Source organism: Salinisphaera sp. PC39 (genome assembly GCF_040361335.1).
Lineage (GTDB): Bacteria > Pseudomonadota > Gammaproteobacteria > Nevskiales > Salinisphaeraceae > APNM01.
The window spans coordinates 224,974-282,644 of the sequence record NZ_APNM01000001.1 but is presented as its reverse complement, the minus strand read 5'-3'; the positions used below and the strand labels follow the sequence as shown (position 1 = coordinate 282,644).

Sequence of the window (57,671 nt, the reverse complement as noted above, 5' to 3'; positions counted from 1 at the left end):
TCTCGGTATCCGACAGCGTGTTGCGATACGGCGGCATGGCGTTCTTGCCGTTCAGCACCTGATCGATGTGGACGGCGACATCGCCGGTGGCGACCGCACTGCCCTTCATCGCCGGGAAGCCGGCCGCCGCCATGCCGGAGCCGTCGGCCTGGTGGCAGGCGGCGCACTGCGCCTTGTAGACCTGCTCACCCTGGCTCATCAGCTCGTCCTTGGACAGCTCGGCGGGCGCCGCGGCGGATTCGGCCTCCGCCTTCGCATCGGCCGGCTCGCCGGCGGGTGCCTCCGTCTCGGCCGTCCCCGCATCGGTGGCGGTTCCGGCATCGGCGGCGCCGGAGGCGTCCGCCACCTGCCGGGCGTCGGCCGGCAACGCGCCGCCCTGCTCGGCCACCCAGGCCTGGAACTCCTCCTGGGACACGACCTCGACCACGATCGGCATGAAGCCGTGACCGCGACCGCAGAGCTCGGCGCACTGACCGCGGTACACGCCGGTCTCCTCGGCGCGGAACCACATCTCGTTGATGTAGCCGGGGATGGCGTCCTTCTTGCCGCCCAGCTCCGGCACCCACCAGGCGTGGATCACGTCGTTGGAGGTGAGCAGTATCCGGACTTTCTTGTCCACCGGCACCACGACGCGGTTGTCGACGTCCAGCAGGTAGTTCTCGACCGAGGAGGGCTGCATGCCGGAATCGAGTTGCCGGACCTGATTGCTCAGGTTGTCGAGCCGGCTGAAGAAACTGACGTCGTGATCCAGGTACTCGTACTGCCAGAGCCACTGGTAGCCGGTGACCTTGATCGTGAGGTCGGAATTGCGGGTGTCCTCCATGCGGATCAGCGTGCCGGCGGCCGGGATGGCCATGCCGATCAGCACCAGGAACGGCAGCACGGTCCACACGATCTCCACCGTGGTCGACTCGTGGAACTGGGCCGCCTTGGCGCCGCGCGATTTCCGGTGGGCGTAGATGGAGTAGATCATCACGCCGAACACGCCGACACCGATGACCACGCAAATCCAGAAGATCAGCATGTGCAGGTCGTAGACCTCGCGGCTGATCGCGGTCACGCCCTGCGGCATGTTCAGTTCCCACGCCGCCCGCGCCGGCGCCGCCGCCAGCAGCCCCGCCGTCGCGGCCATGACGGTCCGCAGGGTCGGTCTGCGCGGCATCTCTGTCTTGTTCTCGGCCATGCGTACTCTCTAGATTGCGTAACGGTTCAAACGCGCCCGGCGTCGGGGCGTACCCAGCGACGCAGCCGCGCGGCCACCTCTTCCCGCTCGTCGTCGGTGAGGCAGCGGCCCAGCTCGCACCCGCGCCCGCTGCTGGTCATCAGCAGCCGCGTCGGGCTGTTGCGGTTCGGCCCCGATTCGAGCCGGACCTGCAACCAAGCGCGCTGGAATATCCAGCGGCGCTCCGGGCGCCGGTGTCCCGCCTCCACGCGGACATACTCGTCGTCCACCGACACCACTTCACGATAGCTATTGCCGCGCATGCTCCACCAGAGCCCCGCGGCCAGGGCGAGCATCTCCAGTCCCGCGAACGGCAGCACCACCCAGAAGCCGTGCCAGGTGAGCAGCCCCGCGATCCCGAACGAAACGGCACACATCGAGGCCAGGAAAGCCGCCGCCCAACGCGGCGTGAGCGACGCGTTGGGGCGGATGACGAGACGTTTCTCCGTCCCGTTCGGTGCCTGTTCGTCGGACACCCGTGCATCTCCTTGGGACGACCGTCGTGCCGCCCCCTCGCCCGGCCGGATTTTATGCGAAGGCCAGGAAGCCTGGCAAACCGACGGGCCGCCCGGGACTCCCGTCGGGCGCCGGCCGGCATCCGTTCCCGGGCGGCGGCGTCACCCTGATATACGCCTCAGGAGCGTATCCAGATCAAAGGGTTGCGCCATCCCGCCATCATCGTCGAACACGGCCAGCGGCGGCGCCCCCAGCCACGCCTCCAGGCTGGCGATATTGTCCGACAATCGCGGCTGGCGCGGCGGCAGGCAGTTCGCGACCCAACCCAGCAGCGGCGCGGCGCGCGCGATCGACTCGGCCGACAGCCGGGCATGGTTCAGGCACCCCAGGCGCATACCCACCACGAGCAGGACCGGCCAGGCGCGCTCCGCCACCAGGGCCGGGAAATCGAGGGCCGGCCCCAGGGGCACCGTCCAGCCACCGGCGCCCTCGATCACCACCAGGTCCGCCTCCGCGGCCAGGGCCGCATGACAGGCCGCGATGCGCGCGGGATCGACCGTGACGCCCTCGTCCGCCGCCGCCAGGTGCGGCGCGATCGGATCGCGCAATGCGTAGGGATTGACCGTGGCGTAATCCCAGTCCCGCCCCGAGGCCGCGATCAGCGCCTCGGCATCCTCATTGCGCCGGCCCGCGGCGGTGTCCTCGCAGCCGGCCGCCACCGGCTTGAACGGCGCCACCCGCAGGCCCGCCGCGGCGGCCGCGCGCACCAGGCCGCAGGCCACGTGCGTCTTGCCGATCTCGGTATCGGTACCGGCGATGAAAACCGTCTTCATCGATGACTAACCACAGAGACACAGAGGCACAGAGTGGCGATCTCGAAAGCAACACAATAAAAGGCTCGATGCCCAGAGCATGGTTTTGCCCACATCTGAATCGCATGTTGCCTTGCTGTCATCAAAAACATTGTCCCTCTCTGTGCCCCTGTGCCTCTGTGGTTAATACCTCTTAGCCGCTTTTCTTCCCTGTGCCCTCTGTGCCTCTGTGGTTAGCGTCTTTCTGGACGTCCGCCACGAAACCGGCCACGCGCTCGGCGAAGTCGCGCTCGTGCGACAGGAACGGCGCGTGCGCCGCGCGTTCGACGCGCCAGAGTTCGCCCCGCGGCAGCGCCTCCGCCATCCGGGCCATGCCCTCGGGGTGGCACATGCGGTCGCGTTCGCCGGCGATCACCAGGGCCGGCACGTCGATCGACGGCAAGGCGGACCGGAGATCGGCCTCGTGCAGGATGTCCAGTCCGCGCTCCAGGCCCTCGCGGGCCGGCGGCCGCGACAGCAGGTCGTTGCGCAGGCGCCGGATCAGGTGGCGCGCGCCCGGCTCCGCCAGCACCTGGAGCATCAGGAACTCCTGGAGCGTGGTGACGTAATCCTCGCGCAGTCCGCGCGCCGTCTCGGCCACCGCCGAGGCGCGCATGCCGTAGGGCCAGTCGCCCGCGCGCAGCATGCGCGGCAGGGTCGCGACCAGGATCAGGCCGGCCACGCGATCGGGATGCCGGCGCGCGGCGTTCAGGCAAAGCAGGCCGCCCAGCGACCAGCCCAGGTACACCGCCTTGTCCGGCGCCGCCGCGACCAACTCGTCGGTCCAGTTGTTGAGGCCGACGGCGCCGGCCGGCGTGGCCCCGTGGCCGGGCAGGTCCGCCGCATGCACCCGCACCCGGTCGCCGATGCGCTCGGCCAGCGGTTCCCACACCGCGCCGGACAACCCCCAGCCATGGGCGCAGACCAGGTCCGCGCCGCGCCCGCTGCGGCTCACGGCGAGGGGCATCGGCCGGGAATCAGGAGAGCGCCGCGGCCGGCCGCGGCGCGACGGCATCGGCCAGGGCGTCGAGCAGGCCGTCCACGTCGGCCTCGCAGTGCCCCGCGGTGAGGGTGATGCGCAGCCGGGCGGTGCCCGCGGGCACGGTCGGCGGCCGGATCGCGGCCACCAGGTAACCGCGCGCCAGCAGGGCGTCGCTGGCGGCCAGGGCGGCCTGCTCGGCGCCCAGGATCAGCGGCTGGATGGGCGTGTCGGACTCGGCGATCGGCAGGCCCAGTTCGCGCGCGCCGCGCCGGAAGCGCGCCAGCAACGCGAACAGGTGCTCGCGCCGGGCGGCGTCCGTGCGGGCCAGCCGCAGGCCCTCGCGCGCCGCCGCCGCGACCGCGGGCGGCGGGGCCGTCGAGAAGATCAGCGTACGCGCGGCTTGCACCAGATAGTCGATCAACTCGGCGTCGCCGGCCACGAAGGCGCCCGCGGCGCCCAGGGACTTGCCCAGGGTGCCCACCAGCACCGGCACGCGGTCGCTGCCCAGGCCCGCCGCCGGCACCGTGCCGGCACCGTCCGGCCCGAGCACGCCGAAGCCGTGGGCGTCGTCGACCATGAGCCAGGCGCCGCGCTCGTCGGCGGCATCGGCGAGCGCGGCCAGCGGCGCGCGGTCGCCGTCCATGGAGAATACGGCATCGGTCAGCAGCAACCGGTTGCCTCCGGCCGCGTCCAGCCGCGTGGCGGCATCCGCCGCATCGGCGTGGGCATAGATGGCCTTGTCGGCGCCGGACAGCCGGGTGCCGTCGATCAGGGAAGCGTGGTTGAGGGCATCCGACACGATCGTGTCGCCACGCTCCATGAGCGCCGCGATCGTGCCCATGTTGGCGGCATACCCGGTAGCGAACAGCAACGCCGCCTCGCGACCGACGTAATCGGCCAGTTCTTCCTCCAGGGCCGCGTGCTCCCGGTTGTGTCCGGTGACCAGTTGCGAGGCGCCCGAGCCCACGCCCAGCTCGCCGGCCGCGCGGCGCATGGCGCCGGCCAGGGCCGGATGGGCGGCGAGCCCGAGATAGTCGTTGCTGCAGAAGTTGACGCAGTCGCGTCCGTCCACCCGGACCCGCACGCCGTGGGCGCCCTCGATACGGCGCCGACGGCGGTACAGGTCGCGGGCGCGGACGCGCGCCAGCCGCTCGCGCAGGGTCCGGCGCAGGCCGCCGCCGTCCACGTCGGCCTCAGGAAACGGCGGCGCGCGCCGGCTCCCGCTCCTCGGCGGATTCCTGGGGCGCGCCGCAGCCACAGCCGCCGCAGCAGCCCGCCGTCTCGACCTCGGGCAGCTCCGTGTACTTGGGCTGCGCCTCGGGCTGGATGCCGAGCTTCTCGAACATCGCCAGGTCGTTCAGGTGCTCGGGGTTGGCGGTGGTCAGCAGCTTCTCGCCGTAGAAGATCGAGTTGGCGCCGGCCAGGAAGCACAGGGCCTGGATCGACTCGCCCATCTCCTCGCGGCCCGCGGACAGGCGCACGTAGGAGGCCGGCATCATGATCCGGGCCACGGCGATGGTGCGCACGAAATCCAGCGGATCGATCGGTTCGACGCCCGACAGCGGCGTGCCCTCGACCTGCACGAAGTTGTTGATGGGCACGCTTTGCGGATGCTCGGGCAGGTTCGCCAGGGTGCGCAGCAGCTCGTGCCGGTCCGCCGGCGCCTCGCCCATGCCGACGATACCGCCGCAGCAGACATTCAGGCCGGCGTCGCGCACCGCCTCCAGGGTCTCCAGCCGGTCCTGGTAGGTCCGGGTGGTGATGATTTCCTTGTAGTAGGACTCGGAGGTGTCCAGATTGTGGTTGTAGTAGTCGAGGCCGGCCTCCGCCAGGGCCTCGGCCTGGCGCGCTTCCAGCATGCCCGCGGTGACGCAGGTCTCCAGACCCTCGGCGCGCACCGCCTTGACCATGTCGATCACGCGCTGCAGGTCGCGGTCCTTGGGACGGCGCCAGGCGGCGCCCATGCAGAACCGGGTGGCGCCGGCGTCCTTCGCCTTGCGGGCCGCGGCCCGGACCTGTTCGACCGGCATCAGCTCCTCGCGCTCCAGGCCCGTGTCGTAGCGGATACTCTGCGGGCAATAGGCGCAGTCCTCCGGGCAGGCACCGGTCTTGACCGACAGCAGCGTCGACAACTGGACGCGGTTGGCATCGAAATGCCGGCGATGAATCTGTTGCGCGGTGAAGATCAGGTCCGCGAACGGCATCGCGAACAGCGCATCGACCTCCTCCGGTCGCCAGTCGTGGCGGATCTCGTCGTTGGCGGCGAGCTCTGGCATAACGGTTCCCCAATAAGCAAGAATTCCGGGCACCCCGCGGGGCGATAATGCGCATTAATGTCGGCGACCGCGGCGCCGCTGTCAACCGAAGTCTCCAGGGATGGTTTACTTCTGGTTAAATAATATACAGTCAATCCTCTATCCGGCACGCTGCGTGCTCTGCGATGATGCCGGCGCGGACGGTCTCGATCTCTGCGCCGGCTGCCGGGCCGACCTGCCGCGATTGACCGCGGCCTGCGACCGCTGCGCGGCGGCGTTGCCGCCGACGGCGCGCGTGTCGCGCTGCCCGGAGTGCGCACGCCGGCCGCCACCGTTCACGGCCGCCCGCGCCGCCCTGCACTACGCCACCCCGGTCGACTGGATGATCTGGCAGCTCAAGTTCCGGCGCCGCCTCACCCACGGCCGGACCCTGGGCGCGCTGCTCGCCGAGCGCGTCGCCGCCGGCCCCGATCGACCCGAGGCCCTGGTGCCGGTGCCGCTGCACGCGCGCCGCTGGCGGGAACGCGGCTACAACCAGGCCGCCGAGATCGCGGCGGAGACCGGCCGGCGCCTCGGCCTGCCGGTCTGGCACCGCGCCGCGCGGCGCGTGCGCCCGACGGCGCGCCAGGCCGAGCTGCCCGCCGCCCGCCGACCGGCCAACGTGCGCGGCGCCTTCGCCGCCGCCCCGCAAGTCGCCGGCCGCCACGTGGCGATCGTGGACGATGTTGCCACCACCGCCCGCACCGCCGCGGCGCTGGCCCGCACCCTGCGTGCCGCCGGCGCCCGCCGCGTGGACCTCTACTGCGCCGCCCGCGCCTGACACCACTGGCGATCCCCCGCCGGAAACTGGAAACTGCCGACTGGAAACTTCCCGACAGGGGCCGTCATGCTGCGCCATTTCCTCGCCCACATCCCCCGCCCGGGCGCGCGCCCGGGCGACCTGAGTGCCGACACCCCGCCGCCGCGCGAACTGCCCCTGAGCGTGCACCGCGTGGACTACGGCGACGGCACCGCCCCGGTGCAAACCCGCCACGACGATCCCGGCGACGCCCTGACGGCGCCCCGCCGGACCGGCGGCCTCTGCTGGCTGCATTTCCAGGGCGAACCCGGCCCGGAACTCCTGGCCCGGGTTCGCGAGACCTTCGACCTGCACCCGCTGGCGGTCGAGGACGTGCTCCACCTGGGCCAGCGACCGAAGCTGGAACCCTTCGACGATCAGGTGTTCGCGATCCTCACCCGGCCCGTGCGCGACGACGACGGCCTGCGCTTCGAGCAGATCAGTCTGTTCGTGGGCGACGGCTATCTGCTGAGCTTCCACGCCGGCACCGAGGACATCTTCGCCCCGGTGCGCCAGCGGATCATGGAGGGCAAGGGCCGGATCGCGCGCGCCGACCCCGACTACCTCGGCTATTGTCTGGCCGACGTGGTCGTGGATCACGGCTTCCCGGTCCTGGAGTCCTACGCCGATGATCTTGAGGCGATCGAGGAGGACATCTTCGCCGACAGGCACGCCGACCCGGTCCCGGCCATCCACGCCGTGCGCCGCGACCTGATCGGCATGCGCAAGATGCAGTGGCGGCTGATCACGATGGTCACGGACTGGCTGCGCGCCGAGCACCCCCTGCTGTCCGAGGAGAACGTCCCCTACTTCCGCGACGCCGAGGACCACGCCCAACGCGTGGGCGATCTCCTGGAGAGCTATCTCGATACCACCGGCAGCCTGCTGGACGCCCACCTGTCGCTGTCCTCGGCCCGGCTGAACGATGTCATGAAGATGCTGACCCTGATCGCCACCATATTCATGCCCCTGACCTTCATCGCCGGCATCTACGGCATGAACTTCGACCCCGCGGCCAGCCCCTGGAACATGCCCGAACTGTCGCACCGGTACGGCTATCCGCTGGCCCTGCTGTCGATGGTGGTCATGGGCGTGGCGATGTACCTGTACTTCCGGTTCCGGCGGTGGCTCTAGGGGGCGCTTCGCGGATGGCCGGGTGCCGCTCCCAAGCCCTGTTTGATCCACGGATTGCACGGATTGCCACAGATTTCCGAGATGTTCTTTTCAATCTGCGTCATCGGCGTAATCTGCGGATCATTTGACTTCCCGCAGATGCCCGCCAAGATCATTTCAACCCGGCGCTTCGTTCACCGGGGCGCTTCGCGGTCAGCGCCGTGCTGGCTCAGGAACCCTGTTTGATCCACGGATTACACAGATTGACGCAGATTAATCAGTCCAAGCTTTAATCTGCGTTCATCAGCGTTAATCTGCGGATTGTTCGGCACGGCCTTGCGCCGCGCGGTTTCGAGTTTCGCGTTCGGCGCGCCGGGCGCCGGGGCGCTTCGCGGTTGACGCCGTGCCGGGTTGGGGCGATTGTTTTATCCGCAGATAAACGCTGATTGACGCAGATTGCGTGGCGCTACTCTTCAATCCGCGTACATCGGCGTGATCTGCGGATGATTTCTTCCAGGAACCGCCCGCCAAGACTCGTCCTTGGCTCGGCGTATCGGGCATCGGGGCGCTTCGCGGCTGGCGCCGTGCTGGTTCAGAACTCTTGTTTTTATCCGCAGATGGACGCCGATTGACGCAGATTGGCTGGGATTGCTTTTTATTTAATCTGCGTACATCGGCGTGATCTGCGGATTATTTCTTCCTGAAACACCCGCCAAGGTTCGTTTCTCACTCGACGATCCGATGCCGGGGCACTACGCATCCGCGTACCGCCGGTCCGCGCCCAGCCAGCGTGCGGCTAGCGTGTCGACGACCTCGGGATGCGCGGTCAGCAGGCGGTCGGCGGCGGCCTGTGCGGCCGGCGCCAGGTCCGCGTCGCGCAACAGGTCCGCCACCCGGAACGCCACGGCGCCCGACTGCCGACGGCCCAGCACCTCGCCGGGCCCGCGCAGCTTCAGGTCCTCGCGTGCGATCTCGAAGCCGTCGGCGGTCTCGCGCAGCACCGCCAACCGCCGGCGGGCGATCTCGCCCAGGGGCGGCTGGTACAGCAGCACGCAGTGGCTCTCGACGTCGCCGCGCCCCACGCGACCGCGCAGTTGGTGCAGTTGCGCCAGTCCCAGGCGTTCGGCGTTCTCGATCACCATCAGCGAGGCGTTGGGTACGTCCACGCCGACCTCGATCACCGTGGTCGCCACCAGCAGGTCGATCCGCCCTTCCTTGAACGCGCGCATGGCCCGCTCCTTGGCGTCCGCCTTCATGCGGCCGTGGGCCAGGCCGACCTGGGCCGCCGGCAGCGCCTGGGCCAGCTCCTCGGCCGTGGCCTCGGCGGCCCGCGCCGCCAGGGACTCGGATTCCTCGATCAGGGTGCAGACCCAGTAGGCCTGGCGGCCGGCGGCGCAGGCCGCGGCGATCCGATCCACCACCTCGCCGCGACGCGAGTCCGGCACCGCCACGGTGGTCACGGGGGTGCGTCCCGGCGGCAGCTCGTCGATCACCGAGGTATCCAGATCGGCATAGGCGCTCATCGCCAGGGTCCGGGGAATCGGCGTGGCGGTCATGATCAACTGGTGGGGCATGCCCGCGTCGCCGGTGCCCTTGTCGCGCAGGGCCAACCGCTGGTGCACCCCGAAACGGTGCTGCTCGTCGATCACCGTCAGGCCGAGCCGGCCGAAGCCGGCGCCCTCCTGGAACAGCGCATGGGTGCCCACGGCCACGCCTGGCTCGCCGCCGGCCATGGCGGCGGCGGCCTCGGCGTCGCCCCGGCGCCCCGTGACCAGCCATACCGGCACGCCCAGCGGCGCCAGCCAGGCCGAGAGACTGGCGTAATGCTGTTCCGCCAGCAGCTCGGTCGGTGCCATGAACGCCGTCTGCCAGCCGGCCTCGGCGGCGGTCACCGCCGCGGCCGCGGCGACCACGGTCTTGCCCGAGCCGACGTCGCCCTGAACCAGCCGCAGCATTGGCCGGCCGTGCGCCAGGTCCGCCAGGATCTCGCCGATCACCCGCCGCTGGGCAGCCGTGGGTTCGAATCCGAGACCGGCGTGGAAGCGGCGCAGCAGACCGCCGTCCGGCCGCAGGGGCGGGGCTTGCAGCGCCTGCAGGGCGCGGCGGCGCGCGCGCAGACTGGCCTGGTGGGCCACCAATTCCTCGAATGCCAGGCGCCGGACGGCGGGATGGGTGCCCGCGGCCAGGGCCGCGGGATCGGCCTCCGGCGGCGGCGCGTGAATCGTGCGCAGGGCCTCGTGCAGGTCCGGCAGGCCGCGGTCGTCGCGGATCTCCGCCGGCAGCGGATCGGGCAGGAAGCCGGGCCGCTCCAGCATCGCCAGGACCTGCCCCACGAGATGGCGCAACCGCGCCTGCGTCAGACCCTGGGTGGCGGGGTAGACCGGCGTGAGCGTGGGCGCGACCCGCTCGCCGGCGCCGCGGTCCGCGACCACGCGGTACTCGGGGTGGACCATCTCCAGGCCCTGCGGCCCGGCCCGGGCCTCGCCGAAGGCGCGCACCCAACCGCCCGCCTGCAACGCCCGCACCTGGCGATCCCCGAAATGGAAGAAACGCAGACGCAAACGCCCGCTGCCGTCGGTCAGCGAGACCAGCAGGCTGCGGCGGCGGCCGTGACGGATCTCGGCGTGCTCGATACGGGCCACGATCAGGGCGTGTAGCCCCGGCCGCAGCGAGGCCAGCGAGGCGACCCGCGTACGATCCTCGTAGCGCAGCGGCCGGTGCCAGAGCAGATCCGCCACGCGCTCGACGCCGAGGCCGGCGAGCTTGTCCGCCAGCGCCGGGCCGATGCCCTCCAGCGAAACGACTGGATCGTCGGCGTTCATCCTCTTAGTGGCCTGATACTAACCACAGAGGCACAGAGAACACAGAGATACAGCCGGCATGAATGCATTACGGCCAAGATGCGCTGTCTGTGCTGAACGTCAAGACACCCGATGCTTCCGTGCTTACTCACTTGATCGCATTCAGGCTCTGTGTTCTCTGTGTCTCTGTGGTTGAGTTACTCAATCGATCACCAGGATCGCGTCGGCCTCCACCTGGGCTCCCTTGGGCAGGGCCGCCACGCCGACCGCGGCGCGGGCCGGGTACGGCTCGCTGAAGTACTCGGCCATCACCTCGTTGACCGCCGCGAAATCGCCGATGTCGGTGAGATAGAAGTGGACCTTGACCGCGTCCGTCAGGCGCGCGCCGCCGGCTTCCGCCACCGCCGCGAGGTTGTCGAACACCCGCCGCACCTGGTCGGCGATGTCGCCCGCGACCAGGTCCTGGGTCGCCGGATCGAGCGGAATCTGGCCGGACAGGTACAGGGTGTCGCCGACCTTCACGCCCTGGGAATAGGGGCCGATCGCGGCCGGGGCGGACTCGGTGTACAGGATCTCTCGCGTCATGGATGCTCTTCTCGCTCTGGTTGGTCCTCGCCCGCACCGGCCGGCGCGGGTCACGAACGGGTCACGCGCTCCACCGCGGTCAGCCGTCGGAGCCGCCGGATCACGCGGGCGAGGTGCCGGCGGTCGGTGACCGTAATCAGGAACCGCATGGTCGTGATCGAGCCGCCGCGCTCCGAGAACGACACGTTCTCGATATTGCAGTCGGCCTCGGTGATCTTGCTGGTCAGCCGCGCCAGCACGCCGCGCTCGTTGCGTGCGTGCACCCGCAATTCCACCGGGAATTCGCCGGTGACACCCTCCGACCAGGTCAGCTCGACCCGGTCCGAGGGCTGCCCCTTCTTGGCGCTGTACTTGCAGCCGAAGCGATGCACCACCAGGCCGCGCCCGACGCTGACCAGGCCGTGGATGGCGTCGCCCGGCAACGGATGGCAGCACTTGGCGAATTCCACCACCAGCCCCTCGGTGCCTTCCACCGCCAGCGGCTCGCCCTTGCGGCGTTGCTCGGGGGCGGCCGACGGCGCCAGGAAATGGCGCGCCACCAGCGGCGCCAGCCGTTTGCCCAGGCCGATGTTGCAGAACAGGGTGCGCAGGTCCCGCTCCTCCATCTCGGCCAGGGCGTGATCGATGTCGCTGCGGCTGAGCTTGCGCAGGGACAGGCCGATATCGCGCAGGGCCTTGTCCAGCAGACGCTCGCCCAGGCGCTCGGCCTTGTCCTCGCGTTGATTCTTCAGGTAATTGCGAACCCCGGCACGCGCCTTGGCGGTACGCAGGAAATGCAGCCAGGCGGCGTTGGGCCGGGCGTGTTTGGCGGTGATCACTTCCACCATCTCGCCCGAGATCAGCTGACTGTTGAGCGGCGCCAGATGCCCGTCCACGCGGGCCGCGACACAGTGGTTGCCCAACTCCGTGTGCACCGCGTAGGCGAAGTCCACGCAGGTCGCCCCCTTGGGCAACCGGATGATCTCGCCCTTGGGGGTGAACACGTAGACCTCGTCCGGGAACAGGTCCAGCCGCACGTGATCCAGGAACCGCTGCGAATCGGTGTCGCCGCCGTACTCCATCAGCCGGCCCAGCCACTCGCTGGCCTCGGAGGGGTTCATGCCCACGCCGTCCCGGTCGTCGCCGAGCTTGTACTGCCAATGGGCGGCGATGCCGCTCTCCGCGATCTGGTGCATATCGCGGGTGCGGATCTGGACCTCGAACTTGACCCCGCCGCGGGCCATCAGCGTGGTGTGCAGGGACTGGTAGCCATTGAGCTTGGGATTCGCGATGAAATCGTTGAAATGCTCGGTGATCGGCCGGTAGCAGTGGTGCACGATCCCCAGGGCGCGGTAGCACTGGTCGACCTCGTCGACGATCACCCGGAAGCCGTACAGGTCGAACACGTCCAGGAACCGCCGGTGCTTGCTGCGCATCTTGCGGTAGATGCTGTAGAGATTCTTGCGCCGGCCGACCACGACCGCGCCGATGCCCTCGGCGGCCAGGGCCTTGGCCAGGGTCTCCTCGATCTCGCGCACCAGCGACTTGCGGTCGCCGGTGACGCTGCGCGAGGCACGCTTGAGCACGTCATATCGCTTCGGGTACAGGTGCTGGAAACCCAACTCCTCGAGCTCGCTGCGCAGGCGGTTGATACCCAGCCGCCGCGCGATGGGGGCATAGATATCCAGGGTCTCGCGGGCCACCCGACGACGCTGCACCGGCTTCATGGCATCCAGCGTGCGCATGTTGTGCAGCCGGTCCGCGAGCTTGACCAGGATCACCCGGATATCGCGGGTCATGGCCAGCATCAGCTTGCGGAAATTCTCCGCCTGCGCCTCGGCGCGCGACCGGAACTGGGCCTTGTCCAGCTTGGACACACCGTCCACCAGGTCCGCCACCTCGTTGCCGAACTCCGCGGCGATCTCGTCGCGCGCGGTATCCGTGTCCTCGATGACGTCGTGCAGGATGGCGGCGATCAGGGTGGTGGCGTCCAGCCGCATCTCGGCCAGGATCCGGGCCACCGCCAGCGGGTGATAGATATAGGGCTCGCCGGTCTTGCGGAACTGGCCGCGGTGCAGGCGCTCACCGTAATCGTAGGCCCGACGCACGGCCGCGATCCGGTCGTCCGGCAGGTAACTCTCCAGGTGCTTGACCAGCGTCTCGATACCGTAGGCGCGCGACACCCGCGACGTGCGCAACGCCGTGTTGAGACGGTTTATGCCGGACGACAGGACCATCCGATCAGGTTACTGCCGCAGGGCGCCGGCGTCACTATGGCGTTCGGGTGTTTCGTGTCTCATGTTTCGTGCGGCTGTCACACGCACCTGCGACGAGCATCGGCCCGCGCATGCCGCTCCAACGAAAAACGCCGCGCATCGCGCGGCGTTTTCTACAGACCACGTCCGGCAGGCGCCGATTCCCGCTCAGGCCGGGACGCCCGCTTGCGCGAAGCATGCAACCCGATACAGGGGACCCGCGCTTCAGCGCGTGCTCACTCGGCCTTGGGCGCCGACTTCTCCTCCGCGGACGCCTCGCCACCTTCCTCGGCCAGCTCCTCGGCCGGCGGCTGCGGGGTCTCCTGACCGGTGGGGATCGGCGGCAGGTCGGCCTCGTCCAGGATATCGGCGCCCACGTAGCCGTCGGCGATCTCCCGCAGGGCCATGACCGTGCTCTTGTCGTCCTCCCACGGCAGCGCGGCGTTCGCGCCGCGCGCGAGTTGGCGCGCGCGCTTGGCGGCGACCATGGTCAACTCGAACTGGTTGCCCAGATTCTCCAGGCAGTCCTCAACGGTTACTCGGGCCATTTCAGCGGTTACTCTGTATCGGCATGTAGAGACCTCTGCATAACGTAGCGAGCGAAGGCAGGTTGGTCGCCTCGGAGCGCAGGAAGCGCAGTGTACGTGCTAGTACATGAGCATTCCGAGCACCGCCGGCGGCCAAGATGCCGAGCGCAGTAGTTATGCGGAGGTCTCATTGTAGTCAATCGGCCGGCGCCATACCACCCTCACCGGCCAAGATCGACTCCAGCTCGGCCAGGGCATCCTCGAACCGGTCGTTGACCACGATGTGGTCGAATTCGCCGGAGTGGGCGATCTCCTCCTCGGCCTCCGCCAGGCGGCGCTCGATGTCGGCCTCATCGTCGAGCGCGCGTTCGCGCAGCCGGCGCTCCAGCTCGGCCAGCGACGGCGGCATGATGAACACGCTCACCACCTGATCGCTCGCTTCCCGGACCTGCTGGGCGCCCTGCCAGTCGATATCCAGGATCACGTCATGGCCGGCGGCCAGCAGCCGTTCGGTCTCGCCGCGGCCGGTACCGTAGCGCCGGTCGAAGACCCGCGCATGCTCCAGGAACTCGCCGGCCTCGATCAGGCGCCGGAACTCGGCGTCGTCGACGAAATGGTAATCGATCCCGTCACGCTCCCCCACGCGCGGGGCGCGGGTCGTGTAGGACACCGAGAACCGCGCCGAACGTCCGCGCGTGGCGAGCCGATCGATGGCGGCCCGGGTCAGGCTCGTCTTGCCGGCCCCGGAGGGCGCCGACACCACGAATAGCCGGCCTCGTTCTGTCCGCTGCCCACCCATGCGCTACTCGACGTTCTGGACCTGCTCGCGCATCTGTTCGATCAACACCTTCATCTCCACGCCGCAACGGGTGACCTCGGCATCCTGCGATTTCGAGGTGAGGGTGTTGGCCTCGCGGTTGAACTCCTGCATCAGGAAATCCAGCCGGCGCCCGACCGGCTCGTCCATGGCCAGCGCCTTCTCCAGGGCCTGCACGTGGCTGTCCAGCCGCGATAGCTCCTCGTCCACGTCCAGGCGCTGGGCCACGATCACCGCCTCCTGCTCCAGGCGCCCGCCCTCGGCCGGTGCGTCGATCTCGGCGAGCCGCGCCATCAGCTTCTCGCGCCAAGCTTCACGGACCGCCGGCAGCCGCTCGCGCACGGTTTCGGCGAGGTCCGCGACCAGGGCGGACCGCTCCCGCAGGAAGGTCTCGATGCGGTCACCCTCGGCCTCGCGCATGGCGGCGAGCTCGGCCAGCGCCCGGTCGAAGGCGTCCAGGGCGGCGCCGGCGCCCGCCTCCAGGTCGGGAACATTCTCCTGGAGCACGCCCGGCCACTGCAGCAGGCGCAGCGGGTCGGGCGCGGCCGCCTCCGGTGCCGCCTCGGCCACCCGACGCGACGCCGCGACAACCGCGGCCAGGCGCTCCTCGTCGATCGCCAGGGCCTTGTCCGATTCCGCCGCCCGCAGCCGCAGCGTGCACTCCACCTTGCCCCGCCCCAGCCGGCGCGACAGACGCTGGCGCAGGCTCGGCTCCAGGGAACGCAGCTCGTCCGGCAGGCGCAGGTGCACATCCAGATAACGGTGGTTCACCGCGCGCAGCTCCCAGCTCAGCTCGCCCCAGTCGCCGGTGGCCTCGGTGCGCGCGAAACCGGTCATGCTGCGGATCATAGGCCTGCGTCCCTGTCGTCGGGCGGGGTGGGTAGGCGGGCGATTATGGCATAGCCGGCGGGGCCCGCGGGCCCCGTGCTTGCTATACTCCGCGCCCATTTGGCGACCTCCAGGAACCCCCCTTGAGTCTACGTCCCAGCGGCCGCGACCCCGCGGCACTCCGCGACATCGACATCCGACGCGGTTTCACCAAGCATGCCGAGGGCTCGGTCCTGATCGGCTTCGGCGACACCCGCGTGATCTGTACCGCCAGCGTCGAGAACCGCGTACCGCCCTGGCTGCGCGGCGCCGAGCAGGGCTGGCTCACGGCCGAATACGGCATGCTGCCGCGCGCCACCGGCACCCGCGGCGCGCGCGAGGCGGCGCGCGGCAAGCAGGGCGGCCGCACCGTGGAGATCCAGCGCCTGATCGGCCGCAGCCTGCGCGCGGTGATGGACCTCCGGGCCCTGGGGCCGCGCACGGTCACCATCGACTGCGACGTGATCCAGGCCGACGGCGGCACCCGCACCGCCGCCATCACCGGCGGCTACGTCGCCCTCGCCGATGCCATGCGCACCCTGAAACGCCGCGGCGAACTCAAGCGCGACCCGGTGCACGGCCAGATCGCGGCCGTCTCGGTCGGCATCTACCGCGGCGAGCCGGTGCTGGACCTGGATTATGCCGAGGACTCCGAGGCCGAGACCGACATGAACGTGGTGATGAACGAGGCCGGCCACTTCATCGAGGTCCAGGGCACCGCCGAGGGCCACGCCTTCCGGCGCGGCGAGCTGGACGCCATGCTGACCCTCGCGGAAAACGGCATCGGCGAACTGATCAAGGCCCAGAGAAACGCCCTGGAAGAAGGCTAACCACAGAGGCACAGAGGACACAGAGCAAACCGATTCACAGGAGCAAAAGGCAGAAAGCCAAGATTTCCATGTTTTTTCTGATGGGTTTTTGAACTCTTAAAACCCTTGTGCATCATTCCTCTCTGTGTCCTCTGTGACTCTGTGGTTTATTCATGAACAAAATCATTCTGGCATCGGGCAATCGCGGCAAGCTGGAAGAATTGCGGGCGATGTTGGCGGAGCTGGGCATCGAGGTGCTTTCGCAAGGCGACTTCGACATCCCCGGCGCCGAGGAGACCGGCGCCACCTTCGTCGAGAACGCCCTGCTCAAGGCCTTCCACGCCGCCGCCCATGCCGGCCTGCCCGCGATCGCGGACGACTCCGGGTTGTGCGTGGACGCGCTCGACGGCGCGCCCGGCATCCATTCGGCGCGGTACGCCGGCGACGGCGGCGACGCCGCCAACAACGCCAAGCTCCTGGACGCCCTCGCCGGCCTGCCGGAGGAACGGCGCGGCTCCCATTTCCACAGCACGGTGGTGTTCGTGCGCCATGCCGCCGATCCCGCGCCGATGGTCTGCCAGGGCGACTGGCACGGCCGCGTGCTGACCGCACCGCGCGGCGAGGGCGGCTTCGGCTACGACCCGCTGTTCTGGGTTCCGGCGGAGAACGCCAGCGCCGCCGAGCTCCCGCCGGGGCGCAAGAACGCCATCAGCCACCGCGGCCAGGCGATGCAGGCACTGCTGATGCGACTCACGCAGATAAGAAGACTAACCACAGAGGCACAGAGCACACAGAGCATGAAGAGCTGTTGAGGATTGGAACCACTACAGAGTCACACTTTTTTGTGTCTTCATTTCTCGATCTTTGAACTTTTTGTATCTTGATGTATTCATTGCTTCCCGCTCTGTGTCCTCTGTGCCTCTGTGGTTAGTTTGAAGTCCGGCGTTAGCCTCGGGAACCATGCCATGCGGTTCGACATCCCTCTCGCCCTGTACGTCCACCTGCCCTGGTGCGTGCGCAAGTGCCCCTACTGCGACTTCAATTCGCACACGGCGCCGGGCGCGCTGCCGGAGGATGCCTATGTGGACGCCCTGCTGCGCGATCTGGATCACGACCTGCCGCTGGCGCGGGGCCGCGAACTGACCAGCATATTCTTCGGCGGCGGCACCCCCAGCCTGTTCGAGCCCGGCTCGATCCGGCGCATTCTGGAGGGCGTGCGCGAGCGCCTGCCGCTGACCGCGGACTGCGAGATCACCATGGAGGCCAACCCCGGCACGGTGGAGGCGGCCCGCTTCGCCGGCTTCCGCGAGGCCGGCATCAATCGCCTGTCGCTGGGCGTTCAGAGCCTCGACGACGCCATGCTGCGCCGGCTCGGCCGCATCCACGACGCCGGCCAGGCGCGGGCGGCCGTGGCGACGGCCCGCGCGGCGGGCTTCGACAACATCAACCTGGACCTGATGTACGCCCTGCCGGACCAGGACCCGGCGGGCGCGGCCCGCGATCTCGACGCCCTGATCGCGCTGGCGCCCGAGCATATCTCCCACTACCAGCTCACCCTGGAGCCCGGCACGCCCTTCCACCATCGGCCGCCGCCGGTGCCGAACCACGACACCGCCTGGACCATGCACGCGGACGCCGAGCGGCGCCTGACCGCGGCGGGCTACCGCCGCTACGAGGTCTCCGCCTGGGCCCGGCCGGACCGGACCTGCCGCCACAACCGCAACTACTGGACCTATGGGGACTACCTGGGGATCGGTGCCGGCGCCCATGGCAAGCTCACGGATACCGCGGGCAACGTATTGCGCCGGGCGAAACGACACCTGCCCAACCGCTACATGGCCGCGGCCGGCGGACCCGATGCGATCGCCGAGGAACGCCGCCCCGACGCCACCGACCGCCGTTTCGAGTTCCTGATGAACGCGCTGCGCCTGGACGCCGGCTTCGCCGTGGCGGACTATGCGGCCCGCACCGGCCTGCCCGCGGCGGAGCTGGATGACCTGGCGCGACGCCACCCGGACCTGCTGCGCCTGACCGACGGGCACATGGCCTGCACCGAACGCGGCCGGCTCTATCTGGACACCCTCCTGGCCGACCTGCTGCCCGAGGCCGCATAGGCCCGCGCCGCCATGGACCTGGAAGAGCACACCGTCGCCTGCCCCTACTGCGGCGAGCCCATCGTGCTTCTGGCCGATCCCTCCGCCGGCGACCAGCGCTATATCGAGGACTGCAGCGTCTGCTGCCAGCCGATGGCCGTGACCGTGATCGCCGACGGGACCGGCGGCGTCGCGGACGTACTCGCCGAGCGCGAGGACTGAACAAGCTGGAAGCGATCCACGGATTACACTGATTACACGGATAGCGGTGATCAAGCACTGGCGCATCGCACGGCCCATCAAGGGGACGGCAAACCGTCCGCTCACTCCAATTATCAATCTGCGTCCATCTGCGAATTAAGGGGACGGTATACTTAATTTTTATGAATTAAGTATACCGTCCCCTTAATTTACCTCATCTGCGTAATCTGTGGATCGTATTCTTGACCGGCCCAAGCGGTTTAAGATCGAACCATGACACGCGCCCCCTACATTCGGTTTGTCGCCTGGCTAGCCGTCCTGGTCGCGGCCGCGTTGACGACCGCCTGCGCGGTCAACCCGGCCACCGGCGAGCGCGAACTGGTGCTCATGTCGGAGGAGGAGGAGCTGGCCCTCGGCCGGCAATTCCACCAGCAGATCCTGTCCGTGGAGCGGCTGTACGACGACCGGGCGCTGCAGGACTACGTGCAGGCGGTCGGCGAGCGGGTGGCCGCCCAGTCCGACCGGCCCGAGCTGATCTACCGCTTCTTCCTGATCGACAGCCCGCAGGTCAACGCCTTCGCCCTGCCCGGCGGCTACATCTACATCTACCGCGGCTTGCTCGGCTACATGGACTCGGAGGCCGAGCTGGCGGCGGTCCTGGCCCACGAGCTGGGGCATGTGACCGCGCGCCACGCGGTACGCCAGCACCGCAACGCCACGCTGTCGCAGATCCTGGCGACCGTGGTCGCCGGCACCACGGGCAGCGGCGCCGCGGCCGACCTGACCAACGTTCTCGGCAGCGCGGCGGTGGCCGGCTACGGCCGCGACCTGGAGCTGGAGGCGGACCGCCTGGGCGCCGAATACCTGGCCCGCGCCGGTTACGACCACGAGGCGATGCTGGAGGTCCTGGAAATCCTCAAGTACCAGCAGGAGTACGCCCAGGCACGCGCCAAGGCCCAGGGCCGCGAAATCAACACCTACCACGGCGTGTTCGCCAGCCACCCCCGCAACGACACCCGGCTGCAGGAGGTCGTGGCCGCCGCCCGCGGCCTCGCCCCGGCGGGCGACCCGCGCGTCGGCCGCGAGACCTTCCTGGAGAAGATCGACGGTCTGGTCTACGGCCACTCCGCCCACGAGGGCATCCCGCGCAACGGCAGCTTCTACCATCCGGAGCTGGGCTTCGCCTTCGACTATCCCGAGGGCTGGCGCCTGGAGAACCGGCCCAGCGCCGTCCTGCTGTACGCCCCGGAAGGCGTCGCCGTGATCCAGATCGGCGCCACCGATCTGAACAAGCGGGTACCGCCTGCCGAATTCGTCCGGCAACGCCTGGGCGTGGAGAACCCGCGCAACGAGCGCAGCTTCGAGTCCCACGGCCTCACCGCCTACACCGCCCTGGTGCCGCAGGGGATGTTCTCGGACCGCATCGTGCGCCTGGGCGTCGTGTATCTGGACGATCGCGCCTACATCTTCCAAAGCCGCGCCGAGGAAGGCGACGGTCCCGCGGGCTGGGCGACGGACTTCCGCGACACCGTCACCAGTTTCCACCGCCTGACCGCCCGGGAGGCCGACAAGGCCCGGCCGTGGCGCATCCGCGTACGTCCGGCCCGCGCGGGCGAAACCTATGCCGGCCTGGCGGCGTCCTCGCCGCTGGGCGAGGACGCCGCCGCCCAGCTCCGGCTGCTCAACCAGGACTACCCGGACGGGCAGATCCGGGCCGGCCGCCCGCTGAAATACGTCGAATAAGGCCGCGACCGCCGCAGTCCCCGAAAGGGTGTTGCCAACACGATCGTTTTAGGTTCTGGCGCGCCGCGGGGGGCGACGGGTATAATGCGCCGCCTTGGTCGCGTCCGCGACGCGGCCCTCCCGAATTTCCGCCGGCTCCGCCGCAACGCCCCCGAACGGTGACAGCAATCGCATGGCCGAGTACGTACGCAAGCAGGAAGCGCTGGATTATCACGCCAAGCCCCAGCCGGGGAAGCTGGCGATCTCGGTCACCAAGCCCTTCACCACCTACGAGGAGCTGTCGCTGGCGTATACGCCGGGCGTCGCCGAGCCGGTGAAGGCGATCCAGGCGGACCCCGAGGACGCCTTCCGCTACACCTCCAAGGGCAACCTGGTGGCGGTGATCACCAACGGCACGGCGGTGCTGGGGCTCGGCAACACCGGCGCCCTGGCCAGCAAGCCGGTGATGGAGGGCAAGGCGGTCCTGTTCAAGAAGTTCGCCGACGTCAACGTCTTCGACATCGAGGTCGACGCCTCGGACCCGGACGAGTTCATCGACACCGTGGCCCGCATCGCGCCCACCTTCGGCGGCATCAACCTCGAGGACATCGCCGCGCCGCACTGCTTCGAGATCGAATCGAAGCTGATCGAGCGCCTCGACATCCCGGTGTTCCACGACGACCAGCACGGCACCGCCATCATCGTGGCCGCCGGCCTGCGCAACGCCCTGGAGCTGCAGGGTAAGGACCTGGCGGACGCGAAGATCGTCTGCCTGGGCGCGGGCGCGGCCGGCGTCGCCTCCATGAACCTCCTGTTGGAGATGGGGGCGAAGCTGGAGAACGTCTACATGGTGGACCGCAAGGGCGTGATCCGCGCCGAGCGCGAGGACCTGACGCCCACCAAGGCGCGCTTCGCGACCGCCAGCGACCTGTCCACCCTGATGGACGCGATGTCGGTGGCGGACGTGTTCATCGGGCTGTCGGGTCCGGACACCGTCAGCCCCGAGATGATCGCGGCCATGCCGCCCCGGCCGGTGGTGTTCGCGCTGTCCAACCCGAACCCGGAGATCGCGCCGGAGGCGGCCCGGTCGGTGCGCGACGACCTGATCATGGCCACCGGGCGCAGCGACTACCCCAACCAGATCAACAACGTGCTGGGCTTCCCCTTCATCTTCCGGGGCGCCCTGGACGTGCGCGCGCGCCGCATCAACACGGCGATGCACATCGCCGCCGCCGAGGCGCTGCGGGCCCTGGCCCGAGAGCCGGTGCCGGCAACCGTGCTGGAGGCCCACGACAAGAAGCACATGGCCTTCGGCCCCGACTACATCATTCCGAGCCCCTTCGACCCGAGGCTGATCGATTTCATTCCGCCGGCGGTGGCCCAGGCCGCGGTCACCACCGGCGTCGCCCGCACGGGCTATCCCAAGCATTATCCGCAACCCGCGGTGGACGTCGGCAAGACCTAGCCGGCCTCCGGACCGCGAGACCCAAAACCGGAGAAGACGTTATGGCGAACAAGGCATTCACGCTCACCGACCCGGAATCGGGCCGCACCAGCGAATTGCCGGTCGTGGAGGGCACCCTGGGGACCCCCGGGCTGGACATCCGCAAGCTCAACGGCGAGATGGACGTATTCACGTACGATCCCGCCTTCACCGCGACCTGCAGCTGCGAGTCCAGGATCACCTACATCGACGGCGCCAACGGCGTCCTGCTCTACCGCGGCTATCCCGTCGACCAGCTCGCGGAGAAGTCCAGCTTCCTGGAGGTCGCCTACCTGCTGCTCTACGGCGAGCTGCCCGACCAGGGCCAGCTCGACGAGTTCGTCAACGCGATCACCCGGCACACGATGCTGAACGAGTCGCTGACCAAGTTCTTCGACGGCTTCCACTACGACGCCCACCCGATGGCCATGCTGACCGGCATCGTGGGCTCGCTGTCGGCCTTCTACCACGACACCACCGACATCCGCGATCCCGAGCACCGCGAGATCTTCGCGCGCCGCATGATCGCCAAGATGCCGACCATCGCGGCGGCCGCCTACAAGCATTCCGTGGGCCAGCCGAAGATGTATCCCAGCAACGACCTGGACTACACGTCCAACTTCCTGCGGATGCTGTTCGCGGTGCCGGCCGAGCGCTACGAGGTGGACCCGATCGCGGCCAAGGCCCTGGACGTGCTGTTCATCCTGCACGCCGACCACGAGCAGAACGCCTCCACCTCCACGGTGCGCCTGGCCGGCTCCACCGGCTGCAACCCGTACGCCGCGATCGCCTCCGGCATCGCCGCGCTCTGGGGGCCGGCGCACGGCGGCGCCAACGAGGCGGTGCTGACCATGCTCAACCAGATCGGCGACGTCTCCCAGGTACCGAAGTTCATCGAGAAGGCCAAGGACAAGAACGACCCGTTCCGCCTGATGGGCTTCGGGCATCGCGTCTACAAGAACTTCGACCCGCGCGCCACCATCATCCGGGGCTACTGCCACCAGGTGCTGGAGCACATGGGCATGGAGAACCACCCGCTGTTCGAGCTGGCGATGGAGCTGGAGCGCATCGCCCTGGAGGACGACTACTTCAAGGAGCGCAAGCTCTACCCGAACGTCGACTTCTACTCGGGCATCATCTACCAGGCCCTGGGCATCCCGGTGAACATGTTCACGCCGATGTTCGCCATCGCCCGCACCGTGGGCTGGGCCGCGCACTGGTGCGAGATGCAGAATGACCCGGGCATGCGCATCGGCCGCCCGCGCCAGATCTACACCGGCAGCCCCAAGCGGGACTACGCGCCGATCGACAAGCGGTAAGAAGAAGAGGAACTAACCACAGAGGCACAGAGGCACAGGGCTTAAGAAATTAAAACCACAGAGACACAAAGAGCACAGAGGGTGCACAGAAAGAAATAAAAACTTTGTGTCCTCTGTGTCTCTGTGGTTCACTCTTCTTTTTCCGCCTCCTGGGCCACAAGCAGGCTGCAGTCCAGGCGGTCGAGCAGCGAGGCGCCCACCGAGCCCTGCCACCAGCGCTGTAGCGGGCCACGCCGGTGGTGGCCCACCACCACCAGGTCCACGCCCAGATGCTTGGCCAGCTCGCTGATCTGGTGGGCCGGCTGGCCGGCGCGCAGATGCCCCTCGGCGTGGATGCCACGGCTTTCGAGCAGGCGCACGCCCTCGTCCAGCACCGCCTGCACCCGCTCGCGCTCGGCCTCGTACATGGCCTCGGTATAGAAACCTTCCGCCGCGGCCACCGCGCTCGTCAGCGGCACCACCGCCAGAAGATGAATCTCCTCCTCGCCGCCGATGAGCGGGCGGGCCCGGCGCAGCGCCACCCGTCCCTGCTCGCTACCGTCGTACGCCAGCAGGATCTTTTCGAATCTTTCCACGACACACTCCCATCGCCACCGCCGGAATCAGCGCGGCCACGAATAATAGTCCCAGAACAATGAAAGTATCGGAGAAGCCCCGCGTCAATGCCCGGAGCGCGGCGCCGGAGGCGCGCGCGGCCTCGGCGCCGGCTTCGTAGAAGCGGTGCAGCTCGAACGGGGCGTCGCCACCGGCCGCCAGGTGGTCGGCCACGCGCATCTCCAGCAGCAGCGCGAACAGGTTGACCCCGAGCGCGCCGCCGAGCTGGCGCGCGAAATTGATCACCCCGGAGCCCTGCTGCATGAGGCGGTCCGGCAGGCCGCGCAGCGCGTCCAGGTTGAGGGCGGGCAGGGTCAGGCCCAGCCCCACCCGGCCGATCAGAATCCAGCCCGCCAGGGCCCAGAAGCCGGTGCCCGGCCCGGTGGCCGACAATCCGAACAGGGCGACGGCGAAGATCGCGAGCCCCACCGGAATCAGGCGGTGGGCGGGCCAGATGTCGCTGAGCCGGCCCGACACCGGGAAGATCATGGCCAGGACCAGCCCCGCCGGCATCAGCACCAGGCCGGTCGCGGTCGGCGACAGCCCCTGGACACCCTGGACCAGCAACGGCAGCAGATAGGTGGTGGCGAACAGCCCCATGCCGTAGATCAACCCGAGCAGCGAGGCCAGCACGAAGGTGGGGTGCCGGAACACGGTCAGCGCCACCAGCGGGTGCCGCGCCCGCCGCTGCCGCAGCAGGAACAGTGTCAGCAAGATCACGCCCGCGCCCGCCTGCGGCAGGGCGCGACCCGCGTCGGACGCGACCGCCGAGATGCCGGACAACAGCGCCGCCAGGCCGGCCGAGAGCAGCACCAGGCCCGGCCAGTCGAACCGGGCCGGCGCATCCGCGCGGCGGTCCGGCATGTGCCGGCGCGCCCCCAACAGCCCGACCAGACAGAACGGCAGCGCCGCCAGGTAGACCGAGCGCCAGCCGAACAGGTCGATCAGGAAACCGCCGAAGGCGGGACCGATCGCCGGCGCCATCACCACGCCCATGCCGTAGAGGCCGATGGCCTTGCCGCGCTGGTCGTCCGGGAACACCTGGAAAATCACCACCAGCGCCAGCGGCTGCATGACGCCCGCGACCGCACCCTGGAGCACCCGCGCCAGGATCATCACCGGTCCGTTCCAGCTCGCCGCCGCCAGCAGCGACGCCGCCACGAACACCAGCAAGGCCAGCACGAAGGTCCGCCGCTGCCCCAGCCGCTCGACCAGGCGGGCGCTGGCGAGCATGGTTGCCGTCACCGAGGCCAGGAAGCCGGTGGACAGCCACTGCGCCTGGATCTGGCTCATCCCGAAGTCGGCCATGATCGACGGGATGGCGACATTGACGACGTTGGTGGTCAGCACCACCGATACGGTGCCCATCAGCACCGTGAACACGATCGGCCAGCGCCGCGGCGCGGTATCAGTCGTCATCGCCGGCCAACAATCGCTCTACCTCGGCGGGCTTGGCACGTGCCATGGGCGCCCCGTCCACCAGGCTGTCCGGGGCCCGGCGGATCTCGGCGAGCGGGAACACCACCGCCTCGAAGCCGACTTCTCCCGCCGCGAACCGGAACGCCGGATAATGGCGGTACTCGCCGCGGCCGTAGCGGAAACGCCGCTCGGTCAGGTCGAAGGGCACACCCTGCGACTGCAGGAAGAGATCGAAGGACTCGGAGTGCTCGGCGAAGACATGCAACTGCACGTCGCTGTGCTCGGTGGCCACGCCGCTGAGCACGTCCCCGACCAGCCGGGGACGGAAGTCCGCCAGCATGCGCATCGCGTCCAGGGCCGCGCGGCGCAAGGTCTCCAGGGCGGCGTCGTGGCGCTCGCCGCCGAACAACCGCTGGTACTCGACCAGGGCGGCCTCGATCTCGGTGTTGCGCGGCAGCGGACCGCGCCGGACGTCGATGCCCAAACGCGCGGCCGCCTTCTCCTTGGCCAGACGAAAATCGCGGATGCCCTGCTCGTGCATGAGCTGCGCCGCCGTCTGGGCGAGGAGGCTGCGTTGTGCCGCTGCGCGTTTGCCGTTGGCCATGGTTTTGGCGGTGATCGGTGATTCGTGATTGGTGATTCGGGGCACGCATCCCCCGCCGGCGCGGCAACTCAGAACAACTGCTCGACCGCGCCCCCGCCGTCGCCGTTGGCGTCCGTACCGTCGTTGCCGTTACCGGAGCGGGCGCGGTCCTCCGGCACGTTCTCGGCGCGGAAGGTCTCGAATATGGCGTCGCCGCCGCCGGCCAGCTCGCCGGTCTCGGGATCGATGCGCACCGTCACCAGCCCCGCCGGCCGCGGCAATTCCTTCTCGGGCACGCCCTGCAGCGCGGCGCCCATGAAGTCGACCCACATCGGCAGCGCCGCCTGCGCGCCGGTTTCGCCCGCGCCCAGCGGTTCCAGCTTGTCGAAACCGACCCAACTCACCGCCACCAGGGCATGATTGTAGCCGGTGAACCAGGCGTCGCGCTGTTCGTTGGTGGTGCCGGTCTTGCCCGCCAGGTCCTTGCGCCCCAGCGACATCGCCCGGCGGCCGGTACCGCGGCGGATGACATCGTGCATCATGCTGTCCATGAGGTAGATGTTGGCGGCGTCGGCGCTACGCGGCGCCCGGGGCGCCGTCATCGCCTCGCAATCCTCGCGGCACACGGTCACCGGTTCCGCCTCGTAGAGCACCTCGCCCCGGCTGTCACGGATCTCGGCGATGAAATACGGCTCGACGCGGAAACCGCCGTTGGCGAAGACCGCGTAGCCGCGCGCCATCTCCATGGGCGTGAAGATGGCGCTGCCCAGCGACAGGGACAGGTCCCGTGGCATGCGATCGGCCGGCAGGCCGAAGCGGCTGCTGATGTGGTCGATGGCGGTCTGAATGCCCACCGACCGCAGCAGCCGGATGGACACGAGGTTGCGCGAGTGCACCAGCGCCTGCCGCAGCCGCGTCGGACCGTGGATGCGGCCGCTGTAGTTCTCCGGCCGCCAGGCCTCGTCCAGGTTGGGGTCGTCGAACACCACCGGGGCGTCATTGATCACGCTGGCCGGGGTGAAGCCGTTTTCCAACCCCGCCGAGTACAGGAACGGCTTGAACGCCGAGCCCGGCTGGCGGCGTGCCTGTGTAACCCGGTTGAATTTGCTCAGGCCGTAATCGAAACCGCCGACCAGGGAGGTCACCGCGCCGTCGGCCGGATCCACCGCCACCAGCGCGCCCTGCACCGCCGGTATCTGGGCCAGGACCCAGGGCGAGGCCTCGTCCCCGGTGTAGGCCAGGCGCACGACGTCGCCGCGGGCCACCAGGTCGGCCGGCTTCGTCGCCTCGCTCTCCTCGCCCAGCCAGGCGATGTCTTCCGGCTTCAGGGTCACGGTGCCGTGACTTTCGGTATGCAGCGCCACGCGATCGGCGCCCACGTCCAGGACCGCCGCCGGCACCAGGCCGCCGGCATCCGGGCGGTCGGCCAGGGCCCGGTCCATGGCCTCGGCGTCGCCCAGGTCCGCGCCCGCCAGGCGCGCCTCGGCCCCGCGCCACCCGTGGCGCCGGTCGTAGGCCAACAGCGCCCGGCGCAGGGCGCGGTTCGCGGCCCGCTGGCGTTCGCTGTCGATGGTGGTGACCACTTCGTAGCCGTCGGTGTAGGCGGCCTCGCCGAAGCGCTCGATCATCTCCTGGCGCACCATCTCCGCGACATAGTCCGCGGAGTAGCGCTCGTCGGTCCGTGCCGCGGCAACCTCGACCGGCTCGCCCAGGGCGCGTTCGTGGGCGGCTTCGTCGATCATGCCCTGGGCGAGCATGCGGCCCAGCACGTAGTCGCGGCGCGAGCGGGCGCGCTCGGGGTTCTCCGCCGGATTGTAGTGCGACGGCGCCTTGGGCAGGCCGGCGATGGTCGCGCACTCGCTCAGGGTCAACGCCGCCAGCGGCTTGTCATAGTAGACCTCCGCCGCGGCGCCCACGCCGTAGGCGCGGTTGCCGAGATAGATCTTGTTCAGGTAAAGCTCCAGGATCTCCTGCTTGGAGAGCTTCGCCTCCATCCGCAGGGCCAGGAATATCTCCTTGATCTTGCGCGTGTAGGTGCGCTCGCGCGTCAGGTACAGATTGCGCGCGAGCTGCATGGTGATGGTGCTGCCGCCCTGGCTCTTCTCGCCCGTGATCGCCAGGTGCCAGGCCGCGCGCAGCAACCCCTGGTAATCCACGCCCGGATGTTCGTAGAAACGATCGTCCTCGGCCGCCAGGAACGCCTGCACCAACTGGCGCGGGATCTCGTCGAAAGTGCGCGGCAGCCGGCGCTCGGTGCCGAATTCGGCGAGCAGGCGGCCGTCGGCGCTGTAGATGCGCATCGGCTCGTTGAGCTTGGTCTCGCCGATCTCCCCCGCTTCCGGCAATTGCGGCCCGAAATACAGGTAGGCCACGCCGACCGCGGCCGCGGCCAGGACGGCCGCGACGGTCATCGCCGCGAACAGCGCGAGCAGTATCTTGACGGCGCGTGGCAAGCCTTTCATGGCGTTATCTCGGCGAGAATTGAGGCGTCGCGGCGGGCGGCTCCGGCGCCGACCGGGACAAGCGCGCCATGATACCGGGCTTGCCCGCGGCGTGCAGGCTTAACCCGATGCTTGCCCCGGTCGATAACTTCTGCGAAGGTGCGACCCTGGGGGAAGCCGGCAATATCCCGGATTATCAATTGCTTGGCCGAATAACCTTGAGTCGCATGCGCAGAATGTAGGATATAGTGGGGCCAGGCCGTGCGAAGGCACGCGGGGAGGCACATGGGGATTATCGACAGGTTCTTCGGTCGCGAGTCGCGGGAATTGATGGCACTGGACATCAGTTCCACGCGCGTAAAGCTGCTCGCGCTCTCGGGCGAACCCGGCCGTTACCAGATCGAGGCCTACGCCAGCGAGAACCTGCCGGCGGGCGCGATCGCGGACAACCAGGTGGCCGAGCCCGAGCTGGTGGGCCAGGCCGTCACGCGCGCGGTGCAGCGCTCCGGCACCCGCCTGCGCCAGGCCGCCGTGGCGGTCTCCGGCTCCGCGGTGATCAGCAAGATCATCGACATGCCCGCCACCCTCTCCGAGGACGAGATCGAGCAGCAGATCGGCTTCGAGGCCGACCAGTACATCCCCTACCCGATCGAGGAAGTCAGCCTGGACTTCCAGGTCCTGGGCCCCAACGAACAGGACCCGGACATGAACCGTGTCCTGCTGGCCGCCTGCCGCCGCGACACCGTGGAGATGCGCCTTGCGGCCCTGGAGAGCGCCGGCGTGCAGGTCCGGGTGGTCGACGTCGAGGGCTACGCCCTGCAGAACGCCTGCCAGCTCCTGGCGCCGCAGATGCCGGACGAAGGCATGGGCCGCACGGTGGCGGTGGTGGACGTGGGCGCGAACAACACGGTCATGAACGTCCTGCACGACATGGAAACGGTCTACGCCCGCGAGCAGGCCTTCGGCGGCCGCCAGCTCGTCGACGACATCCAGCGCCACTACGGGCTGGAGTCGGCCGACGAGGCGTTGGCCAAGCTGCGCGCCGGCGAACTGGACAAGGACTTCCTGGAGACCACCCTGCCGATGTTCGCGGACCAGATCGCGCAGCAGATCGACCGCTCGCTGCAATTCTTCTTCTCCGCCTCGACCCAGCACGACAGCGTCGACCGCGTGCTGCTCACCGGCGGCACGGCCCTGGTGCCGGATATCGACAAGCTGGTCGAGCACACCCTGGACATCCCCGTGGCCATCGGCAACCCGCTTGCCGGGATGCGCGCCTCGAACGCCGCGCGGCGCAACCGCGTCGAGGCAGAGGCGCCCGCCCTGATGGTCGCCACCGGACTCGCGCTACGCGCGTTCCACTGAGGCCGCCGTCATGTCCGCCATGATCACCATCAACCTGCTGGACTGGCGCGAGGCCCGTCGCGAGGCCCGGAAGAAACGCTTCCTGACCGCCCTGGGCGCCGCCGCCGCGGCCAGCCTGGGGCTGGTCCTGCTGGTCTGGTACGGCTACGACAGCGCCATCGAGCACCAGAACAAGCGCAACCGGTTCCTGAAACAGGAGATCGCCGAGATCGACAAGCAGATCAAGGAGATCCGGGAGCTGGAGAAGGTGCGCGACAACCTGATCACGCGCATGCGCATCATCGAGGAACTGCAGCAGTCGCGGTCCCAGGTCGTGCACTACTTCGACCAGATCGTGGAGACCCTGCCGGAGGGCGTGCATCTCACGTCGCTCAAGCAGGACGGCGACACCACCACGGTCAACGGCATCGCCGAATCCAACGGCCGCGTGTCGGCCTACATGGTCAACATCGACGACTCGCCCTGGTTCGACGACCCGCGGCTGGTGGTGATCAAGAGCGTGGACCAGGATCGCGGACGCTTCGCCGAGTTCACGCTCACCTTCAAGACGGTGGCGCCCAAGCCCGGGGAAACCGCGAACGGCGACGCGGACGCCGGCAACGGCGGCGGGGGTGACCGCTCATGACCCTGAACGAATTCATCGACGAGCTGCGCTCGCTCGACCAGAACAACATCGGTAGCTGGCCGCGATGGGCCTACGCCGGCGCCATCGCCATCGTCTGCCTGGCGATCGTGGGCGCCGGCACCTGGTACCTCGTGCTGCCCAAGAAGGATGACCTGGCCCGCGTCCAGCGCCAGGAGCGGGAGCTGCGCAGCGAATTCGAGACCAAGCAGAAGAAGGTCGCCAACCTCGACGCCTACAAGGCGCAGCTCGCCGAGATGGAAAAGCGCTTCGGCGAGCTGTTGCGCCAGCTCCCGAGCCAGACCGAAGTGCCCAAGCTGCTCAACGACATCTCCCAGACGCGGCTGGCCAGCGGCCTGGAAGAGAACCTGTTCAAGCCGCGGCCCGAGATCCGCCGCGACTTCTACGCGGTACTGCCCAACGACCTCGAGGTCACCGGCACGTACCACGAGCTGGGTACCTTCGTGTCGGGCGTCGCGGCACTGCCGCGGATCGTGACCCTCGAGGAGGTCAGTATCCAGCCGATCAAGGGCGAGGGCTCGGAACTGCGCATGAGCGTGGTCGCGAACACCTACCGCTATCTCGACGGCGGGGAGGACGACCGATGAGCCGGACCCGTTTCGCGATCGCGGCCGCGCTCGCGGCCCTGCTCGCCGGCTGCGGCGGGGGCGACATGTCCGACCTGCGGCAGTACGTCGAGGAGGTGAAGTCGCGTCGCTCCTCGGATATCAAGCCGATCCCCGAGATCAAGTCCTACGAGCCCTACACCTACCGGCCTGCCGGCCGGCGCGAGCCGTTCGCGCCCGCGCCCCGGAGCCGGGAAGAGGAAGAGCAACGCGCCGCCACGGGCATCAGCCCCGACCGCGACCGGCCCCGAGAGCCGCTGGAACAGTTCCCCCTGGACAGCCTCGACATGAAGGGCACGCTGGTCAGCGGCGGCACCGTGTACGCCCTGATCCGGGACCCGGAAGGCGTGGTCCACCGGGTCAAGCGCGGCGAGCACATGGGCCAGAACTACGGCGAGGTGGTCGACATCACGCCGTCCGAGGTCAAGCTGATCGAGATCGTGCCGGACGGCATGGGGGGCTACATGAAACGCGCGGCGGAAATCGCCCTGGAGTAGCACGACAATGGACCGGACAAGAGCGATGAACCATCACACGAACCGCCGGCGCGCGCATTTGCGCGGCGCGACCGGCCTCCTGCTGGCGTTGTGCGCCCTGGCCGCGAGCGGCATCGCCGGCGCGGCCGAGCGGCGCCTGCAATCGGTGGACCACGTGGCGCTGCCCGGCGGTCAGATCCAGGTCACGCTGAGGCTGTCCGGTCCGGCGCCGGAGCCGTCCGTGTTCACGGTGGACCAGCCCGCGCGCCTGTCCCTGGACCTGGCCGACACCTCGCTCGCCGTCGACAAGCGCTATCGCCGCATCGACCTCGGCGCCGCGCAGGCCGTGGCCCTGGCCGAGGGCGCCGACCGCACGCGCGTGGTCCTGGAACTGGCGCGCATGCTGCCCTACGAGATCGAGGTCGCCGGCAACGAAGTCCGGGTGCGCCTGGGCGAGGCCGGCGCCGGCACCGTGGCCGCCGCCGATCGCGACGACGCCGGCCCGAAACGCCAGGGCGTCGTCAACGCCCCGACCGTCGCCGGCGACACCACCCGCATCACCGACATCGACTTCCGCCGCGGCGAGAACGGCGCCGGCCGTATCCAGGTCCAGGCCACCGGCCTGGACGGCAGCGTCGACATCGGCGAGGAAGGCGGTCGCATCGTCGCCCGCTTCCCCGGCGCCGAGCTGCCGGATGCGCTCGCCCAACGCCTGGACGTGATCGACTTCGCCACGCCGGTCAAGTACATCGACGCCCGCATGCGGCGCGACGACACCGTGATCACCGTCACCCCGATCGAGGGCGCGGAATTCGAGCACGCCGCCTACCAGACCGGCGACCGCTTCATCATCGAGCTCCAGCCCCTGACCCGCGCCGAGGCCGAGGAACGCGAGCGCCGCGAGCCGGAATACTCCGGCGAGCGCATCTCGCTGTCCTTCCAGAACGTCGAGGTGCGCACGGTGCTCCAGATCATCGCCGACATCGCCGACGTCAACATGGTCGTCAGCGACAAGGTCCAGGGCACCATGGCCCTGCGCCTGGAGGACGTGCCCTGGGACCAGGCGCTGGACATCATCCTGGAATCCAAGGGCCTGGGCATGCAGCGCGAGGGCAACGTGATCACCGTGGCCCCACTCGCCGACATCGCCGCCCGCCAGGAGGCCGAGCAGAAGGCACAGGAGGCGACCGAGCAGCTCGCGCCGCTGCGCTCGGAGATCATCCAGATCAACTACGCCCGCGCCGCCGACTTCGCGTCGCTGCTGCGCTCCGGCGAGGTCTCCCTGCTCTCCGACCGCGGCCAGGTCGCGGTGGACGAGCGCACCAACACCCTGCTGGTCAGCGAGACCGCCGCCAAGCTGCAGGAAATCCGGCGCCTGATCGACCGCCTGGACATCCCGGTGCGCCAGGTCCTGATCGAATCCCGGATCGTGGTCGCCAACCGCGAGTTCTCGCGCAACATCGGCGTGAGCACCAGCGTGTCGGACGAAGCCAATATCGGCGACGGCCTCATCGGCGGCGACAAGGACGTCACCTCCGGCTACACCGTCAACCTGCCCGTGGCCAACGCCGCCGGCACGCTCACCACCAGCATCATCGGCAGCAGCTTCAACCTGGACCTGGCCCTGTCCGCCCTGGAGAGCGAGCAGCGCGGCGAGATCATCTCCTCGCCGCGGGTGATCACCGCCAACGGCAAGGAGGCCCGCATCGACCAGGGCGTGGAGATCCCGTACCTGGAGGCCGCCTCCAGCGGCGCCGCCACGGTACAATTCAAGGAAGCGGTGCTCAGCCTCACGGTCACGCCGCAGATCACGCCCGACGAGCGCGTGGTCATGGACCTGCTGGTCACGCAGGACACCCAGGGCCAGGCGGTCAACGTCCAGGGCGGCGGCCAGGTGCCGTCGATCAACACCCGGAGCCTGGCCACCCAGGTCCTGGTGGACAACGGCGAGACCGTGGTGCTGGGCGGTATCTACGAGCAGGAGGACCGCGACACCTACGACCAGGTGCCGGTCCTCGGCGACATCCCGCTGCTGGGCGTATTCTTCCGGACCACCGGCAAGCAACGCGACAAGCGCGAACTGCTACTCTTTGTCACGCCCAAGATCCTCAAGGAAGGGATGACCCTGCGCCGCTGAGCGGCCCAATCGACGCGATGGAATCTATTTTTCGGGGGACTCAATGATCGAGCGACACATCCGCTACGTCTTTCTGGCCATGCTGACCGCCCTGCTGATGAGTTGCGGCGGCACCGGCGGTAGCGACGAAAATGATGACCCTGAGCCGCCGCCAGACGGCGGCCAAATCACGCCGGGCGTGACCTTGATCGCCAACACGACCAGTCTGCCCTCCAACATCGACTCGAACACCAATGGCGCCGTCGAACTGACGGCCCTGATTCGCGACGAGAACAACAACGTCGTTCAGGGCCAGACTGTCGCATTCAGCGCCGACAGCGGTGCGATCCAGACAACCCAGAGCGTGACGGACGAGGCGGGCACCGCCACCGCTGTCTTGCACACGGCCGGCAACCCCCGGAACCGGACGATCGCCGTCCAGGCAACCTCCGGCGGCGAGTCCGACTCGATCAATATCCAGGTCACGGGCACCACGATCGACATCACCGGCCCGGCGGCGCTCGCGCTCGGCGGGGACGGCACCTACACGATCACCCTGGCCGACGCGGCCGGCGACGGCATTGCCAACGAGGCCGTCAACGTCTCGTCCGATCTGAGTAACACTTTCTCGTCGACCAACCTGACCACCGGCCCCAACGGTCAAGTGCAAGTCGACCTGAACGCCAACAACGCCGGCACCGACACGCTGACGGCCAGCTCGCTCGGCATCTCCAACGACATCACGGTCGAGATCGGCGGCGCCGACTTCCAGTTCACGTCGCCGGACGCCGGCGTCCAGATTCCGCTGAACACGGCCCAAGCCGTGACCCTGCGCTGGCTGGACGACGGCTCGCCCGTGACCGGCCAGACCGTCAACTTCTCGACCAGCCGCGGCACCCTGAGCAGCAACAGCGGCACCACGGACGGCAGCGGCGAAGTCACCGTGGATGTACAGGCCACCAACGCGGGACCCGCGACCATCACGGCCTCGGACCCCGCGAGCGGCCTGTCCACCCAGCTCTCGGTCCAGTTCGTCGCGACCGTGCCCGACTCCATCGACGTCCAGGCCAATCCGGCCACGGTGGGGCCGAGCAGCGACAGCGAGATCACCGCGGTGGTCCGCGACAGCAACAACAACCTGGTCACCGGCGCCATCGTGGACTTCACGCTGGACGACACCACCAACGGCAGCCTGCGTGACGGCAGCGTGACCACGGACACGCGCGGCGTGGCCTCCACGGTCTATACCTCCGGCAGCACCTCGGCCGCCGAGCCGGCCGAGATCACGGCCCAGGTACGCGGCTCCGCGACTATCAACGACACGGTCGAGGTCACGGTCGGTGGCCAGGCGCTGCGCATCGTGCTCGGCACCGGCAACGAGCTGGAGGAGCCGAACCTCACCACCTATCGCGTACCCTATTCGGCCATCGTCACCGACGCCTCCGGCAACCCGGTGCCCGACGCCGACTTCAGGCTCAGCATCCGTCCCCTGGCGTACCAGGAAGGCGAAAAGCAAGCCGTGGACATCGACCAAGACGGTACGGCCGACCAATGGCAGGCGATCTACGAGGTGGGCGGCACCTCCAACGAGTTCCGAGCGGGCTGCCCCAACGAAGATGTCAACGAAAACGACATCCTGGACGATGGCGAGGACATCAACGGCAACGGCCAGCTCGATCCCACGAACGTGGCCACCGTGCCCACCGATGCGGACCTGGACGAGAATGGTGCGGTAGAATTCGGCGTGACCTATCCGCAGGAATTCTCGCAATGGGTGCGAGTGCGCCTGCGCGCGGTCGCCAGTGTGCAGGGCACGGAGAGCACCGCGAACGCGGTCTTCGTGTTGCCCATGTCGGCGGATGACGCCACGGACCTGCAGACATCGCCGCCGGGACAGAAGAGCCCGTTCGGCGAGGACGGCGACTGCACGACCATCATCGACCCGGATACCGGTCAGGAGAGCTAACGGTTTCCAATGGCAATCAACCCGAACATCTACCTCGTGGGCCCCATGGGGGCCGGCAAGACGACGATCGGCAAGCGCATCGCCGAGATCAAGGGCATGAACTTCGTCGATAGCGACAACGAGATCGAGAAGCGCACCGGCGTCGACATCTCCTTCATCTTCGACATGGAGGGCGAGGAAGGCTTTCGCCGGCGCGAGCGCGAGATCATCGCGGAGCTCACCGAGCTGCCGAACACGGTGCTCGCCACCGGCGGCGGCGCCGTGCTCGAGGCCGAGACCCGTGACCTGCTCTCGGCCCGCGGCGTGGTCGTCTACCTGGAGACCTCGCTGGAGCAGCAGCTCGCGCGCACGCGCAACAGCAAGGACCGGCCGCTGCTGGAAGGCAGTGACGACGTCGAGGCGACGCTGCGACAGCTCATGGAGGAGCGCGACCCGCTGTACCGCGGCATCGCCGACCTCGTGGTCACGACCGGGGACCAGCCCGCGCGCAAGCTGGCGCGCGAGATCGTGGAGAATCTGGAATCCATCGGCACCGCCGAGCTTTGACGACAGGCCGGGCTACGGACGGACCGGGGAACGGCCGATAGATACAGGGGCGCGCCGTCGCGTCAGCGGCGGCGGCGCCGACCTTTTTCGGGCCGGGGGCCGACCGGACGGGCGGTCCCCGGCTGGACCACGAACATGATGGCTGAAAGCAACATGAATAGCATTCTCCGGCTGTTCCCCGTAGCACTGATCCTGCTGGCGGTGGCGGGCTGCGACAGCAGCAGCGGCGGCGACGACGACATTATCTCCGGCGGCGGCAGCAGCAATAGCGGCGGCGACTTCGACCTGGACAGCGCCACGCTGGTGCTGGACGGACCCAGCGGCATCGCCCCCGGCAGCACGGCGAACTTCACTGCCACACTACTGGACGAGGACGACCTGCCACCGCCCGCTCCCGGCGTGTTCATCGACGTCCAGCCCACCGCGGGCCAGATCGTACCCGAGGGCGGCGGCAACACCGACGGCGATGGCGTGCTGAACTTCAGCTACATCGCGCCGGGCGGCAATTTCAACGGCACGATCACGATCACGGCAACCGTGACCCAGGACGATCAGACGATCACCGACACCATTCCGGTAACGGTGCAGTCGAATGTCTTCCGCTTCACCGCGCCGCTCGAGAACGCCAACGTACGCGTGGGCGAGAACACCGAGGTCCGCTTCCAATGGACCGTCGGCGGGCAAGGCGTGACCATCGACGACGAGCTTCCGTACAGTACGGAAAAAGCAAAGCCGATCCAGCTGGAAGTCACCGGCGGCGGTGGCGGCGGCAAGCTCAGCGCCAACGGCAGCGCACCCACGGCCGTGGTCAGCATCGCCACCAACGACGGCAGCTTCGCCGGCACCGTGGAGTTGACCTCCGACACCATGGGTGGCGAAGCGACCTTGACGGCCTCTGCCAACGGCCAGACCGCCACATTGCCGATCCTGTTCGTGGGCGAGCCGCAATCGGTGGAGGTGTCCGTATCCGAGACCTCCGTGCCCGCGCGCGGCTTCACCCTGATCACCGCCAACGTCCGCGACGAGGCCGGCAACGACCTCACCGGCATCCCGCTGGAATTCGGCATCAGCCGCTGTGCCGGCGGCGGCATATCGCCCTGCGGCGACGGCGAGGAAGTCCTGCCCGTGGACCGAACCACCAATGCCGACGGCAAGGCGACCAGCAGCTACTTCGCCAGCTCGGACAAGGGCTCGGCCCAGGTCAGCGCGACCGTCTCCGGCGGTCCCGGCGCCGGCGTGGACGGCTTCGCCTCGCTGGAAGTCGTCAACGCGGACTAACCCTGGAGACGTGCGCAGCCTGACCGTCGACCTCGGCGACCGCAGTTACCCGATCCACATCGGACCGGGCCTGCTCGGCCGCGCGGACCTGTACGCCCCGGCCCTGAACACCGGGCGAGTGCTGGTGGTGACCAACGAGACCGTGGCGCCCCTGTACCTGGACGCCGTGCTCGCCGGGCTCGCCGACCGCGAGCCGGCATCGCTGGTGCTGCCGGACGGCGAGCGCCACAAGACCCTGGACACCACCGCCCGGGTCTACGACGCCCTGATGGACGAGCGCCTGGGCCGCGACGGCACCGTGGTCGCCCTGGGCGGCGGCGTGATCGGCGACCTGGCCGGCTTCGCCGCGGCCACCTGGCAGCGCGGCGTGGACTTCATCCAGATCCCCACCACCCTGCTGGCCCAGGTGGACTCCTCGGTGGGCGGCAAGACCGGGGTCAACCACCCGCGCGGCAAGAACATGATCGGCGCCTTCCATCAGCCGCGGCTGGTGCTGGCCGACACCGACGTGCTCGCCACCCTGCCCGAGCGGGAGCTCTCGGCCGGCCTGGCCGAGATCATCAAGTACGGCCTGATCCGGGACGCCGATTTCCTCGCCTGGCTGGAAACCAACATGCCGGCCCTGCGCGAACGCGACCCGGCGGCCCTGGCCCACGCCATCGCCCGCTCCTGCGAGAACAAGGCGGCCGTGGTCGCCGCCGACGAGCGCGAGGGCGGCGTGCGCGCCCTGCTCAACCTGGGCCACACTTTCGGCCACGCCGTGGAGGCGGCCCTGGGCTACGGCGAATGGCTCCACGGCGAGGCCGTGGGCGCCGGCATGTGCCTGGCCGCGGACCTGTCCGTGCGCCTGGGCTGGCTGGACGAGGCCGAACGCGAACGGGCCGTGACCCTGATCGCGGCCGCCGGTCTGCCCACCGGCCTGCCGCCGGGCCTGGACCGGCCCCGGATGCTGGAGCTGATGGGCCACGACAAGAAGGTCCTGGCCGGCAGGCTCCGCCTGATCCTGCTGCGCGGCATCGGCGACGCCGTGGTCACCGGCGACTTCGACCCCGAGGCCCTGGACGCCACGCTCGACACGTACGCGGAATAAGAAGACCAACCCCCGGTCGAATCTCCGCGATCGAGCCGTCAGGCCCATATAAAATTGTACATAAATACAGTCATTGTTATCGTATAGTCAGTGCCGGAGACCCAGGGAGGCGATGGCATGACGATTTCAGCATTTGCCGCCGCCAAGAAAGTGTGCGAGCTGTCGGATTGGACGCTTTCGAATCTTCAGCTACAGAAGATTCTGTACTTGGCCCATATGATCTATATGGGGGAGAACGACGGCGAACCCCTTGTGGACGGGCATTTCCAGGCCTGGGATTATGGCCCGGTGCATCCCGCTATCTACCACAAGGCGAAAGCCTTCGGTCGGGGGCACGTCAAAAATGTCTTTCACGGCGCCAAGGACTTGCCGGATTCCTCGCGCGAGGCCGCCCTATTGAAACGGGCGGTCGACTCCCTCGGCAAGGTCAGCCCCAGCACTCTGGTTTCGATAACCCATAGCTCGACCGGGGCTTGGTACAAGCATTATGAGCCTGGGTGCAACCGCTCGATAATCCCGGACCACGATATATACCAGGAATACAAGGCGCGGTTCGGCCGAGATGAGTGACGATTTCGAATCCCTCTCACATGAGCCTGAGGGGGACAAGAAAGACCGGCAAATATCCGAGCTGCAAGAGGCCCTTGCGCAGGAACGAGACGGCAGAAAATCGGACCGTTTCGTCGCGATCCTGATTGCAGTGATCCTGCTCGATATCCATGTATTCACCGGGATGCCCGGATGGGGCGGGCCAATAGCCATTCTGGCATTGGAGATTCTGTTGCTTCTCGTGCTGGCGGATAAACACGACGTGAGCATTGTCGAGCAATGGCTGGACAAGGCTCTGAACAACGTCAAGGGGGACGCCTAGACGCGTAGGCCGGAATAAGGACCGAAGGTCCGTTTCCGGCAAGGGGCGTGCCGGCACCGAACCCGCCGGAAGCCGGGAACGCGCTGACGCGCTTATCCCGGCCTACGCACTCAGTCTGGGTAACGACTTGCCGGCCGCATTGACATGCGTCACGTGACGGACTACATTGGTGTCGAATGATCAAGACGTTTGCCGACCGGCGCACAAGGGAACTGTACACCACGGGCAAGGCGAAACGGCTTCCGCCGGAGATCGCCAGGCGTGCGGCCCGCAAGCTCGAATACCTGAATCTGGCCGTGCGCCTGGACGATTTGAAAGTGCCGCCGGGCAATCGTCTGCATGCCCTCTCGGGAGACCGGCAGGGGCAGTATTCGATAGCCATCAACGACCAGTGGCGCATTTGCTTCCGGTTCGTCGACGGCGACGCCCATGACGTCGAGATTTGCGATTATCACTGACACGAGGCGGCGGACATGAGCATTCCCAACACCGGCATCGAGCGAAGGCCGACCCACCCGGGCGAGATCCTGCGTGAGGACTTTCTTCCGGACTACGGTCTTTCGGTTTCGGCACTGGCCGAGGCCGTCGGGGTGTCCCGCCAGTCGATAAACGAACTGTTGCGCGAGCGCCGGGCCGTGAGCCCGGAGATGGCGTTACGGCTCGCGCGCCTGTTCGGCAATTCGCCGGAGTTCTGGCTGAATGCCCAGCGAGCCGTCGATCTCTGGGACGCTGCCGAGGCCATCAAGGAGGATGTGGGCCGGATTCGACCCCTCGACGCCGCGTAGGCGGTCTCCCCCGCCAGGGTGATCGGAGGCGGGGCCTGCCTGAACTGCCGGGAACGCGCTCACGCGCTTATCCCGGCCTACGCACTGGACGCCTACGCCGCGGCGGCGGTTTCCTGAGACGGGGAAATCCCCCTCTTTCCCCCTTTATGAAAGGGGGAAGTGGTGCTTTGCTCTTCTCGGGGGCATGGAAACACCTCCGGCAGCTCCCCCCTTGCGGAAGGCCGGCTACGTCGTTCCCCCCTTTGCAAAGGGGGGGCAGGGGGGATTTCCGAAACCCGTTTCCCCTTGTAAATACTTGTCTCGAGGGCTTTGCCGCACCGCCGCAGATTGATCGTGGACCGCCGCCCTTCTATAATTCGGGGTTCGCTCAATATGTCCCGCGCGACCGATCCACGCCATGCGCCCGTGGCCGGGAGCAGGCGCGGGCCGCCCACCTCCCCGTCGCTATCGCGATCCACGTTCGCCCTTTCGAGGGGGAGGCAGGTCTGACGCCGGCGCCAGGGGAAGGATGATTGCTATGCACAAGATCAGTGGCGGGCTCTACCGGCCCGAATTCGAGAAGGACGCCTGCGGCTTCGGCCTTATCGCCAACATGGACGATAAGCCCAGCCACTGGCTCGTCGATACCACGATCAAGGCCCTGCAGCGCCTGACGCATCGTGGCGCGGTCGCCGCGGACGGCAAGACCGGCGACGGCTGCGGCATCCTGATGAAGAAGCCGGACGGCTTCCTGCGCGAGATCGCCGCCGAGGCCGGCATCGAGCTCGCCGACCACTATGCCTCCGGCATCGTCTTCCTGAACGGCGACGAGGCCAAGGCCGACGCCGCGCGCGAACGCCTGAACGCCGAGCTGGAGGCCGAGGGCCTGATCGTGGCCGGCTGGCGCGAGGTGCCGATCGAGCCCGACGCCTGCGGCGCCCAGGCCCTGGAGACCCTGCCGCGCGTCGAGCAGGTATTCGTGAACGCCCCCGGTGACATCGAGGAGGCCCTGTTCGAGGCCCGGCTGGTATTCGCCCGGCGCCGCGCCGAGAACGCCCTGGAACCGGACGACGACGTCTTCTACGTGCCGTCGCTGTCCGCGCGGGTGCTGTCGTACAAGGGCATGGTCATGCCCTCCTACCTGCCGGTGTTCTACAAGGACCTGGCGGACGAGCGCCTGGAGACCTCGCTGTGCGTGTTCCACCAGCGTTTCTCCACCAACACCCTGCCGCAGTGGCGGCTGGCGCAGCCGTTCCGCTATCTCGCCCACAACGGCGAGATCAACACCATCATGGGCAACCGCAACTGGTCCACGGCGCGGGCGGCCAAGTTCGCCTCCGACAAGCTGCCGGACCTGCCCAGCATCCTGCCGCTGGTGTCCATGACCGGCTCCGACTCGCAGAGTCTCGACAACATGCTCGAGGTGCTGCTCGCAGGCGGTATGGACATCTTCTATGCCATGCGCCTGCTGATGCCGCCGGCCTGGCAGAACGTGGACTACATGAGCGCCGACCTGCGCGCGTTCTACGAATACAACTCCATGCACATGGAGCCGTGGGACGGTCCCGCCGGCATCGTGCTCACCGACGGCCGCTACGCCGCCTGCTGCATGGACCGTAACGGCCTGCGCCCGGCGCGCTACGTGATCACCGAGGACCGCCACATCACCCTGGCCTCCGAGATCGGTGTCTGGGACTACGAGCCGTCGGACGTGGTCGCCAAGGGCCGTCTCAAGCCCGGCGACATGATCGCCGTCGACACCGAGACCGGCGAGCTGGTGCACCCGCGCGAGATCGACCGGCGCCTGGCCGAGCGCGCCCCCTACAAGCAGTGGCTCAAGGAGCACGCGCGCGAGCTGGAATCCAGTCTCGACGCCGAGGAATCCGACGAGTGGCTGGAGCGCACCGAGGTCAAGACCTACGAGAAGCTCTTCCACGTTTCCTTCGAGGAGCGGGACCAGGTCCTGCGCCCGCTGGCCGAGGCCGGCCAGGAGGCGATCGGCTCCATGGGCGACGACACGCCGTTCCCGGTGCTGTCCAAGGTCGACCGCGTGCTGTTCGACTACTTCCGCCAGCAGTTCGCGCAGGTGACCAACCCGCCGATCGATCCGCTGCGCGAGCGCATCGTGATGAGCCTGGAGACCTGCTTCGGGCGCGAGCGCAACGTCTTCGACGAATCGCCGGAGCGGGCCAAGCGCCTGGTGGTGGATTCCCCGGTGCTGTCCACCGGCAAGTTCCGCCAACTCCTGAGCATGGGCGAGAACGAGGACGAGTACGCGCACGAGCGTATCGACCTCAACTACCCGGCCGACGGCGACCTGGAGACCGCCCTGGACGCGGTCGCCGAGCGTGCCGTCGAGGCGGTGCGCGCGGGCAAGGTCATCATCGTGCTGTCGGACCGGGCGGTCGCGCCCGACAAGCTGCCGATCCACGCCCTGCTGGCCACCGGCGCCGTGCACCATCGCCTGGTGCACGAGAACCTGCGCTGCGACGCCAACCTCGTGATCGAGACCGCCACCGCGCGCGATCCGCACCACTTCGGCTGCCTGATCGGCTACGGCGCCACCGCCGTCTATCCGTACCTGGCCTACGAATCCCTCAACGACCTGGTCCGCTGCGGCCAGGTGCAGGACCGCGACGCCGCCGAGCTGTGCGGGTCCTACCGCAAGGGGATCAACAAGGGCCTGTACAAGATCATGTCCAAGATGGGCATCTCCACGATCACCAGCTATCGCGGCGCCCAGCTCTTCGAGATCGTGGGCCTGCACGACGAGATCGTGGACCGCTGCTTCGCCGGCACCGTCAGCCGCGTGCAGGGCACCCGCTTCGAGCATCTGCACGCCGAGGCCGCGGCCCTGGCCGAGAAGGCCTGGAACCCGCGCGTGGCGATCAACCAGGGCGGCATCCTGAAGTTCGTGCACGGCCAGGAGTACCACGCCTACAACCCGGACGTGATCGCCACCCTGCACGAGGCCGTGCAGACCGGCGAGTACACCAAGTACCGGGAATACGCGGCCACCGTGCAGGAACGCCCGGTGACCGTGCTGCGCGACCTGTTCAAGCTGCGCGACGACATCCGGCCCATCGACGTCGACGAGGTCGAGCCGATCGAGGCGATCACCAAGCGCTTCGACTCCGCCGGCATGAGCCTGGGCGCGCTCTCGCCCGAGGCGCACGAGGCCCTGGCCCAAGGCATGAACCGCATGGGCGGGCGCTCCAACTCCGGCGAGGGCGGCGAGGACGACGCCCGCTTCGGCACGGACAAGATGTCCAAGATCAAGCAGGTGGCCTCCGGCCGCTTCGGCGTGACCCCGCACTACCTGGTCAACGCCGAGGTCCTACAGATCAAGGTCGCCCAGGGCGCCAAGCCCGGCGAGGGCGGCCAACTGCCGGGCCACAAGGTCAACGAGATGATCGCCAAGCTGCGCTATTCCAAGCCCGGCGTGGCGCTGATCAGCCCGCCGCCGCACCATGACATCTACTCGATCGAGGACCTGGCGCAGCTAATCTTCGACCTCAAGCAGGTCAACCCGCAGGCCCTGGTCTCGGTGAAGCTGGTGTCCGGCCCCGGCGTGGGCACCATCGCGGCCGGCGTGGCCAAGGCCTACGCCGACCTGATCACCATCTCCGGCTACGACGGCGGCACCGGCGCCAGCCCGCTGACCAGCGTGCGCTACGCCGGCACCCCCTGGGAACTGGGCCTGACCGAGACCCACCAGACCCTGCGCGCCAACGACCTGCGCGACAAGGTCCGGGTGCAGACCGACGGCGGCCTCAAGACCGGCCTGGACGTGATCAAGGCCGCGATCCTGGGGGCCGAGTCCTTCGGCTTCGGCACCGCGCCGATGGTGGCCCTGGGCTGCAAGTACCTGCGCGTGTGCCACCTCAACAACTGCGCCACCGGCGTGGCCACGCAGAACAACGTCCTGCGGCTCAAGCACTTCATCGGCCTGCCGGAGATGGTCCAGAACTTCTTCGGCTTCGTGGCCCAGGAGACCCGCGAGCTGATGGCCCAGCTCGGCGTGGCCAGGATGGAGGACCTGATCGGCCGCACCGACCTGCTGGAACTGCTGCCGGGCGAGACGCCCAAGCAGGAGAGCCTGGACCTGTCGCCGATCCTGTCCGACGCCGGCCTGGCGGCCGACATCCCGCAGTTCTGCGTGGAGCCGCACAACGAGCCCTTCGACAAGGGCGAACTGGCCGAGCGCATGGTGGCCGACACCATCGAGGCGATCGAGAACGCGGCGGGCGGTACCTTCGAGTACAAGGTCCAAAACAACAACCGCTCGCTCGGCGCCCGCGTTTCCGGCGAGATCGCGCGCCGCCACGGCAACCAGGGCATGACCGCCGCGCCCATCACCATCAAGCTCACCGGCACCGCCGGCCAGAGCTTCGGCGTGTTCAACGCCGGCGGCCTCTACCTGGACCTGACCGGCGACGCCAACGACTATGTCGGCAAGGGCATGGCCGGCGGCCGCATCGTCGTGCGCCCGCCCGCGGAAGCCGGCTACAAGTCCAACGAGTCGACCATCATCGGCAACACCTGCCTGTACGGCGCCACCGGCGGCACCCTGTACGCCGCCGGCCTCGCCGGCGAGCGCTTCGGCGTCCGCAACTCGGGCGCCCTGGCGGTGGTCGAGGGCGTGGGCGACCACGGCTGCGAGTACATGACCGGCGGCTGCGTGGTGGTGCTGGGCAACACCGGCATCAACTTCGGCGCGGGCATGACCGGCGGCTTCGCCTACGTGCTGGACGAAAAGCGGGAGTTCGTGGACCGCTACAACCACGAACTGATCGACATCCACCGCGTGGTGGCCGAGAACATGGAGGCGCACCGGCACTACCTGAAGCACATGATCGAGGACTACGTCGACGCCACCGGCAGCGACTGGGGCGCCCACATCCTCGAGAACTTCCGGGACTACGTCGGCCAGTTCTGGTTGGTCAAACCCAAGGCCGAGGACGTGCACACCGTGCTGGACACATTGAACAAGGCCGCGTGATTGGTGACGGACGACCCGCGGCGGGCGCATGGCGCGTCCGCCGCGCTCGCCGCGCCGACTAATCACCGATCACGAATCACGGATCACTGAGCAATGGCAAAAAATCATCTGCAATTCCTGGAGATGCCCCGGCAGGACCCGCCCAAGGTCGAGGCCGCCGTGCGCATCCACGAGTTCAAGGAAATCTACGGCCAGTTCGACAAGGAGACCGCGGCCAAGCAGGCCGGGCGCTGCATCTCCTGCGGCAACCCCTACTGCGAGTGGAAGTGCCCGGTCCACAATTACATCCCCAACTGGCTGAAGCTGGTCAACGAGGGCAACCTGTTCGAGGCCGCCGAGCTCTGCCACCAGACCAACTCGCTGCCCGAGATGTGCGGCCGCATCTGTCCGCAGGACCGCCTCTGCGAAGGCGCCTGCACCATGAACGACGGCTTCGGCGCCATCACCATCGGCTCGGTCGAGAAGTACATCACCGACGAGGCCTTCAAGGCCGGCTGGCGCCCGGACATGTCCCACCGCGTGTGGACCGACAAGCGGGTCGCCGTGATCGGTGCCGGGCCCGCGGGCCTGGGCGCCGCCGACCGCCTGGTGCGCGCCGGCGTCAAGCCGATCGTGTACGACAAATACCCGCGCATCGGCGGCCTGCTCACCTTCGGCATCCCGCCCTTCAAACTGGAGAAGGAAGTCGTCGAGACCCGCCGGCAGGTGCTGGAAGAGATGGGCGTGGAATTCCGCCTCGGCGTCGAGGTCGGCAAGGATGTCCAGATGCACGAACTGATGGACGAGTACGACGCCGTGTTCATGGGCATGGGCACCTACACCTACATGAAGGGCGGCTTCCCCGGCGAGGAACTGGAAGGCGTCTACGAGGCCCTGCCCTTCCTGGTGTCCAACATCAACCGCGAGCTCGGCCTGGAGAAGGACGCCAAGGACTTCATCGACATGCAGGGCCAGCGCGTGGTCGTGCTCGGCGGCGGCGACACCGCCATGGACTGCAACCGCACCTCCATCCGCCAGGGCGCCGCCAAGGTGATCTGCGCCTACCGGCGCGACGAGGAGAACATGCCCGGCTCCGCGCGCGAGGTCGCCAACGCCAAGGAAGAGGGCGTGCACTTCATGTTCAACCGCCAGCCGGTGGAGATCGTCGGCGACGGCCGGGTCGAGGGCGTGAAGGTGGTCACCACGAGGCTCGGCGACCCCGACGAGCGCGGTCGCCGGCGCCCCGAGGCCGTGCCCGGCACCGAGGAAGTCATCCCCGCCGACAACGTGATCATCGCCTTCGGTTTCCGCCCGAACCCGCAGGACTGGTTCGACGACCACCGCATCGAGATCGACGACGGCGGCCGGGTGATCGCCCCCGAGCGCGGGCGCTACCCGTTCCAGACTTCGAACCCCAAGGTGTTCTCTGGCGGGGACATGGTCCGTGGATCCGACCTCGTCGTCACCGCTGTGTACGAAGGCCAGGAGGCGGCCAAGGGCATCCTCGACTACCTCGGCGTCTGAAGCGCCCCAGGGACCGCGACGACGAGGCCTGCGCGCGGCATCCATGCCGCGATAGGTCTCTCGCGCCCTCCATGGCGCTCGGGTCCGTGGATCCGACCTCGTCGTCACCGCTGTATACGAAGGCCAGGAGGCCGCCAAGGGCATCCTCGACTACCTGGGCGTCTGAAGCGCCCCAGGGCCCGCGACGACGAGGCCTGCGCGCGGCATCCATGCCGCGATAGGTCTCTCGCGCCCTCCATGGCGCTCGGGTCCGTGGATCCGACCTCGTCGTCACCGCGGTGTACGAAGGCCAGGAGGCGGCCAAGGGCATCCTCGACTACCTCGGCGTCTGAAGCGCCCCTCCACCTTCGGAAACATCGCCCCCTCTCCCCTCCGGGGAGAGGGTCGGGGTGAGGGGCAACAAACAATACCCGGCCGACTCCTAACCACCCCGCCCAATGGCGAACCGCGCCACCACCCGCGTGCCGGCCTCCCCGCTGATCACCTCCAGCGTGCCGCCCATGGCGGTCATGCGCCGCCGCATGTTGGACAACCCGTTGCCCCGCGTGACCCGGCGCGTGTCGAAGCCGCGGCCGTCGTCCTCGATCCGGATCGTGAGCACGCCGTCGCGCTCCGCCACGGCCACGCGCATCACCGACGCCCCGGCGTGCTTGACGACATTGCCGGTGGCCTCGCGGATCAAGGACCGCAGCACCTGGATGGCCAGCGTGCCGGGGGCGACATCCGGGGTCGTGCCGGACACCCGGTCCCAGCGCAGCGCGACATCCGCGACCGCGAGGTGCTCGGCCACCTCGGCGCGCAGGTCGGCCAGCACCTCGTCCAGGGACCGCTCGGCGCCGGCGGCGTTGTTGATGATGTCCCGCAAGTCGGTCAGGGTCTCGCGTATCAGGGTGTTCTTGCGCGGCGCCTCGGCGCTGTGCAGCGCGCTGAGCAACTGCACGCCGATATTGTCGTGGATATCGCGGGCGATACGCTCGCGCTCCGCCGCCACGCCCTTCTCGTAGGCCTCGCGTCCCTCCAGGGTGTGCCGGAGCACGGCGTGGATCTCGCGCGCCAGCTCCGCGTCGCGCGAGGTGAACAGCCGCCGCCCGCCGCGGGCGTAATCGAGCCGGACACCGGGCAGCGCATCCACCCCCGGCACGCGCAGCGCGACACCGTCGTCCTCGATGGCGACCTCGGCGGCATCGTCCGGCACCATCCGCAGCGGACCGAACACCTCCGTGAGCAGGCCTTCCCAACGCGCACGCTGGCTGGTCCCGGTGGGCGTGAGCGCGACATCCACCGCCCGCTGGTACAACCCGGCCCGGTCCGGGACCCGGCCCTGCCGCAGCCGCCGGTCCAGGGACTCGCGGAACGGCAGGTAGGCGAAGGCCACCACGAGCAGCGCCACCCCGAAGGCGGACACCGGCTCGACCGACACCGTATAGATCAGGAAGGCGTCCAGCGCCACCAGCAGGAACACGCCCCCGAGATAGAAGAAAATCCGGAAAGCCCAATCGTCCAGGTCGAACAGCCGGAAGCGCGCCACCCCGAGCGCCAGGCCCGCGTGGATCAGCAGGAAGAACAGAAAGGCGTAGCCCTGGGGCAGGCCGGGCGCGATTCCCAACAGGTTGGGGATGACCACGGTCAGCACGAAGGCCCCCGCCCCCACGGCGATGCTCAACCCGAACCAGCGCAGGGCGGCGCGGGCGCGCGGATCACCGCGCGTCGCCCGGAACTGGACGGCGGCGCAGGCCAGGATACCGGCCATCTCCAGGACGGTGGGCAGGTGCAGGCCCAGCGGCGGGCCGGGGAACAGCCACAGCGTGTCCCCCGCCCACCAGCCACCGAACACGGCCGCCGGCACCAGGAGGTAGCGGGTACGCACCAGGCGTCGCGGGTAATGCAGCAGCAGCGCGATCATGGCCGCGCCGAAGGCCAGCGCGCCCGCATGGTTGGCGGCGGACAGCGCCCGGAACAATCCGCCGTCCAGGGCCAGCTCGCGGGTGCTGTAGATGCCGGCGGCGAAACTGAAGCAGAGGATGCTCGCGCCCACCGCCGCGAACAGCCGCGTGCTGGTGTCGCGCCAGCGCAGGCTCCAGACCCAGGCGCTGAAACCGAAGCCGGCCACCCCCACGAACAACTGGATCCAGAACGCCGCCGGCAGGTCGTGCAAGGGCCGGGCGGACGCGGGACGCACCCGGACCGTGGCGGTGCCGCCGTCGTCGGCCGCCACCTCGATATCCACGTAATCGGCGCGCAGGACGCGATCGAGCCGGTCCTGGCGCTCGAAGAAGGCGCCCATGCGCCGATAGGTCTCGAAAGCGTCCGGCTCGTCGATCAGGTCCATGCCCACCGGGGCGACGGCGCTGCCGTCCGGCGCGCGCAAGACCTTGAGCTTGGCCGGCACCGGCACGTCGCGCGCCGGCCCGTCCGGATCGACGGCCACGATGCGCACGTCCGCCCCCTCGCCCGCGGCCAGCGTCAGGCCCAGCCAGGGTTGGTTCGTGGCCAGACCCAGCGCCCCCAGCGCCAGCGAGGCGACCGCGAGCAGCGAGAGCGTGAGGATGGTGACGGGTGCGGGTCGCGCGCGTAACAAAGGCCGGATTCCTCTCCCTGTGCCGGCGGCACGCCGGCCACCCGCCCGAGTTTGCTACAGCCCACCGGCGCATGCCACCGGCGGAACCGCGCGTCACGGCGACCCACCCGTCGGAAGGGGCACGCCATACCCGATTCGTGGCTAGGCTGTCGGATCGGCGCACAACGCACAAGAGGAGAGCCCGCCATGCGCAAGGACATCGAGTTCCAGACCTCCGACAAGGTCACCCTCCGGGGCTGGCTGCAGACGCCCGACGAGGGCGACGGCCCCTTTCCCTGCGTGGTCATGGCCCACGGGTTCTCCGCGGTGAAGGAAGTCTTCCTGGACCAGTACGCGGACGTCTTCAGCGCCGCCGGCCTGGCCTGCGTGGTCTACGACCACCGCAACCTCGGCGCGAGCGACGGCGAGCCCCGCCTGGAGGTCGATCCCTGGCTACAGGTCGAGGGCTACCGCGACGCCATCACCTTCGCCGGCCTGCAACCCGAGGTCGACACCGACCGCATCGGCGTCTGGGGCACCAGCTACAGCGGCGGTCACGTCCTGCCGGTGGCGGCCCTGGACAAGCGCGTGAAGGCGGTGGTCTCGCAGGTGCCGTTCATCTCCGGACGCGCCAACATGCGCCGGGTCTTCCGCGAGGAGGAATTCGAGGACCTGCGGCGGCGCTTCGACGCCGACCGCGTCGCCCGCTTCCAGGGCGCCGAGCCCGAGATGATCCCGGTGTTCGGCGAACGCGGCTCGCTGTGCGCCCTGCCCTCGCCCGAGGAATGGGTTTTCATCCGCGACTCGGGGATGCTGGGCACGCCGCTGTGGCTCAACGAGGTCACCCTGCGCTCCACCGAGATGATGATGGCCTACGAGCCGGCGCAGTACATCGAGCAGATCACGCCCGCGCCGCTACTGATGATCCTGACCACCGACGACATCGTCACCCCCACCGACATCGCCCTGGACGCCTTCAAGCGCGCGCACGACCCCAAGGAGCTGCTGCTGATCGAGGGCGGGCACATGGAGGTCTACGACGCCCAGTTCGAGCGCGGCGCGACAGCCGCCCGCGACTGGCTGGCGACCCACCTCCGCGCCGGCGGCTGACCGGCGCGGGGCGGCCGCCGGCGGCTCACAGGTCCGCCGGCGTCTCCTGGCGTCCGCGGGTCAGGAAGTGCTTGATGGCACCGAGGAAATGCAGACCCAGCAATACGGGCAGGATATACAGCCCCGTGATCACGTGGATGGTCTCCATCGGCTCGTGGATGGCGGACAGCGACTCCAGCGGCACCGCCACCTCGAACCAGCCGAACACGTCCACAGCGCCGCCGTCGGTGTAGATATACAGCGGCCCCGTGAACACCAGCACCACGATCGCCAGCAGGATCAGGCGCGGCACCACACCCGCCAGGAACCGCTGGGCGGCCGAGTCGCCCTCGGCCGGCGGGAAGCCCTCGACCAGCCGGACCGCCGTGCGCCACAGCACGAACAGGAAGACAAAGAAGCCGAGCCCCACGTGGATACCCATCACGTAATGCTCGACATCGTCGTTCGGCGCGGCGGCGGCCATGAAGCCGAGCAGCAGCATGGCGAGCACCAGCACCGCCGTCACCCAGTGATTGATGGTGGAAAGCCCCGAATAACGATCCGCGTTCCGCATTCTCCGTCCCTTCTCGGTTTGTCTTGTGATGGCATCGCCCCAAGCGGCCATTATCGCGCCGCGGCCTGAACGGACCATTAAAGCGGGCCGCGCCGGACCGGCCATGACACCCCATACTAGGCTAGCATCCGGCACCACCCGGCGGCTTGATCCAACTCAATGACGCGCCGGGCCATCCCGGATGGCCGCCGCCCCCCATTTAGGGGCTGTGGCAAGTCGCGACGAGCAATCACATTATCAACGTGCTCGACGTCGCTCACAGGCCGGCGACAGGACAGTGGCACTTCATCGCCGTCAATTGAATTGACACAGAGGCAATACGAATCCCGGACTTGGGGGACGCATACATGAAGTTCTTGATGAAGTCGCTGGCAGCCGCTGTCGCCGTTCTCGTCATGTCCAGCCATGCGTTCGCTCAATTACCCCCCGGAGCCGAACGCTGGCCGGACGAGTGTCGGGCAGGGAATGCCAAAGCCTGCCTTTTCCACGGCTATCGCCTGATGAAAGGCGACCGGATTGAAGCGAGTGAGACAAAGGCCACACACTTTTTCAGCCTAGCCTGCAAATTGAAACTCGCCGATGGCTGCCACCACGCCGGCTACAATCTTTTTTATGGCAAGGGCAATGTCGTCAAGAACCGAGCAAACGCTTTCCCCTATCTCGCCAATGCCTGCAAGCTTGGCTACTACAAACGTCGGACCTGCTATCTCGCGGCCTGGTCGGCCCTGAATCTGGACGAGCTCAAGCGTTATCGCGCGGACGCCGCCAGCCTGGCACATAAAGGCTGCGCCACGACCGTTGATCCGAAATCCTGTGGCCTGGCGGCCTGGATCTATACCGGCGCCGTGGAGGAAAAACATCCGGGTCGGATGAAAAACTATGCGACGAGAGGCTGCGACTTGAAGGATGATTTTGCCTGTTATCACGCCGCGCTGGCCCTGGCCTTCGAACCGGACATCAAGAACGATTTCGAAGAAGCCAACAAGTACGCACTGACCGCCTATCAGCTCAATAAAGACCCGAAACACGCCTACATGGTGGGCATGACCTATGTGAAGCTGGAAAAGTACGCGGATGCTCAGGCCTACTTCGAAAAAAGCTGCAATGCGGACATGCCGGCCGGTTGTGTCGCCACCGCCAACACCATCAGCTCGCAAGGGAAAGACACCCATATAGCGCGCCAGTGGTACCAGAAAGCTTGCGACCTCGGTGACGAGTCAGGGTGTCGCGGGGCCAGAAACCTGGACAACTACCATGAGCAATGGAGGGCTTACAGAGAACAGGTTGCCGCCTATGAGGCACAGCAGGCCAAAATCGCCGAGGCACGAACAAGGGTGGAGACCGCCCTCGCGCAGGGTCATTTCAACCAAGCGCTGGAAATTGCCACTTATGGCGTTGGCAGCCGACAACTCTCGGCCGAAGCCATCCTGGCGGCCCAGCGTGCCGGCGCACTTGGAAGTATCGACCCGGTCTACTTCCATGCGACGTCAAACTGGTTTGTCTATACCAACGCAAACGCCGATGCCGTCGTGCGGAAACAACTGGCGAAAATCAACGCTGCCGAAAAAGCCTCGCAAAACCAGATTCGACCCACCCCCACTTACAGTGGCCCCAAGCCGCCGACTGGCCTGCATGAACAGTTCATGAAGAACCGCCGACAATCCTATACCAGGAATCTTCAGCGATACATTGATGGCGGGCGTCCTTCGGATCCCAGGGTTTATAGTCAGGACGGGCCCTGATTGCCGGCGGCCCCGTCCGCCATCGCCGCTCAGACATCGCCCGTGTAAACCAGCGACGCCAGCACCCCGCCGGCACCCGCCCCGGCGGCCAGCCCGATACCGACCCCCACCAGGGCATCGCCCATCAGCCAGCCGATGCCGAGACCGGCACCGATGCCGCCGGCGAGACCGGCCGCCACGATCCAGACCGCCGCCCGGGTATTGCGGGCGTCTCCGCGCGCCTCGGATGATTCCTGCCTGGTCATCGTCCTTCAACGCCCCGGCGCGAGACGAAATCCGTCACCGCCTCCTTATAGACCCGACTCTCGTCCGCCGTGAAGAAGGTCACCCAGAAAACCGGGAACAGCACCAGATGGCTGTATGACTTCCTATCGACGGTATAGACATTCTCGAAGCCGCTATCCGTATCCCGGAAGGTATATCGGTATTCGGACGGCCGGGTTCCCCAGCTCGGGATCAGGCCGAAGCTGAGCCCGGTAAGCCACTCCTGCGGCAGGGCGCTCAATTTCGGAAGCCGTTCGACGCGGATCACCAAATCGGCGTCGCCCTCCGCTTCGACGAACTCCGAATCGCAACCCAACGCCTCCAGTGCCGATGCCGTATCGGCCACATACTCGCTCTCGATCTCGCTTGCCTGGTCGGCTGGCGTTTTCTTAACGCCGAAGGTATTCGTGTGATGACCACTGAGCAGCTCCAGCGAGTACGCCAGATCACAGCCTGCCTCCGCCTTGTCCGACCGTGCCGGCAATTCACCGTGCAGCTCGTTATAGGCGACTGTGCATCCCTGCAGGACCGCGGCAGCCAGCATCGTCACAATCGCGGATCGTGCCTGCATCCCGACCTCCCTTGCGTTCCTTGCCTGACAGACAGACCCCGGCGGGCCTCGCCTGCCCCTTAGTCTAGCCAACTCGTCCAATCCGATGCCTGCGCCCCTTCAGACACAAGCCTCCGCTCATCGGGCGCCATATCGCCGGCGAAAGGCGCGCACGTAAACCCGACCACGCCCCCGCTACCGCCGCCGGCGTTGCCAATGTCACACACGGACTATAAAATGAATCATGAATTCATTATTCATTTATCGAAGCGAGACTTCGATAATGGCGGGGACAGCGAGATGCGGTCACACGATGACGAGTTAGGGACCCTGGATGCCACGGCACAGGCGCAACTGGTACGGGACGGCGAAGCGTCGGCCCGCGAGCTGGTGGACGCGGCCATCGGGCGTATCGAGCGCCTCGATCCGGCACTCAACGCGGTCGCGGCGACAGGTTTCGAACAAGCCCGGCAACGGGCGACGGACATCGATACCACCACCCCGTTCGCGGGCGTGCCCACGCTGCTGAAGGACCTGATCGCGTACCCCGGCCTGCCCTTCACGCTCGGCTCCCGGCTCTTCGAAGGGCAGATTGCGCCGGTGGGCTCGCCGTACACCGATGCCCTGGATGCCGGCGGGCTGATCGTATTGGGGAAAAGCACCACCTCCGAGTTCGGCCTCCTGGGCACGACGGAGACGTTGGCTTGCGGGGCGACCCGTAACCCCTGGGATCCGAGCCGTTCGCCCGGGGGATCGTCCGGCGGCGCGGTGGCGGCCGTGGCCGCCGGGATGGTGCCCGTGGCCCACGCGTCGGACGGAGGCGGCTCGATTCGCGGTCCCGCCTCCTTCTGCGGCTTGTTCGGCTTCAAGCCGAGCCGGGGACGGCACCGCGCCACGGACCAACCCGGCGAGACCCCGTTCACCCGGATGATCAGCGAGCATTGCGTCTCCCGCAGCGTGCGGGACAGCGCCACCTGGCTTGCCGTCACCGAGCGTACCGACGGCGAGGCCCGGCTGCCTCCCGTGGGACGGGTGCGCGAACCGCTGGACCGGCGGCTGCGGATCGGCATGTATCGGCGTACCGGCTCAGACGACGAACCCGATGCGGACGTCGCCGGTGCGCTGGCCGAGACCGCCAGGCTGTGCGAATCGCTGGGCCACGAAGTCGTGGAGACACAGGCGCCGGCATACGATACCGAAGCCGCGGCCCGGGCCTATTTCACGCATGCGGCCCTGACCATCGATGCCGCATGCGAGCAGATACGCGCCTACATCGGGCCGGCCTTCGACGAAGAGCGACTGGAGCCCTACACCCGCCGGTTGATTCAACACGCGAAAGAGCTGCCCCCGACGGCCTCCACGGAGGCGGAGGCCGCGCTGGCGGCGGCCGCCGCCGCGGCCGATCGGCGCATGGGCGAATTCGACGTCTTGCTCTGCCCGACCGTGCCGTTCCCGGCGTTCCCGCTCGGGCACCACGGCGGCACGGAGCCCTTCGAGCAGGCTGTCGCTTTCACCGAGACACTGGCAGGCTATACCGCCGTCGCCTCCATCGCCGGCTGGCCGGCCATGTCGGTGCCGCTGCATATCTCCGCCCGGGGCCTGCCCGTGGGCTCGCATTTCGCCGCGCCCGTGGGCGGGGAGGCGCTGCTGCTGGGCCTGGCCCTGGAGCTCGAGCGTGCCTCCCCCTGGCAACAGCGTTTGCCCGTGACCATGAGTTGAGCCTATGCCACAACAACTGAAGCCATCGGTACGGGCACGGATACTCGCCGCCGCGGCCGAGGCCTTCGCCCGCCACGGTTACTCGGCCGCGCGGCTAGCCGACATCGCCGCCCGGGCCGATGTCGCCACGGGCAACCTCTACCGTTACTACCGCAGCAAGGAGGCCCTGTTCGAAGCCGTGGTGCCCCGCGCCGTCGCCGCGCAACTGCTCCGGCTTATCCGGCAACGGGTCCGCGAGCTCGCCACCCGGGACGACTGGCGCACCGCCACGGCCGGCCGATCATCGAAGGCGGACGCCCTGCTCGACTTCTGGATCCGCCAACGCACGGTGGTGATCATCCTGCTGGCCGGCGCCGAAGAGTCGCCGCTCGCCCATGTCAGGCCGTTGATAATCGCCGAGTTGACGCGCCTTGCCGACGGATACGCCACGGCGCAAGCCCCGGACCGGGCGAACGGCCGGGTGCCGCGGGTCGTCCTGGCGCAGCTATTCACGAGCACCGCCGACATGATCGTCGCCATTCTCCGCGAGTATGACGACGAGTCGGACATCCGGGCCGCGTTCCAGGCGTTCTGGCGCTATCAGCTTGCCGGGCTGGAAACGCTGCTCACGAGCCCATAGGGGGCCCCGGTCGCATACGGCCGGCCAACGCGACTGACCGCCCGGCGGCGCTGCCATGCGCCAAGATGGCCGGCTATCGGACCTGCCCGGCAGCGTCGGCGGCATCGCACTCGGTCAACGCCAAAAGGCGCCGCGCCAACTGCCGCCGGCGCTCGCTGGAAAATCGGACCAGATCAAGCATTTCCCCGAACCAGAGCCCATCGGCCGCGAAACAGACGATCTCGGCCAGGCCGTCGTCCAGACCATCCTGCATGAGGTTGTCCAGTGCGCGGCGGGAATACTCGCGCAGCGGTTGCAATACGTCCGGCGAGGCCACCGCCACCTGCAGGATGGCCCGCTTGTAGCCGTTGTGCACCCCGGCGTCATCCAGGGTGGTCCGGATCAGCGCCCGGGCGAACCGCCCCGGCCCCGCCGGCTCGCGGGCAAGCGTTTCGTGCAGCCGCGTCTCGAACAACTGGATGTAGCGGTCCACGAGACCGCTCACCAGGACCTCCTTGGAGGCGAAATGGTAGAAGACGCCGCCCTTGCTGACGCCGGCCCGCCGGGCCACGGCGTCCAGCGTGAATGCCGACAGACCGGCCTCGGCAAGCAGCTCGCGGGCGGCGTCGAGGATACGTACGCGGGTGTCAGTCATGCGCCTTGGGAACCGCTTGCGCGGCCTCGATGCTGTCTCGGAAATACGCCAGTTCGACCAGCGTATGCTGCCGTGCATCCGCTTCCAGGTCCATGCACCATGCCGCCACGGCGGCGAGGATCCGGTCGGTCAGTGACGGGCCGCTGTGCGCCCAAACCCGGTGCGACAACACCACGCTGCCGGCGGCCGGTGCCAGAACCACCGACCCACCTTCCCGGACATCCATCGGCAATCCGAAGAACGTGTACCGGGTCCGCGCGCGCCAGCTAAAACGGCGCGGCGGGCGCACGTCGTAGATGCGTCCGTGCAGCATCCCGGTCACCCCGCCGACCGATTCCCGCTGGAGGAAGCGAAGCCCGTCGCGCAGCGGCCTCTTGGGCGACGTCAAGACCCAGATGCCGTCGTGTTCCGGGTTGGACGACTCCCAGCGGCCCTCGAAGTCCTGCAAGTCACGCCACACCCTCTCTCGGGGCGCGTCGATGGTGACGCTGGCCGTGGTGTCCACCAGAGGCCCCTGCCCGGAGACACCGGCATTCACCGCCAGCAACAGGAGGATCAGACCGAATCCGGCGATCAACAACTTCATTGTCCCACGCATGACGCACCTCGCGGTTTTCCGGATCGCAGGATTGCGACTGTACCGACTGGCCGGTACAGTCGCAATCCTGGAGAGACATGACGGACCGGAAGGACAGACCATGAGCCTCGGGAACGAACCAGACGATGTCGATGTGCTGGTATTGGGCGCCTACGGCCAGGTGGGCCGGGCGCTGATCCCCCGGCTGCTGGCGGCGGGGCACCGCGTCCGGGCCACGGGCCGGCGCCGGGCGCCGCTGGACGAACTGGCCGACGCTTGCACGGACGAGGACCAGCGGCGGCGCCTGTCGCTGGCCTTGCTGGATATCGAGAACCCGGACCGCCTACGGGAATTGGCGGCCCGATCGCGAGTCGTCGTCCATTGCGCCGGACCGTTCGTCATCGGCGGGCACCACGTTGCCGAGGCGGTCGCCGGCGTCGGGACGCACTACGTGGATATCGCTTCCGAACAGGCCCATTACCGCGCACTGGGCGCCCTGGACCGGCTCGCGCGCGGCAATGGCGCGACCATGGTGCCGGGCGCCGGCCTGTATCCGGGCCTGTCCGGTCTCCTGCTGTTGGAGATGCTCGCGGATTACCCGGCGGCCTCCGCCGCGTCGATAGTGATGGTCACCGGACTCCCGGAAACGCCGGACAGCGGCATCGCCAGCCTCCTGACCGGGGCCCTGGAGCTGGCCATCGGCGAGCCGCTGCGTGAGCACGTCGGCGGGCGCATGCAGGCCACGAAGCCGACCGCCACGCGGACGTTCACGGTTCCCCGGTTCGGCGAGACAGCGGCCGTGCGCTGGCCGACTCTGGAGATCGAGGCCCTGGGCGACGAACTCGGCAACGTTGACTTGCGGACCTATGCCGCGCTGGGCGGCGCGCCGGCGCCGACGGCATCCGAGAT

51 protein-coding genes (2 of these 51 only partly in view) are annotated in these 57,671 nt (G+C 68.3%); 29 read left to right on the top strand and 22 right to left on the bottom strand.

What is annotated here, in order from left to right; genetic code table 11:
• From coxB to bioB, 6 genes are all read right to left on the bottom strand, one after another.
• Positions 1 to 1,183 carry the 5' portion of a cytochrome c oxidase subunit II gene (coxB, locus tag PC39_RS01345; RefSeq protein WP_353251560.1) on the bottom strand. The gene continues 89 nt to the left of window position 1, outside the view, so only the first 1,183 of its 1,272 coding nucleotides appear in the window; the start codon lies at positions 1,181 to 1,183; its stop codon lies off the left edge, out of view.
• Positions 1,184 to 1,209: 26 nt separating this feature from the next.
• Entirely contained in the window at positions 1,210 to 1,698 is a 489-nt protein-coding gene (locus tag PC39_RS01340; RefSeq protein ID WP_353251559.1) for a DUF2244 domain-containing protein, read from the bottom strand.
• Between the two features lie 141 nt (positions 1,699 to 1,839).
• Complete coding sequence (bioD, locus tag PC39_RS01335) at positions 1,840 to 2,511, bottom strand: dethiobiotin synthase (RefSeq protein WP_353251558.1); 672 nt, start codon at positions 2,509 to 2,511, stop codon at positions 1,840 to 1,842.
• A 172-nt stretch (positions 2,512 to 2,683) separates the two neighbouring features.
• Positions 2,684 to 3,496, bottom strand: coding sequence for a pimeloyl-ACP methyl ester esterase BioH (gene bioH, locus PC39_RS01330; protein ID WP_353251557.1), 813 nt, complete (start codon positions 3,494 to 3,496; stop codon positions 2,684 to 2,686).
• Between the two features lie 10 nt (positions 3,497 to 3,506).
• Entirely contained in the window at positions 3,507 to 4,697 is a 1,191-nt protein-coding gene (gene bioF / locus PC39_RS01325) for an 8-amino-7-oxononanoate synthase (protein WP_353251556.1), read from the bottom strand.
• Between the two features lie 7 nt (positions 4,698 to 4,704).
• Positions 4,705 to 5,787: a biotin synthase BioB gene (gene bioB, locus PC39_RS01320; protein WP_353251555.1), complete on the bottom strand. Its 1,083-nt coding sequence runs from the start codon at positions 5,785 to 5,787 to the stop codon at positions 4,705 to 4,707.
• 100 nt (positions 5,788 to 5,887) lie between these two features.
• On the opposite strand from bioB, the gene PC39_RS01315 reads away from it, so the two are divergent.
• Both PC39_RS01315 and corA read left to right on the top strand, forming a co-directional pair.
• Positions 5,888 to 6,586: a double zinc ribbon domain-containing protein gene (locus tag PC39_RS01315; RefSeq protein ID WP_353251554.1), complete on the top strand. Its 699-nt coding sequence runs from the start codon at positions 5,888 to 5,890 to the stop codon at positions 6,584 to 6,586.
• A gap of 66 nt (positions 6,587 to 6,652) precedes the next feature.
• Positions 6,653 to 7,738, top strand: a complete 1,086-nt coding sequence (corA, locus tag PC39_RS01310) for a magnesium/cobalt transporter CorA (protein ID WP_353251553.1) — start codon at positions 6,653 to 6,655, stop codon at positions 7,736 to 7,738.
• 731 nt (positions 7,739 to 8,469) lie between these two features.
• On the opposite strand, the gene recG is transcribed toward corA, so the two are convergent.
• From recG to PC39_RS01280, 6 genes are all read right to left on the bottom strand, one after another.
• A complete protein-coding gene (gene recG / locus PC39_RS01305) occupies positions 8,470 to 10,539 on the bottom strand; it encodes an ATP-dependent DNA helicase RecG (protein WP_353251552.1) in 2,070 nt (689 codons plus the stop codon).
• A gap of 180 nt (positions 10,540 to 10,719) precedes the next feature.
• A complete protein-coding gene (locus PC39_RS01300; RefSeq protein WP_353251551.1) occupies positions 10,720 to 11,103 on the bottom strand; it encodes a RidA family protein in 384 nt (127 codons plus the stop codon).
• A 50-nt stretch (positions 11,104 to 11,153) separates the two neighbouring features.
• The gene (locus tag PC39_RS01295; RefSeq protein WP_353251550.1) at positions 11,154 to 13,319 is read right to left on the bottom strand and encodes a RelA/SpoT family protein; all 2,166 of its coding nucleotides are present in this window, start codon (positions 13,317 to 13,319) and stop codon (positions 11,154 to 11,156) included.
• A gap of 254 nt (positions 13,320 to 13,573) precedes the next feature.
• Entirely contained in the window at positions 13,574 to 13,885 is a 312-nt protein-coding gene (rpoZ, locus tag PC39_RS01290; RefSeq protein WP_353251549.1) for a DNA-directed RNA polymerase subunit omega, read from the bottom strand.
• Positions 13,886 to 14,060: 175 nt separating this feature from the next.
• Complete coding sequence (gmk, locus tag PC39_RS01285; protein WP_353251548.1) at positions 14,061 to 14,663, bottom strand: guanylate kinase; 603 nt, start codon at positions 14,661 to 14,663, stop codon at positions 14,061 to 14,063.
• A gap of 3 nt (positions 14,664 to 14,666) precedes the next feature.
• Complete coding sequence (locus PC39_RS01280; protein ID WP_353251547.1) at positions 14,667 to 15,530, bottom strand: YicC/YloC family endoribonuclease; 864 nt, start codon at positions 15,528 to 15,530, stop codon at positions 14,667 to 14,669.
• Positions 15,531 to 15,652: 122 nt separating this feature from the next.
• On the opposite strand from PC39_RS01280, the gene rph reads away from it, so the two are divergent.
• The 7 genes from rph to PC39_RS01245 all read left to right on the top strand — a co-directional run bounded on the left by rph (position 15,653) and on the right by PC39_RS01245 (position 23,175).
• Positions 15,653 to 16,378, top strand: coding sequence for a ribonuclease PH (gene rph, locus PC39_RS01275; RefSeq protein WP_353251546.1), 726 nt, complete (start codon positions 15,653 to 15,655; stop codon positions 16,376 to 16,378).
• Positions 16,379 to 16,530: 152 nt separating this feature from the next.
• Positions 16,531 to 17,169, top strand: a complete 639-nt coding sequence (rdgB, locus tag PC39_RS01270) for an RdgB/HAM1 family non-canonical purine NTP pyrophosphatase (protein ID WP_353251545.1) — start codon at positions 16,531 to 16,533, stop codon at positions 17,167 to 17,169.
• A 153-nt stretch (positions 17,170 to 17,322) separates the two neighbouring features.
• Entirely contained in the window at positions 17,323 to 18,471 is a 1,149-nt protein-coding gene (hemW, locus tag PC39_RS01265; RefSeq protein ID WP_353251544.1) for a radical SAM family heme chaperone HemW, read from the top strand.
• A 12-nt stretch (positions 18,472 to 18,483) separates the two neighbouring features.
• Complete coding sequence (locus PC39_RS01260) at positions 18,484 to 18,672, top strand: CPXCG motif-containing cysteine-rich protein (protein WP_353251543.1); 189 nt, start codon at positions 18,484 to 18,486, stop codon at positions 18,670 to 18,672.
• A gap of 252 nt (positions 18,673 to 18,924) precedes the next feature.
• On the top strand, positions 18,925 to 20,394 hold the full coding sequence (locus PC39_RS01255) for a M48 family metalloprotease (RefSeq protein ID WP_353251542.1): 1,470 nt from the start codon (positions 18,925 to 18,927) through the stop codon (positions 20,392 to 20,394).
• Positions 20,395 to 20,566: 172 nt separating this feature from the next.
• On the top strand, positions 20,567 to 21,838 hold the full coding sequence (locus PC39_RS01250; protein WP_353251541.1) for a malic enzyme-like NAD(P)-binding protein: 1,272 nt from the start codon (positions 20,567 to 20,569) through the stop codon (positions 21,836 to 21,838).
• 41 nt (positions 21,839 to 21,879) lie between these two features.
• The gene (locus tag PC39_RS01245; protein ID WP_353251540.1) at positions 21,880 to 23,175 is read left to right on the top strand and encodes a citrate synthase; all 1,296 of its coding nucleotides are present in this window, start codon (positions 21,880 to 21,882) and stop codon (positions 23,173 to 23,175) included.
• Positions 23,176 to 23,303: 128 nt separating this feature from the next.
• Here PC39_RS01245 and PC39_RS01240 read toward each other — a convergent pair whose 3' ends face one another.
• The 4 genes from PC39_RS01240 to PC39_RS01225 form a co-directional block, all read right to left on the bottom strand.
• Positions 23,304 to 23,750 carry a universal stress protein gene (locus PC39_RS01240; RefSeq protein WP_353251539.1) on the bottom strand — a complete coding sequence of 149 codons (447 nt, stop codon included), beginning with the start codon at positions 23,748 to 23,750 and terminating at the stop codon, positions 23,304 to 23,306.
• Positions 23,710 to 25,188 carry a DHA2 family efflux MFS transporter permease subunit gene (locus PC39_RS01235; RefSeq protein ID WP_353251538.1) on the bottom strand — a complete coding sequence of 493 codons (1,479 nt, stop codon included), beginning with the start codon at positions 25,186 to 25,188 and terminating at the stop codon, positions 23,710 to 23,712. The genes PC39_RS01240 and PC39_RS01235 overlap by 41 nt, the downstream gene beginning before the upstream one ends.
• On the bottom strand, positions 25,178 to 25,792 hold the full coding sequence (locus PC39_RS01230) for a hypothetical protein (protein WP_353251537.1): 615 nt from the start codon (positions 25,790 to 25,792) through the stop codon (positions 25,178 to 25,180). Before PC39_RS01230 ends, PC39_RS01235 begins: the two co-directional genes overlap by 11 nt.
• Positions 25,793 to 25,860: 68 nt before the next feature.
• Positions 25,861 to 28,233 carry a penicillin-binding protein 1A gene (locus tag PC39_RS01225; RefSeq protein ID WP_353251536.1) on the bottom strand — a complete coding sequence of 791 codons (2,373 nt, stop codon included), beginning with the start codon at positions 28,231 to 28,233 and terminating at the stop codon, positions 25,861 to 25,863.
• Positions 28,234 to 28,497: 264 nt separating this feature from the next.
• On the opposite strand from PC39_RS01225, the gene PC39_RS01220 reads away from it, so the two are divergent.
• The 15 genes from PC39_RS01220 to PC39_RS01150 all read left to right on the top strand — a co-directional run bounded on the left by PC39_RS01220 (position 28,498) and on the right by PC39_RS01150 (position 46,437).
• Positions 28,498 to 29,577: a pilus assembly protein PilM gene (locus tag PC39_RS01220; RefSeq protein WP_353251535.1), complete on the top strand. Its 1,080-nt coding sequence runs from the start codon at positions 28,498 to 28,500 to the stop codon at positions 29,575 to 29,577.
• A gap of 10 nt (positions 29,578 to 29,587) precedes the next feature.
• Entirely contained in the window at positions 29,588 to 30,202 is a 615-nt protein-coding gene (locus tag PC39_RS01215) for a PilN domain-containing protein (protein ID WP_353251534.1), read from the top strand.
• On the top strand, positions 30,199 to 30,807 hold the full coding sequence (locus tag PC39_RS01210; RefSeq protein WP_353251533.1) for a type IV pilus inner membrane component PilO: 609 nt from the start codon (positions 30,199 to 30,201) through the stop codon (positions 30,805 to 30,807). Before PC39_RS01215 ends, PC39_RS01210 begins: the two co-directional genes overlap by 4 nt.
• Entirely contained in the window at positions 30,804 to 31,322 is a 519-nt protein-coding gene (locus PC39_RS01205) for a pilus assembly protein PilP (protein ID WP_353251532.1), read from the top strand. The genes PC39_RS01210 and PC39_RS01205 overlap by 4 nt, the downstream gene beginning before the upstream one ends.
• A gap of 25 nt (positions 31,323 to 31,347) precedes the next feature.
• Positions 31,348 to 33,438: a type IV pilus secretin PilQ gene (locus PC39_RS01200; RefSeq protein WP_353251531.1), complete on the top strand. Its 2,091-nt coding sequence runs from the start codon at positions 31,348 to 31,350 to the stop codon at positions 33,436 to 33,438.
• Between the two features lie 43 nt (positions 33,439 to 33,481).
• The gene (locus PC39_RS01195) at positions 33,482 to 35,383 is read left to right on the top strand and encodes an Ig-like domain-containing protein (RefSeq protein WP_353251530.1); all 1,902 of its coding nucleotides are present in this window, start codon (positions 33,482 to 33,484) and stop codon (positions 35,381 to 35,383) included.
• Positions 35,384 to 35,392: 9 nt separating this feature from the next.
• The gene (aroK, locus tag PC39_RS01190) at positions 35,393 to 35,929 is read left to right on the top strand and encodes a shikimate kinase AroK (protein WP_353251529.1); all 537 of its coding nucleotides are present in this window, start codon (positions 35,393 to 35,395) and stop codon (positions 35,927 to 35,929) included.
• A gap of 153 nt (positions 35,930 to 36,082) precedes the next feature.
• On the top strand, positions 36,083 to 37,207 hold the full coding sequence (locus PC39_RS01185) for a hypothetical protein (RefSeq protein WP_353251528.1): 1,125 nt from the start codon (positions 36,083 to 36,085) through the stop codon (positions 37,205 to 37,207).
• A gap of 10 nt (positions 37,208 to 37,217) precedes the next feature.
• Positions 37,218 to 38,297 (top strand): 3-dehydroquinate synthase, encoded by a 1,080-nt coding sequence (aroB, locus tag PC39_RS01180; RefSeq protein ID WP_353251527.1) that lies wholly within the window; start codon positions 37,218 to 37,220, stop codon positions 38,295 to 38,297.
• A gap of 117 nt (positions 38,298 to 38,414) precedes the next feature.
• Positions 38,415 to 38,867, top strand: a complete 453-nt coding sequence (locus tag PC39_RS01175; RefSeq protein WP_353251526.1) for a Panacea domain-containing protein — start codon at positions 38,415 to 38,417, stop codon at positions 38,865 to 38,867.
• On the top strand, positions 38,860 to 39,168 hold the full coding sequence (locus PC39_RS01170; protein WP_353251525.1) for a hypothetical protein: 309 nt from the start codon (positions 38,860 to 38,862) through the stop codon (positions 39,166 to 39,168). Before PC39_RS01175 ends, PC39_RS01170 begins: the two co-directional genes overlap by 8 nt.
• Before the next feature lie 176 nt (positions 39,169 to 39,344).
• A complete protein-coding gene (locus PC39_RS01165) occupies positions 39,345 to 39,626 on the top strand; it encodes a type II toxin-antitoxin system RelE/ParE family toxin (RefSeq protein ID WP_353251524.1) in 282 nt (93 codons plus the stop codon).
• Between the two features lie 15 nt (positions 39,627 to 39,641).
• Positions 39,642 to 39,953 (top strand): HigA family addiction module antitoxin, encoded by a 312-nt coding sequence (locus tag PC39_RS01160; RefSeq protein ID WP_353251523.1) that lies wholly within the window; start codon positions 39,642 to 39,644, stop codon positions 39,951 to 39,953.
• 511 nt (positions 39,954 to 40,464) lie between these two features.
• Positions 40,465 to 44,934 (top strand): glutamate synthase large subunit, encoded by a 4,470-nt coding sequence (gene gltB, locus PC39_RS01155; protein WP_353251760.1) that lies wholly within the window; start codon positions 40,465 to 40,467, stop codon positions 44,932 to 44,934.
• Positions 44,935 to 45,027: 93 nt separating this feature from the next.
• On the top strand, positions 45,028 to 46,437 hold the full coding sequence (locus tag PC39_RS01150) for a glutamate synthase small subunit GltD family protein (protein ID WP_353251522.1): 1,410 nt from the start codon (positions 45,028 to 45,030) through the stop codon (positions 46,435 to 46,437).
• Positions 46,438 to 46,858: 421 nt separating this feature from the next.
• Here the strand turns inward: PC39_RS01150 and PC39_RS01145 are convergent, their stop codons facing one another.
• A complete protein-coding gene (locus PC39_RS01145; RefSeq protein WP_353251521.1) occupies positions 46,859 to 49,015 on the bottom strand; it encodes a sensor histidine kinase in 2,157 nt (718 codons plus the stop codon).
• Between the two features lie 186 nt (positions 49,016 to 49,201).
• On the opposite strand from PC39_RS01145, the gene PC39_RS01140 reads away from it, so the two are divergent.
• A complete protein-coding gene (locus PC39_RS01140; RefSeq protein ID WP_353251520.1) occupies positions 49,202 to 50,104 on the top strand; it encodes an alpha/beta hydrolase in 903 nt (300 codons plus the stop codon).
• Positions 50,105 to 50,129: 25 nt separating this feature from the next.
• Here the strand turns inward: PC39_RS01140 and PC39_RS01135 are convergent, their stop codons facing one another.
• Positions 50,130 to 50,657, bottom strand: a complete 528-nt coding sequence (locus tag PC39_RS01135) for a cytochrome b (RefSeq protein ID WP_353251519.1) — start codon at positions 50,655 to 50,657, stop codon at positions 50,130 to 50,132.
• A gap of 347 nt (positions 50,658 to 51,004) precedes the next feature.
• On the opposite strand from PC39_RS01135, the gene PC39_RS01130 reads away from it, so the two are divergent.
• A complete protein-coding gene (locus PC39_RS01130) occupies positions 51,005 to 52,399 on the top strand; it encodes a hypothetical protein (RefSeq protein WP_353251518.1) in 1,395 nt (464 codons plus the stop codon).
• A 29-nt stretch (positions 52,400 to 52,428) separates the two neighbouring features.
• Here the strand turns inward: PC39_RS01130 and PC39_RS01125 are convergent, their stop codons facing one another.
• Together PC39_RS01125 and PC39_RS01120 are read right to left on the bottom strand one after the other, a co-directional pair.
• Positions 52,429 to 52,644 carry a hypothetical protein gene (locus PC39_RS01125; RefSeq protein WP_353251517.1) on the bottom strand — a complete coding sequence of 72 codons (216 nt, stop codon included), beginning with the start codon at positions 52,642 to 52,644 and terminating at the stop codon, positions 52,429 to 52,431.
• Entirely contained in the window at positions 52,641 to 53,234 is a 594-nt protein-coding gene (locus PC39_RS01120; RefSeq protein WP_353251516.1) for a hypothetical protein, read from the bottom strand. Before PC39_RS01120 ends, PC39_RS01125 begins: the two co-directional genes overlap by 4 nt.
• 279 nt (positions 53,235 to 53,513) lie before the next feature.
• Here PC39_RS01120 and PC39_RS01115 point away from each other — a divergent pair, with 279 nt between their 5' ends.
• Positions 53,514 to 54,932 (top strand): amidase, encoded by a 1,419-nt coding sequence (locus PC39_RS01115; protein WP_353251515.1) that lies wholly within the window; start codon positions 53,514 to 53,516, stop codon positions 54,930 to 54,932.
• A 4-nt stretch (positions 54,933 to 54,936) separates the two neighbouring features.
• Positions 54,937 to 55,551, top strand: a complete 615-nt coding sequence (locus PC39_RS01110) for a TetR/AcrR family transcriptional regulator (RefSeq protein ID WP_353251514.1) — start codon at positions 54,937 to 54,939, stop codon at positions 55,549 to 55,551.
• A 73-nt stretch (positions 55,552 to 55,624) separates the two neighbouring features.
• Here PC39_RS01110 and PC39_RS01105 read toward each other — a convergent pair whose 3' ends face one another.
• Complete coding sequence (locus PC39_RS01105; RefSeq protein WP_353251513.1) at positions 55,625 to 56,185, bottom strand: TetR/AcrR family transcriptional regulator; 561 nt, start codon at positions 56,183 to 56,185, stop codon at positions 55,625 to 55,627.
• Complete coding sequence (locus tag PC39_RS01100) at positions 56,178 to 56,771, bottom strand: SRPBCC family protein (RefSeq protein ID WP_353251512.1); 594 nt, start codon at positions 56,769 to 56,771, stop codon at positions 56,178 to 56,180. Before PC39_RS01100 ends, PC39_RS01105 begins: the two co-directional genes overlap by 8 nt.
• A gap of 112 nt (positions 56,772 to 56,883) precedes the next feature.
• Here PC39_RS01100 and PC39_RS01095 point away from each other — a divergent pair, with 112 nt between their 5' ends.
• On the top strand, positions 56,884 to 57,671 hold the 5' portion of the coding sequence (locus PC39_RS01095) for a saccharopine dehydrogenase NADP-binding domain-containing protein (RefSeq protein ID WP_353251511.1). 391 nt of this gene lie beyond the right edge of the window; 788 of the gene's 1,179 nt are visible here — the first part of the coding sequence; the start codon lies at positions 56,884 to 56,886; its stop codon lies off the right edge, out of view.

Bases quoted from the DNA above. Each gene is read 5' to 3' on its own strand.
- bioD (WP_353251558.1), bottom strand. From the start codon at position 2,511: ATGAAGACGGTTTTCATCGCCGGTACCGATACCGAGATCGGCAAGACG.
- bioH (WP_353251557.1), bottom strand. From the start codon at position 3,496: ATGCCCCTCGCCGTGAGCCGCAGCGGGCGCGGCGCGGACCTGGTCTGC.
- bioB (WP_353251555.1), bottom strand. From the start codon at position 5,787: ATGCCAGAGCTCGCCGCCAACGACGAGATCCGCCACGACTGGCGACCG.
- PC39_RS01315 (WP_353251554.1), top strand. From the start codon at position 5,888: ATGGTTTACTTCTGGTTAAATAATATACAGTCAATCCTCTATCCGGCA.
- corA (WP_353251553.1), top strand. From the start codon at position 6,653: ATGCTGCGCCATTTCCTCGCCCACATCCCCCGCCCGGGCGCGCGCCCG.
- recG (WP_353251552.1), bottom strand. From the start codon at position 10,539: ATGAACGCCGACGATCCAGTCGTTTCGCTGGAGGGCATCGGCCCGGCG.
- PC39_RS01300 (WP_353251551.1), bottom strand. From the start codon at position 11,103: ATGACGCGAGAGATCCTGTACACCGAGTCCGCCCCGGCCGCGATCGGC.
- PC39_RS01295 (WP_353251550.1), bottom strand. From the start codon at position 13,319: ATGGTCCTGTCGTCCGGCATAAACCGTCTCAACACGGCGTTGCGCACG.
- rpoZ (WP_353251549.1), bottom strand. From the start codon at position 13,885: ATGGCCCGAGTAACCGTTGAGGACTGCCTGGAGAATCTGGGCAACCAG.
- gmk (WP_353251548.1), bottom strand. From the start codon at position 14,663: ATGGGTGGGCAGCGGACAGAACGAGGCCGGCTATTCGTGGTGTCGGCG.
- PC39_RS01280 (WP_353251547.1), bottom strand. From the start codon at position 15,530: ATGATCCGCAGCATGACCGGTTTCGCGCGCACCGAGGCCACCGGCGAC.
- rdgB (WP_353251545.1), top strand. From the start codon at position 16,531: ATGAACAAAATCATTCTGGCATCGGGCAATCGCGGCAAGCTGGAAGAA.
- hemW (WP_353251544.1), top strand. From the start codon at position 17,323: ATGCGGTTCGACATCCCTCTCGCCCTGTACGTCCACCTGCCCTGGTGC.
- PC39_RS01260 (WP_353251543.1), top strand. From the start codon at position 18,484: ATGGACCTGGAAGAGCACACCGTCGCCTGCCCCTACTGCGGCGAGCCC.
- PC39_RS01255 (WP_353251542.1), top strand. From the start codon at position 18,925: ATGACACGCGCCCCCTACATTCGGTTTGTCGCCTGGCTAGCCGTCCTG.
- PC39_RS01250 (WP_353251541.1), top strand. From the start codon at position 20,567: ATGGCCGAGTACGTACGCAAGCAGGAAGCGCTGGATTATCACGCCAAG.
- PC39_RS01245 (WP_353251540.1), top strand. From the start codon at position 21,880: ATGGCGAACAAGGCATTCACGCTCACCGACCCGGAATCGGGCCGCACC.
- PC39_RS01235 (WP_353251538.1), bottom strand. From the start codon at position 25,188: ATGACGACTGATACCGCGCCGCGGCGCTGGCCGATCGTGTTCACGGTG.
- PC39_RS01230 (WP_353251537.1), bottom strand. From the start codon at position 25,792: ATGGCCAACGGCAAACGCGCAGCGGCACAACGCAGCCTCCTCGCCCAG.
- PC39_RS01225 (WP_353251536.1), bottom strand. From the start codon at position 28,233: ATGAAAGGCTTGCCACGCGCCGTCAAGATACTGCTCGCGCTGTTCGCG.
- PC39_RS01220 (WP_353251535.1), top strand. From the start codon at position 28,498: ATGGGGATTATCGACAGGTTCTTCGGTCGCGAGTCGCGGGAATTGATG.
- PC39_RS01215 (WP_353251534.1), top strand. From the start codon at position 29,588: ATGTCCGCCATGATCACCATCAACCTGCTGGACTGGCGCGAGGCCCGT.
- PC39_RS01210 (WP_353251533.1), top strand. From the start codon at position 30,199: ATGACCCTGAACGAATTCATCGACGAGCTGCGCTCGCTCGACCAGAAC.
- PC39_RS01205 (WP_353251532.1), top strand. From the start codon at position 30,804: ATGAGCCGGACCCGTTTCGCGATCGCGGCCGCGCTCGCGGCCCTGCTC.
- PC39_RS01200 (WP_353251531.1), top strand. From the start codon at position 31,348: ATGAACCATCACACGAACCGCCGGCGCGCGCATTTGCGCGGCGCGACC.
- PC39_RS01195 (WP_353251530.1), top strand. From the start codon at position 33,482: ATGATCGAGCGACACATCCGCTACGTCTTTCTGGCCATGCTGACCGCC.
- aroK (WP_353251529.1), top strand. From the start codon at position 35,393: ATGGCAATCAACCCGAACATCTACCTCGTGGGCCCCATGGGGGCCGGC.
- PC39_RS01185 (WP_353251528.1), top strand. From the start codon at position 36,083: ATGAATAGCATTCTCCGGCTGTTCCCCGTAGCACTGATCCTGCTGGCG.
- PC39_RS01175 (WP_353251526.1), top strand. From the start codon at position 38,415: ATGACGATTTCAGCATTTGCCGCCGCCAAGAAAGTGTGCGAGCTGTCG.
- PC39_RS01170 (WP_353251525.1), top strand. From the start codon at position 38,860: ATGAGTGACGATTTCGAATCCCTCTCACATGAGCCTGAGGGGGACAAG.
- PC39_RS01165 (WP_353251524.1), top strand. From the start codon at position 39,345: ATGATCAAGACGTTTGCCGACCGGCGCACAAGGGAACTGTACACCACG.
- PC39_RS01160 (WP_353251523.1), top strand. From the start codon at position 39,642: ATGAGCATTCCCAACACCGGCATCGAGCGAAGGCCGACCCACCCGGGC.
- PC39_RS01150 (WP_353251522.1), top strand. From the start codon at position 45,028: ATGGCAAAAAATCATCTGCAATTCCTGGAGATGCCCCGGCAGGACCCG.
- PC39_RS01140 (WP_353251520.1), top strand. From the start codon at position 49,202: ATGCGCAAGGACATCGAGTTCCAGACCTCCGACAAGGTCACCCTCCGG.
- PC39_RS01135 (WP_353251519.1), bottom strand. From the start codon at position 50,657: ATGCGGAACGCGGATCGTTATTCGGGGCTTTCCACCATCAATCACTGG.
- PC39_RS01130 (WP_353251518.1), top strand. From the start codon at position 51,005: ATGAAGTTCTTGATGAAGTCGCTGGCAGCCGCTGTCGCCGTTCTCGTC.
- PC39_RS01125 (WP_353251517.1), bottom strand. From the start codon at position 52,644: ATGACCAGGCAGGAATCATCCGAGGCGCGCGGAGACGCCCGCAATACC.
- PC39_RS01120 (WP_353251516.1), bottom strand. From the start codon at position 53,234: ATGCAGGCACGATCCGCGATTGTGACGATGCTGGCTGCCGCGGTCCTG.
- PC39_RS01115 (WP_353251515.1), top strand. From the start codon at position 53,514: ATGCGGTCACACGATGACGAGTTAGGGACCCTGGATGCCACGGCACAG.
- PC39_RS01110 (WP_353251514.1), top strand. From the start codon at position 54,937: ATGCCACAACAACTGAAGCCATCGGTACGGGCACGGATACTCGCCGCC.
- PC39_RS01105 (WP_353251513.1), bottom strand. From the start codon at position 56,185: ATGACTGACACCCGCGTACGTATCCTCGACGCCGCCCGCGAGCTGCTT.
- PC39_RS01100 (WP_353251512.1), bottom strand. From the start codon at position 56,771: ATGAAGTTGTTGATCGCCGGATTCGGTCTGATCCTCCTGTTGCTGGCG.